The organism is Collinsella sp. CLA-ER-H2 (assembly GCF_040092405.1).
Taxonomy (GTDB): domain Bacteria; phylum Actinomycetota; class Coriobacteriia; order Coriobacteriales; family Coriobacteriaceae; genus Collinsella.
In genome coordinates, this window is the sequence record NZ_JBBNLO010000018.1 from 1 (window position 1) to 53,435 (window position 53,435).

Annotated in this window: 41 protein-coding genes and 6 tRNA genes; 5 read left to right on the forward strand and 42 right to left on the reverse strand. The window is 59.2% G+C overall.

The features are described from left to right. Positions 1-562: 562 nt before the first annotated feature. Positions 563-1,507, forward strand: coding sequence for a tyrosine-type recombinase/integrase (locus AAAX59_RS06370; RefSeq protein WP_349071166.1), 945 nt, complete (start codon positions 563-565; stop codon positions 1,505-1,507). 187 nt (positions 1,508-1,694) lie between these two features. Here AAAX59_RS06370 and AAAX59_RS06375 read toward each other — a convergent pair whose 3' ends face one another. The 39 genes from AAAX59_RS06375 to uvrA all read right to left on the reverse strand — a co-directional run bounded on the left by AAAX59_RS06375 (position 1,695) and on the right by uvrA (position 43,294). After that, the gene (locus AAAX59_RS06375; protein ID WP_349071167.1) at positions 1,695-1,976 is read right to left on the reverse strand and encodes a hypothetical protein; all 282 of its coding nucleotides are present in this window, start codon (positions 1,974-1,976) and stop codon (positions 1,695-1,697) included. A gap of 15 nt (positions 1,977-1,991) precedes the next feature. After that, positions 1,992-2,615: a DUF1700 domain-containing protein gene (locus tag AAAX59_RS06380; RefSeq protein WP_349071168.1), complete on the reverse strand. Its 624-nt coding sequence runs from the start codon at positions 2,613-2,615 to the stop codon at positions 1,992-1,994. Then, complete coding sequence (locus AAAX59_RS06385) at positions 2,602-2,922, reverse strand: PadR family transcriptional regulator (protein ID WP_349071198.1); 321 nt, start codon at positions 2,920-2,922, stop codon at positions 2,602-2,604. The genes AAAX59_RS06380 and AAAX59_RS06385 overlap by 14 nt, the downstream gene beginning before the upstream one ends. Positions 2,923-3,165: 243 nt before the next feature. Further along, on the reverse strand, positions 3,166-3,687 hold the full coding sequence (locus AAAX59_RS06390) for a GNAT family N-acetyltransferase (protein ID WP_349071169.1): 522 nt from the start codon (positions 3,685-3,687) through the stop codon (positions 3,166-3,168). 129 nt (positions 3,688-3,816) lie between these two features. Continuing rightward, positions 3,817-4,815 (reverse strand): Abi family protein, encoded by a 999-nt coding sequence (locus tag AAAX59_RS06395; RefSeq protein ID WP_349071170.1) that lies wholly within the window; start codon positions 4,813-4,815, stop codon positions 3,817-3,819. A 252-nt stretch (positions 4,816-5,067) separates the two neighbouring features. Further along, positions 5,068-5,142 (reverse strand) — tRNA-Val (locus AAAX59_RS06400). Between the two features lie 3 nt (positions 5,143-5,145). After that, a tRNA-Gly gene (locus AAAX59_RS06405) sits at positions 5,146-5,221 on the reverse strand. 132 nt (positions 5,222-5,353) lie between these two features. Further along, on the reverse strand, positions 5,354-7,087 hold the full coding sequence (locus tag AAAX59_RS06410) for a glycoside hydrolase family 13 protein (protein ID WP_349071171.1): 1,734 nt from the start codon (positions 7,085-7,087) through the stop codon (positions 5,354-5,356). A gap of 525 nt (positions 7,088-7,612) precedes the next feature. Continuing rightward, positions 7,613-7,688, reverse strand: a tRNA-Gly gene (locus tag AAAX59_RS06415). A gap of 42 nt (positions 7,689-7,730) precedes the next feature. Beyond that, a tRNA-Cys gene (locus tag AAAX59_RS06420) sits at positions 7,731-7,804 on the reverse strand. 35 nt (positions 7,805-7,839) lie between these two features. Further along, a tRNA-Gly gene (locus AAAX59_RS06425) sits at positions 7,840-7,915 on the reverse strand. A gap of 105 nt (positions 7,916-8,020) precedes the next feature. Next, positions 8,021-8,767 (reverse strand): anti-sigma factor antagonist, encoded by a 747-nt coding sequence (locus tag AAAX59_RS06430; RefSeq protein WP_349071172.1) that lies wholly within the window; start codon positions 8,765-8,767, stop codon positions 8,021-8,023. An 81-nt stretch (positions 8,768-8,848) separates the two neighbouring features. Continuing rightward, entirely contained in the window at positions 8,849-11,194 is a 2,346-nt protein-coding gene (locus AAAX59_RS06435; RefSeq protein ID WP_349071173.1) for a SpoIIE family protein phosphatase, read from the reverse strand. 59 nt (positions 11,195-11,253) lie between these two features. After that, positions 11,254-11,343 (reverse strand) — tRNA-Leu (locus tag AAAX59_RS06440). A gap of 597 nt (positions 11,344-11,940) precedes the next feature. Beyond that, positions 11,941-12,969: a dipeptide ABC transporter ATP-binding protein gene (locus tag AAAX59_RS06445; protein WP_022094888.1), complete on the reverse strand. Its 1,029-nt coding sequence runs from the start codon at positions 12,967-12,969 to the stop codon at positions 11,941-11,943. Continuing rightward, positions 12,969-14,060, reverse strand: coding sequence for an ABC transporter ATP-binding protein (locus AAAX59_RS06450; RefSeq protein ID WP_349071174.1), 1,092 nt, complete (start codon positions 14,058-14,060; stop codon positions 12,969-12,971). Before AAAX59_RS06450 ends, AAAX59_RS06445 begins: the two co-directional genes overlap by 1 nt. A 2-nt stretch (positions 14,061-14,062) precedes the next feature. Then, positions 14,063-14,998, reverse strand: a complete 936-nt coding sequence (locus AAAX59_RS06455; RefSeq protein ID WP_022094886.1) for an ABC transporter permease — start codon at positions 14,996-14,998, stop codon at positions 14,063-14,065. Between the two features lie 14 nt (positions 14,999-15,012). Beyond that, positions 15,013-16,050 (reverse strand): ABC transporter permease, encoded by a 1,038-nt coding sequence (locus AAAX59_RS06460; RefSeq protein WP_346963936.1) that lies wholly within the window; start codon positions 16,048-16,050, stop codon positions 15,013-15,015. A gap of 156 nt (positions 16,051-16,206) precedes the next feature. Then, positions 16,207-17,883, reverse strand: a complete 1,677-nt coding sequence (locus AAAX59_RS06465) for an ABC transporter substrate-binding protein (protein ID WP_349071176.1) — start codon at positions 17,881-17,883, stop codon at positions 16,207-16,209. Between the two features lie 294 nt (positions 17,884-18,177). Then, the gene (secG, locus tag AAAX59_RS06470; protein ID WP_117776111.1) at positions 18,178-18,432 is read right to left on the reverse strand and encodes a preprotein translocase subunit SecG; all 255 of its coding nucleotides are present in this window, start codon (positions 18,430-18,432) and stop codon (positions 18,178-18,180) included. 163 nt (positions 18,433-18,595) lie between these two features. Next, positions 18,596-20,149: a 2,3-bisphosphoglycerate-independent phosphoglycerate mutase gene (gpmI, locus tag AAAX59_RS06475; RefSeq protein WP_349071177.1), complete on the reverse strand. Its 1,554-nt coding sequence runs from the start codon at positions 20,147-20,149 to the stop codon at positions 18,596-18,598. Between the two features lie 5 nt (positions 20,150-20,154). Further along, positions 20,155-20,922: a triose-phosphate isomerase gene (tpiA, locus tag AAAX59_RS06480; protein ID WP_022094882.1), complete on the reverse strand. Its 768-nt coding sequence runs from the start codon at positions 20,920-20,922 to the stop codon at positions 20,155-20,157. Continuing rightward, a complete protein-coding gene (locus AAAX59_RS06485; RefSeq protein WP_022094881.1) occupies positions 20,915-22,105 on the reverse strand; it encodes a phosphoglycerate kinase in 1,191 nt (396 codons plus the stop codon). The genes tpiA and AAAX59_RS06485 overlap by 8 nt, the downstream gene beginning before the upstream one ends. A gap of 140 nt (positions 22,106-22,245) precedes the next feature. After that, positions 22,246-23,271, reverse strand: a complete 1,026-nt coding sequence (gap, locus tag AAAX59_RS06490; RefSeq protein WP_022094880.1) for a type I glyceraldehyde-3-phosphate dehydrogenase — start codon at positions 23,269-23,271, stop codon at positions 22,246-22,248. Positions 23,272-23,464: 193 nt separating this feature from the next. Further along, entirely contained in the window at positions 23,465-24,394 is a 930-nt protein-coding gene (gene whiA, locus AAAX59_RS06495; protein WP_117800625.1) for a DNA-binding protein WhiA, read from the reverse strand. Positions 24,395-24,400: 6 nt separating this feature from the next. Next, the gene (gene rapZ, locus AAAX59_RS06500) at positions 24,401-25,321 is read right to left on the reverse strand and encodes an RNase adapter RapZ (protein WP_022094878.1); all 921 of its coding nucleotides are present in this window, start codon (positions 25,319-25,321) and stop codon (positions 24,401-24,403) included. 101 nt (positions 25,322-25,422) lie between these two features. Continuing rightward, positions 25,423-26,109 (reverse strand): N-acetylmannosamine-6-phosphate 2-epimerase, encoded by a 687-nt coding sequence (locus AAAX59_RS06505; protein WP_022094877.1) that lies wholly within the window; start codon positions 26,107-26,109, stop codon positions 25,423-25,425. A 70-nt stretch (positions 26,110-26,179) separates the two neighbouring features. Next, a complete protein-coding gene (locus AAAX59_RS06510; protein ID WP_022094876.1) occupies positions 26,180-27,145 on the reverse strand; it encodes an ROK family protein in 966 nt (321 codons plus the stop codon). Between the two features lie 173 nt (positions 27,146-27,318). Further along, positions 27,319-28,239, reverse strand: coding sequence for a dihydrodipicolinate synthase family protein (locus AAAX59_RS06515; RefSeq protein WP_349071178.1), 921 nt, complete (start codon positions 28,237-28,239; stop codon positions 27,319-27,321). 68 nt (positions 28,240-28,307) lie between these two features. After that, positions 28,308-29,159, reverse strand: a complete 852-nt coding sequence (locus AAAX59_RS06520; RefSeq protein WP_195239179.1) for an acetylxylan esterase — start codon at positions 29,157-29,159, stop codon at positions 28,308-28,310. Continuing rightward, on the reverse strand, positions 29,152-30,129 hold the full coding sequence (locus AAAX59_RS06525; protein WP_138339845.1) for an acetylxylan esterase: 978 nt from the start codon (positions 30,127-30,129) through the stop codon (positions 29,152-29,154). The genes AAAX59_RS06520 and AAAX59_RS06525 overlap by 8 nt, the downstream gene beginning before the upstream one ends. An 80-nt stretch (positions 30,130-30,209) precedes the next feature. Then, a complete protein-coding gene (locus tag AAAX59_RS06530) occupies positions 30,210-31,037 on the reverse strand; it encodes an ATP-binding cassette domain-containing protein (protein ID WP_349071180.1) in 828 nt (275 codons plus the stop codon). Beyond that, positions 31,038-33,053: a dipeptide/oligopeptide/nickel ABC transporter permease/ATP-binding protein gene (locus AAAX59_RS06535; protein ID WP_349071182.1), complete on the reverse strand. Its 2,016-nt coding sequence runs from the start codon at positions 33,051-33,053 to the stop codon at positions 31,038-31,040. It abuts the gene before it with no gap. 3 nt (positions 33,054-33,056) lie between these two features. Further along, positions 33,057-34,013 carry an ABC transporter permease gene (locus tag AAAX59_RS06540; RefSeq protein WP_035138896.1) on the reverse strand — a complete coding sequence of 319 codons (957 nt, stop codon included), beginning with the start codon at positions 34,011-34,013 and terminating at the stop codon, positions 33,057-33,059. Between the two features lie 157 nt (positions 34,014-34,170). Continuing rightward, the gene (locus tag AAAX59_RS06545; RefSeq protein WP_035138897.1) at positions 34,171-35,784 is read right to left on the reverse strand and encodes an ABC transporter substrate-binding protein; all 1,614 of its coding nucleotides are present in this window, start codon (positions 35,782-35,784) and stop codon (positions 34,171-34,173) included. A gap of 364 nt (positions 35,785-36,148) precedes the next feature. Then, complete coding sequence (gene uvrC, locus AAAX59_RS06550) at positions 36,149-38,089, reverse strand: excinuclease ABC subunit UvrC (protein WP_349071183.1); 1,941 nt, start codon at positions 38,087-38,089, stop codon at positions 36,149-36,151. Positions 38,090-38,095: 6 nt separating this feature from the next. Further along, the gene (gene murJ, locus AAAX59_RS06555; RefSeq protein WP_349071185.1) at positions 38,096-39,778 is read right to left on the reverse strand and encodes a murein biosynthesis integral membrane protein MurJ; all 1,683 of its coding nucleotides are present in this window, start codon (positions 39,776-39,778) and stop codon (positions 38,096-38,098) included. 3 nt (positions 39,779-39,781) lie between these two features. Further along, a complete protein-coding gene (gene ybaK / locus AAAX59_RS06560; protein ID WP_006236166.1) occupies positions 39,782-40,282 on the reverse strand; it encodes a Cys-tRNA(Pro) deacylase in 501 nt (166 codons plus the stop codon). Between the two features lie 132 nt (positions 40,283-40,414). Continuing rightward, a complete protein-coding gene (uvrA, locus tag AAAX59_RS06565; RefSeq protein ID WP_349071187.1) occupies positions 40,415-43,294 on the reverse strand; it encodes an excinuclease ABC subunit UvrA in 2,880 nt (959 codons plus the stop codon). Positions 43,295-43,487: 193 nt separating this feature from the next. Here uvrA and AAAX59_RS06570 point away from each other — a divergent pair, with 193 nt between their 5' ends. The 4 genes from AAAX59_RS06570 to AAAX59_RS06585 all read left to right on the forward strand — a co-directional run bounded on the left by AAAX59_RS06570 (position 43,488) and on the right by AAAX59_RS06585 (position 49,610). Continuing rightward, entirely contained in the window at positions 43,488-45,641 is a 2,154-nt protein-coding gene (locus tag AAAX59_RS06570) for an LTA synthase family protein (protein ID WP_349071189.1), read from the forward strand. 145 nt (positions 45,642-45,786) lie between these two features. Beyond that, complete coding sequence (locus AAAX59_RS06575) at positions 45,787-46,617, forward strand: Mrp/NBP35 family ATP-binding protein (protein WP_055310500.1); 831 nt, start codon at positions 45,787-45,789, stop codon at positions 46,615-46,617. Continuing rightward, on the forward strand, positions 46,618-47,889 hold the full coding sequence (locus AAAX59_RS06580; protein WP_349071191.1) for an NAD(P)/FAD-dependent oxidoreductase: 1,272 nt from the start codon (positions 46,618-46,620) through the stop codon (positions 47,887-47,889). 80 nt (positions 47,890-47,969) lie between these two features. Beyond that, on the forward strand, positions 47,970-49,610 hold the full coding sequence (locus AAAX59_RS06585; RefSeq protein ID WP_349071193.1) for an FAD-dependent protein: 1,641 nt from the start codon (positions 47,970-47,972) through the stop codon (positions 49,608-49,610). Positions 49,611-49,675: 65 nt separating this feature from the next. Here AAAX59_RS06585 and uvrB read toward each other — a convergent pair whose 3' ends face one another. Genes uvrB through coaE form a run of 3 tightly spaced genes read right to left on the reverse strand, consistent with a single transcriptional unit; the run spans position 49,676 to position 53,183 of the window. Then, complete coding sequence (gene uvrB, locus AAAX59_RS06590; protein WP_117746698.1) at positions 49,676-51,916, reverse strand: excinuclease ABC subunit UvrB; 2,241 nt, start codon at positions 51,914-51,916, stop codon at positions 49,676-49,678. Positions 51,917-51,967: 51 nt separating this feature from the next. Beyond that, the gene (locus tag AAAX59_RS06595) at positions 51,968-52,549 is read right to left on the reverse strand and encodes a lytic transglycosylase domain-containing protein (protein WP_349071195.1); all 582 of its coding nucleotides are present in this window, start codon (positions 52,547-52,549) and stop codon (positions 51,968-51,970) included. Beyond that, positions 52,542-53,183 (reverse strand): dephospho-CoA kinase, encoded by a 642-nt coding sequence (coaE, locus tag AAAX59_RS06600; RefSeq protein ID WP_349071196.1) that lies wholly within the window; start codon positions 53,181-53,183, stop codon positions 52,542-52,544. Before coaE ends, AAAX59_RS06595 begins: the two co-directional genes overlap by 8 nt. Between the last annotated feature and the right edge of the window lie 252 nt (positions 53,184-53,435).

The following is a 53,435-nucleotide window of genomic DNA, read 5'->3' on the forward strand; positions in this document are numbered from 1 at the left end:
TGCGGCCTGAACAATCGCAAGTGTCCGGCGAGGGGGCGGCTTTGTAAAGCCGGTTGTCCCCACCCGCATAGCGGGTGGTTTCTGATGCGGCGCGCTGCGCGCCCCGCACAGGCTAAAGCCTTTAAACAAAACAGCCTAGAGGCAAAGCCTCTAGGCTGCGAACATTTGGTGGGCGTTAGAAGATTTGAACTTCTGACCTCTTCCGTGTCAGCGCCCTGCCGCTCCGCCAACAGGCGTTTCCCAGTGAGTCAATCTTCACACTTCATGCATCCAGAGCGTCCGATTGGTCCGTCTATCTCGGCTTTTCTGATTCCCTATGATTCCAGACAGGCCGTCCGTTACGGTGAGTCCAAACCTATTTTGGACAGCGTTTGGACAGCAGACATCATTCATTTGGACAGACATTCGGAAGCTGGTCTCAGTGGCAACTTACTCGAAAGGAAGCCTGCGCGAGCGAAGCAAGGGGCACTGGCAGGCACGCTTCTGCCGGACCGACAGAAACGGCTCGAGCATCGTAACCAGATCGTTCGAAGCGACCTCTCGCCGAGCCGCGACCCTCATCATGGAGGACATCAGAAGGGAGCTGATCGAGCAGGACGGCGACGGCGCCTCAAGTTGCGAGCTCATTGCGTACATGTTGGATTACGCTGACGAGCTCGAGCGCTCCCAGCAGATAGAGGCGAGCACCGCAACCAACTACCGCAGTTCCATCAAGCATCTCGCACGCTATCTCGAGGGTTACTCAATCGAAGAGATAGCGCCGGAGAACGTCATGGACGTGCAGGTGGCCCCGCTCGCGGACGGCCTCGTCGTCGACACCGTTGCAAAGGACCATCGCTTCTTCAAGCAGGTTATGGACTACGCCTGCGAGATGGGCCATATCCATCGCAGCCCCTTCAACAAGGCGACCAAGCCGCCGAAGCGTCGGAAGCCTCGTCCGAACGCGCTCGACGAGAGGAGCCGTTCGATGCTTTTATCCGTCCTGGACGCGTCCCCCACGACCAAGCAGAGCGTTGCGGCGCGCCTCGGGCTGCTCGCCGGGCTCAGAAGGGAGGAGGTCGCTGGCCTCAGGTGGGGCGACGTTGACCTCGTCGCCAACAGAATCAGAGTCGGTCGCGCCGTCGGGGTGTCGAATGGCAGGCCCTATCTCAAGGGCACGAAGACCGAGGCGGGCGAACGGGAGGCCGTCCTCGAGAAGGGGCTCGCCGATACTCTGCGCTCCCTCAGGAGCTCTCTCGGGGTAAGCGCGCGAGAGGACCGCTATGTCCTCGGAGACGGAGATTCGTTCTACACGCCCGACCGCATCACGAAAGACTTCACGTCGCTCGCCAAGGCGATGAACCTCATCGGGGTTGCCGGAAAGCGAGCCACGTTCCACGACCTCCGCGACACGTTCGCCACGCGCCTTATCTCCCAAGGGGTGAACGTGAAGACCGTCTCCTATCTTCTCGGTCACGCAAATGCGGCCATGACCCTCAACGTCTATACGTCCACCGGGACCCCGTAAAGGCGGAGGGGCATGGCTGTCGTCATTGCGTTCCTTTCTCCTCGGACGGATTTTGGGTATGCGTCACGGGCCCCGCGTAGGGCGGGGAGCGAATCGACGCAGGCTTGAGGCCGGTTGGGTTGAGGTTGAGGTTCGGGTTCCACAGGCTTGAACAGCCCGACGGACGGGGCGTCCGGGCGCGCTATGCCTAGGGAGCGGTGGGTGCCCCCGGGGCAGCAGGGGACTCGGACGCGGTGGTGCCGGAAGTGTCGACCTCGCCCAAATCTGCGAGCTGGCCGATGAACGGGATGCCCTCGGGGTCGCCCACCTCGACGCCGCCGAGGACGACGGTGTCGTCGCGCATGTCGATTTGGGTCGTGAATACGGCCGGGTCGAAGCCCGAGGCGATAAAGCCGATGCCCGCGAGGACGACGCCCGCGGCAACGAGCCCGCCCGCCACGGCGAGGTAGATCTTCTTCGCGCTGGTCATGGTACTCGCTCCTTTCTACGCCGCGAGGTGCGCGGCAGTGTCGTCCTTCTCGCCCTTGACCTTCCAGAAGGGCGAGGCGGCCTTCCTCGCCCAGAGCGCCGAGAGGCGCGCAATCTGCTTGGAGGCCGCCCAGGCCCCCGCGCCCACGAGGAGTGCCGCCCCGATAAAGGCAAGGCCGCAGCCCAGCATCGCGAGCACATAGGGCACGTGGCCGACGGTCACGCCCGCCGCCGCGAGCGCGAGCGCCGCCGCGCCCACGGCGCCGAGCGCCACGGCGATGACCCACACGCAGAATGCCAGCACCCAGATGCAGACGTAGACGCTGAGAGCCACGGCGGCGAAGGCGACGAGCAGCGGCGCCCACACCGGCGACCCCACGATGGCGAGCACCCACAGCAGCGCGGTGCTGCGCCGGCGCGTCCTCGCGATCGCGCGCGGCACGGCGGGCAAGTCGTCGAGCGTGGCCTCGGCAACCTCGCCGGGGGTGCCCATGGCGGCCACGGCCTCCTCCTCGCTCATGCCGTCCTCCATGCGGTCGGCAATGGCCTCCGCGTAGAACGCCTTGGTCTCCTCCACCTGCTCGGCCGGCAGGCAGGCGAGCAGCTCGCCCAGCCGGCCCAGGAACTCATCGCGCGTCATAGTGCGCCTCCTCAACATATGTGTAGATCTCCCGTACGGACGGCCACTCGGCCAGGAACTCCTCGATGCGCGCACGCCCGGCGTCCGTGATGCGGTAGTACCGGCGCAGCCGCCCGTTGTGCTCGGCGGAGCGCGCCGTGATGTATCCGGCCTTCTCCAGGCGCTTGAGCAGCGGGTAGAGCGTCGACTCCGTGAGCCCCATGCTCGCCGGCACGTCCTTCACGATCTGGTAGCCGTAGGACTCCTCGCCGGAGACGGCCGCGAGCACGCAGGCCTCCAGGAAACCGCGCTTCATCTGGGCCTCCATCCGCACACCTTCCTTCGTCGTATACTGTGCTACACACACTATACGACGCTAGGTATCAGGCGTCAACATCTATCGAGAAGATTCTCCTGTCATAGGCGCTCGCAGCACCTTCCTCATGGCAGCCTCCGTCACCACCGTGGCAGGCTGAGAAGGTGTCCGATCGCGCCTTTGATCTCCAGTTCTTTCGTCCCGATTCTTCGCTGAGCTTCGTGCCTCATATGCAGAGAACTCAGGTCACATAGGCTACGTCAGCCGGTACTCCATAGGTACGACCCTATATTCACCTTGGCCAATTGGTGCATCCACCTCGACGAAGCCGCACTTCTCCCAGAAGCGGCGGGACTGCTCGTTCCCCTCGACGTAGGCGAGGCGCACACGAGAAACGCCCTCGCAGCGGAGGCGGTTGAGCAACTGTGAGATGAGCAGGCTCCCGACACCTGTCCCCTGCCGAGAGGCGTCGACCATGAAGAACCCGATGAAGGCACACCCCTCCGCTGGATAGCCCCGGACGAGGCCGAGTACGGCGATGAGATTCCCGCCGGCATCGAAGAAGCCAAGATAGGACTTTTGATCTGGGGAGCAGCCGGGAGGCAGCTCGACCATCTCGGCGGCGAGCGCGTCCAGCGTCGGCTCCTCGTCGAGGAATGCGTAGTATTGCGGGTTGCCGAGGCAGAGGGAGAGCAGTGCAGGAAGGTCAGAATGGGAGAGTTTCCTGACTGACGCGACTACACCGTTGAGCTCCTCGCCGTTCATCACATCACCCACCGGTTGTTCTCCTTGTCACCGTATGGCATCCAGCATCAATTCAGGCCCCATAAACAACTAGGGCCAGTCCCCGAGAGGACCGGCCCTTACAAAACCTCAAAGGTTTTTGCATCTGCGTACATCATGGCATCAGCCTCGTGCCACGTCAAGAACCCTCGCAAGAAACGCAAGGTGGGACACGAGGGGGTTCTGCGTCCCATAGCGCGCGATCGCGTCGTCCATTAGGGGACGGAGGCCAGCGACCGCGTCAAGCGCTGCCGGGGCGGCGCGCTTGCCCACAAGCATGTCATGCAGCGCCACGGTGGTCACGAGCTGTTGCGTGCGACGGTTGCGCAGTCTGGCTCGACGGCCCTTGCTGTTGCGGATGCCGTGGGCGTTCAGCCACTCGAGCGCGACTCCCGAGGTTGCGTGCCTCGTCTCGCGCTCGGGCACGAAGCCGTTGCATAGGCAGCCCGCATGGCTCGCGCAGTTGCGGACGGCCTTCACGTCCTTGAGAGCGTAGTGAATCTCCCGCCTACCCACCTCCTCCCAGCGCTCAACGCAGAAGAGGTAAAAGGCGAGCAGCGTCCCGAACGGTGCCACTTCCAACAGCACCCATACGGGCATGGCATCCCGGTAGTGGTCGATCAGCGACCCAGCGTACTCGTCCGCCTGGGACCGCGATACGAGGTCGCGTCTCAGCCCCTCGCGAAAGCCGCGCGGCAGGGAGGACACGAAGTCGGCGACGACGCCATAGCCGTCCTCCCCGCGCCCGGCGGCCTCGGACACGAGCCATGCCCTGACCGCGCGCTCGACGTCTTTCGCCATGAGGCGAAACGTCTCGCGTAGGACGTCGTCAAGAGAACTCACGTCCAAGAGGTCCCCGAAGTCGAGGCTCACGAACTTCCCAGCGTCGAAGCCGTCCTCATGGCGCTGGAAAAGCACCCGGTAGGCGGAGAGGTGTAGGTAGGTCTCAGCACTCGAAAGGATATCGAGCGCGCGCTCCTCCGCACAGCGCTCAAACGTGACGCCCTTGCCCTTGAGCAGATCGATCTGCTGCTCAGGAGTCGTTATGGGCTTAAGGGATAGCGCATCATGCACGCCGTCATCCATACCCCAAGCTGTGAGTTTCTTAGCATCATCCATCATGCAAACAATTCTACCCTACGACCAGAAACTGAAGAGTCCGGCTCCCGAATCACATGAACCGAATAATGGTTAGATGATTATGGAATATTGGTGGCATTATATCGGCACCTCAAGGTGCCGATACTCAAGTCCATGCATAACTTGACATTCCATATCGTCCGGTGAATCCCGCCGAATTTGGACAGCTGTTTGGACATCAGTTGGACAGATACAAAAACAGCCCAGAGACATAGCCTCTGAGCTGCGAACATTTGGTGGGCGTTAGAAGATTTGAACTTCTGACCTCTTCCGTGTCAGGGAAGCGCTCTCCCCCTGAGCTAAACGCCCAAATGGAGCGGACAACGGGGCTCGAACCCGCGACCCCAACCTTGGCAAGGTTGTGCTCTACCAACTGAGCCATGTCCGCTTACGAGGATTAATCTTACGTGATGCCCGCATCCTATGCAAGAACTTTTTTTGAAAAGTTTTGCGGTGCCCTCGCGAAGGCATCAGTCGCCACGAAAGGCGCGGACAAACGCAGACTCACATGAGGTACCCTCTACATCTCGCCGAGCAAAATCCAGGCAGAGCTGTCCTGTGCGAGCTTACCGTCTGCGAGCGGCGATGAAGTGAGCAGGACCTTGCCCGCCGGCAGTTCCACGGGCGCTGCGCCGAAATTCGTCACGCATGCCCAGCCATTGTCACGGCGATAGGCGATGACGCCGCCCTCGGCACCCTCGGCACCATCCGCAAGACCGGTGTGTCCGTCAAGATCGAGCCATGCGAGATCGTTGGCACACCCGCGCAACTTGCGCCGCAGCCTAAGGGCGTCACGATAGAGTGCAAGCATCGATGCCGGGTCCGCCTCTTCCCTATCGACAGCGTAGCCGGAAAACCACGCAGGCTGCGGCAGATGAGGTGCCGCATCGGCGCCTGCCGGCGAAAACCCGAACGATCCGCCCTGCGCGGGATCGTCCGCCGACACCCACGGCAGGGGAACTCGGCAGCCGTCGCGCCCCTTCTCGCGTTTCGATCCGTGCGTATTGGTCGCATTGGGATCTTCGAGCGCGGCCCACGGGATATCCGCCACCTCAAAAAGGCCAAGCTCCTCACCCTGGTACACGTATGCCGACCCCGGAAGCGCCAGCTCAAGCAAAAGGGCCGCCCGTGCGCGGCGCTCGCCAAGCTCACGGTTCTCGTCATAAGACGACCCGTCGCGCAAGAGCCAGTCGAGTGCAATCTGGTGGTAGCGCGTCGCCTTGATCTGCGGCAGGGCATAGCGCGTCGCCACGCGCGGCACGTCATGGTTGGAAAGCACCCAGGTCGAAGCGGAATCGGATTCGACTGCCGCCTTTAGGCCCTCCTCGATTGCGGCGTGCATGTCGTCATAGGTCCAAGTGGCCTTGGCGAACTCAAAGTTGAACGTCTGGCCGAGCTCACTGGGGCGCGCGTAGAGATACTGACGCTCGGGCAGCACCCACGCCTCGGCAACGGCACTGCGCGGCGGATCATAACGGTCGAACACGCGGCGCCACTCGCGATAGATCTCGTGAACCTCGTCGCGGTCCCACAGCGGATGGGTGCCGTCGTCAACCATGTCATCGCCCTCGGCGAGATGCCACCGGTCGAGATCATCGCGGTCGAGGTCCTTGGCGAGGCCGTGAGCTACATCGATACGGAAGCCATCGACGCCCCGATCGCTCCAAAACGCAAGGACGTCGCAGAAGAACGCGTGAACCTCGGGGCATGACCAGTCAAAGTCGGGCTGCTCGGGCGTAAACATATGCAGATACCACTGACCGTCCTCAACACGCGTCCAGGCGGGGCCGCCAAAGTTAGCATTCCAATTGGTGGGAGGCAGCTCGCCATGTTCGCCGCGACCATCGCGGAAGATATACCGGGCACGCTCGGGCGATCCGGGGCCGGCGGCAAGAGCGGCTCTAAACCAAGGGTGCTGATCGGATGAGTGGTTGGGCACGATGTCGACGATGACCTTGATGTCGCGCTCGTGTGCAGCAGCGACCATGTCATCGAAGTCGTCAAGCGAGCCAAGACGCGGGTCGACATCGCAGTAGTCCGCCACATCATAGCCGCCGTCGACAAGCGGCGATGGGTAGAACGGGCTCAGCCATATGGCCTCGATGCCCAGCCGCTCAAGGTAATCCATCTGCTGGGTAATGCCCGCGATATCGCCCAGACCCGAACCGGTCGAATCCTTAAACGAGCGCGGGTAAATCTGATAGATCGCGGCATCGGACATCCATGAGCGCGAAGAGGTTTTTTCTGTAGCCATGGGGCGCATCTCCCTTGCAACGAGGTTTTGCGAGACGCCCACGATGATACGCCCAAGGCAGACATTCGCGACAAACAACGCCCCACCCACGCTCCAAAAAAAGCTCGCCCCCTCTCGGGTTCGAGCCCAAGGGGCGGATTGAAAAAATAGGTGAAAAGAACGGAAGGCCCGCTTCCCTGGCCACGAAAGCGAGCGGGCTCCGGGCGCCCCAGGTTGCCGCGAAAGAGGAGGGAAACGTACTTTATGTACGCGACCGACGATTGAGGGGCAAGATGGGGTGCCCGGGGCTCGCGCAGCGTCAACAAAAAACGCGGTTCGTTAGAACCGCGTAACATAGTTGGAGCGGACAACGGGGCATCTGCGCATTTGCTTCGCAAATACGCACCGGCTTCGGCCGCCTGCCGGCGCCCTCGCCAGCTCGCTACAAACGCTCCGCGTTTGCTTAACGCTCGCTCCCTCTCGGGTTCGAGCCCATGCAATGGGTACGAAAAAGCCCGGCTACCTTGGTAGTCGGGCCGTTGCGTTTGGAGCGGACAACGGGGCTCGAACCCGCGACCCCAACCTTGGCAAGGTTGTGCTCTACCAACTGAGCCATGTCCGCATATGTAAAACAAAACGGGCGCCGGAGCGCCCGGATGTTGCCTGGAGGCGAAGCCCGGATTCGAACCGGGGGTAAAGGCTTTGCAGGCCTCTGCCTTACCACTTGGCCACTTCGCCGAAAAAGGACCGCTTGAGACGGTCCGAAAATGCAATGGAGCGGACAACGGGGCTCGAACCCGCGACCCCAACCTTGGCAAGGTTGTGCTCTACCAACTGAGCCATGTCCGCTTGCGGGTTATTAATTTACGCGAGTTGCCCAAAAGACGCAAGTACTTTTTTCAAAAAAGTTGTTCAGCACATGCTCTTGACAGGTAAACATGCCAAAACGATGCACTAGGCACACGATTCCAATGCTCCGCTAAACAGCTTCACCATCCGAACACGCGTGCCGGCGCCGTCCGTGCGTCGAGCAACCTCCACGTTGTCGACCAGCATGCGCATGAGTTTGATGCCACGCCCACGCTCCTCAGTCGAAACCGGCTCGCTCAAGCCGTCGATCGAATAGCCCGCCCCGCGGTCAACGACCTCAATCACCACTCGATCGCCATAGGCCTGAACCGTCAGGATGCACCCGATGCCGCCCGCATGGTCATACGCGTTGCCCAGCGCCTCGCCCGATGCCAATGCGACGTCGTAGCGCTCGTCGCGGCGCAACGGAAGCGACTCAAGAAGCTCGGCAATGCGATGCCGATAGTATGGGAGATTCTCGATACCCTGACGTACCTCGACGCTCTTGCTCCAGCGCGGCAGCTCCCCTACCGGAATGGCGGGGATCGACTCCCGCGCCGGGCCCGCAACATGAAGAATATCGACGAGCCGGGCGATCTCCAAAAAGCGAACGACCTCGTCGGACGCATTGACAAGCGAAAGCAGGCCCTCTCGCCTCATGAGCTCACGGGCACGCGTAAGCAGGAACGCCAAACCTGTCGAGTCGATAAAACCAACCGTTTGACAATTTATGACGACGCGACGCACGCCGCGGTCGATCAAAGCATCTAACCGTCGGCGCAGCGCGGACACCGAGGCGATGTCGATATCGCCCGGTGGCGTCAAAACCGCTATGTCATTCCACTCATTCATACGACCATGGTTCCCCAAAAGAGCTTATTCGATGCATGCGTTTCCGCAACCGCGCGGATTCGGCCCGCCCAGCGCCGCTGTTTAGGACCTGCCGCGCAAAAACTCAAGGGACACCAGTGCGATATCGTCGTCCAGCGCCGACTCGGTAAAGCGATCGAGTTCTCGCAAGACCTTGCCACAGATACCCGATACGCCCTCGCCCGAAACCGATAGCAAAAGGTCGCGTAAACGTTGTTCGCCAAAGAACGCCCCCGTACGGTCGCGCGCCTCAATCGTTCCATCGGTGTACATAAAGAGCATGTCACCAGGAGCGAACGTAAAGGTGCCCGTCTCGTACACCATGCTTTCGAATGCGCCGATCACGCCCGACTGGCATCCAAGGAGCTCGACCTCTCCCCCACGAGCCTCGTCGCCGCCAAGCGGCATCGACTCGGGCCTGATGACCATGGTGGGAGGATGGCCTGCCGAACAATAAGTAGCGCGACCCGCCTTAAGATCGATTTTGGCGATAAACGCCGTCACGAACGTCTCGACCCTCGAGAACCCCATAAGCATGCTGTTGAGGGAACGTGCCATGCGAGCAGGGCCCGCGCCTTCCCAGGCATAGGCCGTCAGCGCTGTCTTGACGAGAGCCGACATCGACGCCGCCTCGATTCCCTTGCCGGATACATCGCCCAAAATCATAACGGCGCAATCGTCGGGAAGTCGGACAAGCGTATAGAAGTCACCGCCGACCAACGCAGAATTCGTTGCCGATAGGTATACCGAATCGGTTGCAATGCCCGGAACGTCACCAAGCGAATTTCTCATGCCAATCTGAAGCGTCTGAGCGATATGACGCTCCTCGCGCTTTTGAGATTCGCCTTCATAGATCAGCTCAAAGTCATGCGCCAGATGCACCAGGTAGTCGTATTCAAGGTCGTCAATTGGTTCTTGGCTGCCATCACGGAGCAGCAAAGCGCGCCTCGTCGGCCCCTTGGCAACGTCGTCGGGAACGATTGCATCGTTGTTCCGCTGACCGCCGCCCTCCGAGCGAACGCGTCCCGCCTCGAAGCCGGAATCGACATAGAGGCCCTGGCACGGCAGGCCATGAGCCCTCAACCATCCGCCCATAGGCATCGATTCGTCGACGCGGGTCAAGCGCACATGCTTAAGATCATCAGCACTCGCACCGCCCAGCACCGACTGCCCAAAACCATCGGAAGCAACCCCCAAACGCGCAGCCGGTGCGGTGGTGGAAAAGAAGAGCGACTCAGGGTCTCCCGGCAACGCCACGCGACTGCCGCCCTCAAAATCGATGACATAGGTGTCAAGACTCGCGTCATATTCCACGGGGCAGAAATGACAATTGAGCACCGTGCAGATTTCCGTCGACACCGCTCGCGAAGCGGCAACGGGATCATCGAGATAGGTAAACAGTTCGTCGCGCAGCAAATTGAGTGAGCGGCCGAGCTCCGCCGTGCGGCGCGAACGTAAGCTCGACGCCATGCCTACAAGCTGGATGGACAGGTAGTCGCAAATAACCTCGAGCACGTTCACGTCATAGGCAAGCGGAGCCTGCGGACGCTTCCAGCCCACCTCCAACACACCAAGGACCTGCGTGCCGTAAAACACGGGAAGACAGATCTCGCTGCGATACGGGGGCATATCCTGCACGCGCAGCAAATGCTTGGAACGATTGTCCAAATCCATGAACATGCCCGAAGCAACCCGGTCGCCCTCAAGGTCCTGCTGAATCGATAGGCGACAGGCACGCGACTCGCGAAGCACGTAGGTCGGAATGCCCGCGCCGTACGGCATAAACTCGGGCAGATAGCTGTCCTCAAGCTCCTTAGAAACACCGCGGAGCTTAAAGCCGCCGCTCTCGGAAAAATAGATAGCCGCACCGGAGGCATCGAGCGTTCCAACGAGCTGATTCAAAACGGTATCGAGCAAGCTGGGGAGCTCATCGGAGCCCACGGTACTCATAATGACCGAAAGGGTGCCCGAAAGGCGTTTATTCGCCACCCTAAGCTCCGATAGCGCACGTTTGAGCTGTCGGTCGTGCGAATACTGTTCTTCGATGCTATGGAGCGCCACCAAGACACGTGGCGCGCGGCGCCCAAAGATGCGTGGAGGCGTTACGGAGCCCGCACGAACCAAGACGGGGATAAAGGAGCCGTCACTCAGCTTGAGCATCAGTTCGTTCTCGGAGCCATCAGTTTCAAATGGCAGACGATGTTCCGTCGCACGTTCAAAAGCGGACGAGTACAGGACGTCTTTAACATCTCCACCGATGACGTCGGCGCGTTCCTCGCACATCAAACCAAGTAAGCGATTATTCACATGCAGAATGGTTCCGTCGAGCTCGCAGATGATGACAGCATCGCTCGTGATCTCGACTAGTTGGGCAACGTCTGCCCACTCGTTGCGTTCAAGCGTTTCCATCGTGGACCCCACCGTCTATCGGTAACAAAAAAGCCTCCGAAGAGGCTTCTCAAATGCGATGGTGTCGGAGGCGGGACTTGAACCCGCATGACCAAAAAGCGGTCACTAGCACCTCAAGCTAGCGCGTCTGCCAATTCCGCCACTCCGACATGCTATGTTGTTGATTTGCGGTTCGTTTTGTTGGACCCGCGCGTTCAACGAGGAAGATAATAACCTATGATTCGAGAACTGTGCAAGCACTTTTTTCAAAAAAGTTTACGAGTTTGTAAATGCGCTGGTAGACGGACCTGTTCGGGCCGGAATGAGGTCGCTTTCCAACGCGTCCTCGGGCATGCGGCATTATTTTGCTCCGCGCTTCGCGCTACAAAATAATGCCGCCCCCTGCGGAATGCGTTGGAAAGCGACCTCATTCCGGCCCTAGGGGAACGTACTCCAGGCACCGTTCTCAAACATGTTCTGGGGGCTGATGTAAATTTGGTGGCTCGGCAAAGCCGAGCCCTTATATAAAGAGGCCGGAGCTAAAGCTCCGGCCTCACTAACTTTCCTATTAGATTAAGTGAGCGATCAAGGAATCGCACCCCTCCCTGCCGCGTTGCCGCAGGGCCCGCGCTGGACTTAGTTTTCAGAACATTCCGCAGACCAGGAAACCCCCTTATCCGCGGCTCCGAAGGAGCAGGATAAGGGGGTTTCCATGGTCGAGGACGTTCTGAAAATTAAGTCCAGCACGGGCCCGGACAAACAACCGACTACAGGTCGATGTGCGATTCCTTGATCGGGAACGGCTCCGCGAAGTGGCAGGCACAGCAGTGGCCCGGGGCAACTTCCTTAAACTCGGGAAGCTTCTCGGAGCAGATACCCTGCGCGATCGGGCAGCGCGTGTGGAAACGGCAGCCGGTCGGCGGATCCAGCGGTGACGGCGGATCGCCGGCGAGGATGATGCGCTTGCGGGTCTTCTGGATATCAGGATCGGGCACCGGCACGGCAGACAGCAGCGACTGCGTGTACGGATGGTGAGGCTCGCTGTAGAGCGTCTTCCAGTCCGAAACCTCGACCATCTTACCCAGGTACATAACGGCAACGCGATCGGAGATGTGCTGCACGACGGAGAGGTCGTGAGCAATGAAGAGATAAGCAGTACCGAACTTATCCTGAAGCTCCTTCAGCAGGTTCAAAACCTGGGCCTGAATGGAAACGTCAAGTGCAGAGACAGGCTCGTCGCAGATGATCAGCTTGGGCTTCAGAGCGAACGCGCGGGCAATGCCGACACGCTGACGCTGACCGCCGGAGAACTCGTGCGGATAGCGGTTGATGTGCTCGGGGTTCAGACCGACGACGTCCAGCAGCTCGCGGACGCGCTCAATACGCTCCTCCTTGGTGCCCACGCCGTGAATGGTCATGGGCTCGGAGACGATCTCGCCAATGGTCATACGAGGGTTCAGCGAAGCATAAGGATCCTGGAAGATAAACTGCATCTCGCGACGCATGTCCTTGATCTCATGCTTGCTCATCTCGGCAACATCTTTGCCCTGGAAGAACACCTTACCGGCGGTCGGCTTGGTCAAGCGCATGATGGTGCGACCCGTCGTGGACTTACCGCAACCAGACTCACCAACCAGACCAAAGGTCTCGCCAGGATAAATCTCAAAAGAGATGTCATTTACAGCAGAGACGACACGCTTGGAAAAACGCTTGGCGAACATGCCGGACTCTGCGGGGAACTCCTTAGAGAGGTGTTCGACCTTCAGCAACGGAGTACGCTCGTTGGTATCTGCCATTACGCCTCGCCTCCCTTCTTGGAATCCTTGCGCGTACGGTACGTCTCAGGAGCGTTCTTGAGAAACTCGGGGTCACCGGAGTAGTGGCACGCAGAGTAATGACCAGACTCGGTGACAACGCGCTCGGGGCGCTGCTTGCGGCACTTATCGGTCGCATAGGGACAACGAGGCGAAAACACGCAGCCCTCAGGCAGGTTCATGAGCGAAGGCGGGTTGCCGTGAATCGGCGTAAGCGGCTTCTTCTCTTCGATGGCCTGCTCCGGGATGGAGCGGATAAGGCCCCAGGTGTAGGGGTGACGGCTCTCGTAGAAGATTTCCTCAGCAGTACCGAACTCGACGGGACGGCCGGCGTACATAACCATGATCTTGTCGGCCATATCGGCGACGACGCCCAGGTCATGGGTAATCATGATGATGGCGTTGCCGTTCTTCTCCTGCATCTCCTGCATGAGCTCGATAATCTGAGCCTGAATGGTAACGTCCAGAGCCGTCGTGGGCTCGTCGGCAATCAGAATATCGGGATCGCAGGCAAGGGCCATGGCAATCATAACGCGCTGGCGCATACCGCCAGAGAACTGGTGGGGATACTCATTGACGCGCTTCTCGGGCTCAGGAATGCCAACGAGGTCCAAAAGCTCGGTGGCGCGCTTGAGCGCCTCCTGCTTGGAGTAGCCACGGTGCAGACGAAGGCCCTCACCCACCTGCTTGCCGATCTTATAGACCGGGTTCAAGGAGGTCATAGGATCCTGGAAGATCATCGCGATATCGTTACCGCGAATGTGCTGCATCTCTTCCTCGGTCATCTCGAGGATAGAACGACCACGATAGCGAACGTCGCCGCCCTCAATCTTTCCCGGAGGCATCGAGATGAGGCCCATGATGGTCATGGCGGTCACGGACTTACCGGAGCCGGACTCACCGACGACGCCCAGGGTCTCGCCGCGATCGAGCGTGTAGGAGACACCGTCGACAGCGCGAACAACGCCATCCTCGGTGTGGAAATACATCTTAAGGTCATCGACCTCGAGCAGATGCTGGCCCTCGGGAACCGGCTGGTCCTTCAGGTCCACATAGTTCTTGTTCTTCTTCATCCTTATGCGTCCTTCATCTTGACGTCGAGGGCGTCGCGCAGACCGTCACCCAGCAGGGTGAAGGCGAGCACCGTCGAGAGAATTGCCAGACCGGGCATGATCATCATCCAGGGAGCAGTCAGAAGATACTGCTGACCGTCCTGAATCATGGAGCCCCACGAAGGCGTAGGCGGAATAACGCCCATGCCGAGGAAGGACAAAGCGGACTCGGTCAGGATGGCGCCACCAATGTTCATGGTCGCGTAGACCACGATGGAGGCGACGGAGTTCGGGAAGATGTGACGCACGACGATACGAGCGTCAGATGCACCCATCGCTCGCGCAGCGTCAACATAGTCGTTTTCCTTGACCGTCAAGATTGCAGAGCGGAAGACGCGCGCAATCGAAGGCCAGCCGAGAATACCGATGGCGATAAAGACGTTCTGAAGACCACGGCCGATAACGGCGATCATGGCGACGACGAACAGCACGTACGGGAACGCCAGGAAGATGTCCGCACAGCGCATGATGATCGTATCCCAGATGCCGCCGTAGAAACCCGCCAGAGCACCCATGACCAGACCGATCAGCGTGGAGATCGCGGTGGCCATAATGCCGACGGACAGCGAAACACGTGCACCGTAGATAACGCGGACGAGAATGTCACGACCTAGGGCGTCGGTGCCAAACGGGTGCTCGGCACACGGAGCCAGCAGCGACGTCTGAGCCATGGTGGTCGAGTCGGAAGCCGTCGGCGAACCGAGCCAGGGCTTAGCCCACAGATCTGCGGTCAGGGCAACCACAACGACGATGATAATCCAGCAGACACCGATAACGGCAAGCTTGTTCTTGCGAAGACGCTTAAAAGCGTCGCCCCACAGCGTGCGGGACTTGGCGGGAGCAGATGCGGCCTTGGTGGCGGTAGCCTGCTCCTGAGACTGAGAATCAGTTTCCTGCATGAGACGTACCTCCCTTAGGCCTTATCCGACGGACCGCCAAGGCGGATTCGCGGGTCGAGGAATGCATAGCTAATGTCGACGAGCAGGTTAATCACCATGACGACGACGACGATGAGCGTAACGCCGCCCATAACGATGGGCCAGTCACGCATGCTAATGGCGCGATAGACCTCATAGCCGATACCGGGCCAGTTGAAGACCGTCTCGGTCAGGATGGCGCCCGAAAGCATGCCGCCAAAGTCGACACCAATATAGGTAACGACGGGGATGAGTGCATTCTTAAGCGCATGCTTGATGATGATCGCGCGATTGGAGAGACCCTTGGCCTTTGCCGTACGGATGTAATCCTGGTTCATGACGTCAAGCAGCTGCGAGCGCATGATGCGCGCAGCGTAAGCGGTCGAAACCGAAGCCAGCGTAATGGTCGGAAGCACATAGTGCATCCAATCCTGATACTGAGAGCTGGAACCGCCGGCACCCGAGATCGGCATGGAGATTGCACCGCCCGTGGCGTCCTTGAGGATGACGCCAAAGAACAGCTGCAGCAACATACCGAGCCAGAAGGCCGGGACCGCAACGAGGATCGACGTGGTGAGCGTTACCAAAATATCCCAGAAGGAATAACGCTTTACCGCCGAAATGATACCCGCACCGATACCCATAATTGCCTCGAGCACGATGGCGCACGCGGCAAGTTTGACCGTATACGGATACTTCTGGGCAAAGATTTCCGTAACCGGCAGCTTGCGCTGATACGAATTGCCCAGATCGCCATGAAGCAGGCCGTTCATGTAATACAAGTAACGGTCCACGAGCGACGTTTGAACGGGGTCGCCGTTCTCGTCAAGGATCGCGTTGCCGTCCTCGTCCGACTGGACCAGGTGATAGCGGACGCGAAGCTGAAGCTCCACCTCGGGGGACAGAGCCTTGTCTCCACCGATCAGCTTGATCGGATCTCCCGGCACGATATTCTGGAGGGCGAACAGAATCAGCGTAACGCCCAAAAATACCGGGATGAACTGAAGCACACGTTTAACGATGTACTTACCCATACCACTCCCCTATCTAGGGATTAACCTAAATGGGATGCCGATCGCCAGACCGGCATCCCAAAATTACCATCAGCCAGTTTACCCCAGGTTAGGGAGAACTGTATGTTTCTCATGAGGTCTACGTAAATACTTGACCCTCACGGAAGCTGCAAACTCTTAGGCGAGCTCAGCGGTACCCAGCTCGGCGTGCTTCTGCGGATCGACATAGAGGTGCTTGATGCGATCGGAGCCGACGATGGTGTGCGTGTAGAACATCACTGGGATGACCGGGCAGTCGGCAGCGACCATAGCGTCGGCCTCCTGCATCTTAGCGACGCGCTCTTCGTCGTCAACCGTGGTGCGAGCCTCGTTGACCTTGGCGTCGAACTCGGGGTTGTTGTAACCGGAGCGGTTGTCGCCACCGAGGGAGTCGGAGTGGAACAGCGGATACAGGAAGTTGTCCATGATCGGGTAGTCGGCAATCCAGCCCAAACGACCGAACTCATAGTCGAAGTCCTGATACTGCTTGAGCAGGGCAGACCACTCGGGGGTATCGGAAGTAGCGTTAACGCCCACCTTGGCAAGGTCACCGATGATGGACTCCATGATCTCCTTGTGGCCACCGTCCTGGTTGTAGGACAGCTGCACGTTAATGCCACGATCGCCGTTGGCGTCAGCGGGAGCAACCTTGTCGAGGTACTCGTTAGCCTTGTCGACGTCGTAGGCGCAGAACTCCCATGCGCCCTCCTTGTAGCCATCGATGCCCGGAGGAACAATGCCGTCGGCGGGGGTACGGGTACCCTTGAAGATGGTCTTGCAGATGGCCTCACGGTTAATGGCCAGGGAGATGCCCCTGCGCAGGTCGGCGTTGTTGAACGGCTCGGCCGTGTTGTTGCAGGTCAGGTAGTAGGTGGAAGGCTCGGAGCCGAGCAGCATGCGCTCGCCGTCACCCATGGTGTAGCCGTCCTTGGACACGCCGCGATCCTTCTTGGCGGCATCGATCTGAGCAACGGGAACGTCGCAGACATCGAGGTTACCGGCCTGGAACTCCTTGTAAGCGGTCTCCATGTCCTTGATGACCTGGAAGTGGATGCCATCGATCTTGGCCTTGTCGCCATAGTAATCGTCGAACTTCTTGAGGTTGATCTCCTGACCATCCTCCCACTTGCCGTCCATCATGAACGGGCCGTTACCGACCGGCGCAAGATAGAAGCTCTTGGCATCGGACTCGGCGCACTCGGGAACCGGGGCCAGAGCCGGGTGAGAGGCGACGAAGGGGAAGTCGGCGTAAGCGGAAGACAGCTTGACGACGAGGGTCTCATCGTCGGGACAGGTAACACCGCTGAGCTCAGTAGCGTTACCGGCAAGCAGATCGTCATAGCCCTCGACCATGGAAACGTGATAGGAAACCTCGGACGGGCCATACTCGGTAGCGATGGCCGACTTGGTGTTGACCAGACGCTCCCAACCGAGCTTGAACGACTTGGAGGTAACGTCGTCACCGTTGTGGAACTTGGCCTTCTTGATCTTGAAGGTGAACTCGGTGGCGTCGTCGTTGGCCTCAAAGGACTCGCAAGCCAGCGGAACGATCTCGCCCTTCTCGGCGTCATAAGAGGTCAGAGCGTCAAAGAGCTGGTACTCGACCTGAGTGCCCTGGTCCTCCTGGACATTGTAGGGGTCGATGCAGACCGGGTTGTTGATGTAGAAGTTCAGCGTCGAACCGGACTCAGAACCGGAAGTGTCGCCGCCCTTCTTGCCGCATGCGGCAAGAAAAGCCATGGAGCTCGCAGCGAGGGTGCCGCCAACAAAGGCGCGACGACCCATAACGGGCTGGTGGAACATAGAATCAGCCATGCCATCCTCCTTATGAGATAGGACAAAGAAATGTTCAGTCGGACATATGTCGAGACAATCCGATCCGAACCATCAAAACGCCGCCCGCTGCTATGGCTGGTTATGCACAACGGACCAACGTTTTGCAATACAGTAGCGCATTTTATGCACGATTTGGGGCTAATTCCGGTTAACGGTCGAGAATTTCTTTAGTTGGGCGCAGTATGTGGTGATATTTTGACTCTGTTACAAATATGTAAACAAAAAGGGTCCCGCACTTACGGAACCCTTTACAAGTACTTATGCGGCTCGTGATTAGTAGCCCACGATGCCCTGCGGGAAGAAGAACATGCACAGCACGACGCACACGGCAAACACGACAGCCATGATGACGGTCAGGCGGTCAAGGTTCTGCTCCATAACGCCCGTGGCAGAGCTGGAGTTATACAGCGAGCTAGCAATCATATCCGAAACGCCGGTGCCCTTACCGGAATGCATCAGGACGAGAATCGTCAACGCCACGGCAGAGATAGCCCAAACGACAAACAGAAGAATCTGGAACGGACCCATAGATAAGCTCCTTAATAGAACAATTCAAACTCCAGTACTGTACCACAATCCCCCGCTCTCCCCTACCTGCCGCTCGGGAACGAGGTAGAAATGGCAGAAATACCAAAAGGGGGTTGTCCAATTGTGGACAACCCCCTTGCTAGAAAACGGTATTTGTTTTCTATTAGGCCTCGGTGGCGAGCACACGGCCCGTCATCTCGGCGGAAGGCTCCAGACCAGCCATGGTGAGCATAGTCGGGGCGATATCGGAGAGACGACCGTCCTCGATACCGGTGAGCTGAGCCTTCTCATCAACGATGATGAACGGCACGCGGTTGGTGGTGTGAGCCGTAAACGGATGCTTGGAACCGTCGGAAGCAACGTCAAACATGTGATCGGCGTTGCCGTGATCGGCGGTAATCAGCGCAAAGCCGCCCTTAGCGAGAATCGCCGGGACAACCTTGGACAGGGCATCGTCAACAGCCTCGACGGCCTTAACGGCGGCGTCGAAGACACCGGTGTGACCAACCATGTCGCAGTTCGCGAAGTTCACGATGTAGAAATCAGCGCGATCCTCGTTGATGGCGGCGACGAGCTTCTCGGTAACCTCGGGAGCGCTCATCTCGGGCTGCAGATCGTAGGTAGCGACCTTGGGGGAAGCGACGAGCACGCGCTCCTCGCCCTCCTTGGGCTCCTCGATGCCGCCGTTGAGGAAGAACGTCACATGGGCGTACTTCTCGGTCTCGGCGGTGTGCAGCTGCTTCAGGCCATTGGCGGCGATAACGTCGGCCAGGACGTTCTCGGGGAACGTCTTGGGGAAGGCGACCTCGACGTCAAACGTCGGATCGTACTCAGTCATCGTCACAAAGTGCGAAAGCTTGATCTGCTCGCGCTCAAAGCCGTCGAACTCCTTGTCCGTGAACACGCGGGTCATCTGACGAGCGCGGTCGGGACGGAAGTTGAAGAAGATGGCCGCGTCGCCCTCGTGGATACCCTCGTTGTGGGCAGCGAAGGGGTCGACGAACTCGTCGCCGCGCGGATCCTTCTCGTAGTAGGCCTTGATACCGGCAACGGGGTCGGTATCGACATCGGACGCGTTGACCATGACGTCGTAGGCACGCTGGATGCGCTCCCAACGGTTGTCGCGGTCCATGGCCCAATAGCGGCCCGAAACGGTGGCGACGCGAGCGTCGCAACCGGTCTCCTCGGAGATCTTAGCCAGGAAGGCGCAGAACTCGCTCATGTAGCCGGCACCGGACTGCGGGTCAACGTCGCGGCCATCCATGAAGGCGTGGACGCGAACGGTCTTGACACCGTGCTCGGCAGCCATCTTGACCAGAGCCTCGACGTGGTTCATGTGAGAATGAACACCGCCGGGGCTCATAAGGCCCATGAGGTGGAGAGTCTTGCCGTCAGCCTTGACGTCGTCCATAGCCTTGACGAAAACCTCGTTCTTGGCGATGGAACCGTTCTTGATGGCGTTATTGATGCGCGAAAGCTCCTGGAACACGATGCGGCCGGCACCGATGTTGAGGTGACCCACCTCGGAGTTGCCCATCTGGCCGTCGGGAAGGCCCACGTCCTCGCCCGAAGCGCCGAGCGTAGTGTGGGGGTACTTCTCGTACAGGCTATCAAGGAAGGGCGTCTTGGCAGCGGCGACGGCGTTCTCGCCATCGGCCGGAGCAAGGCCGCAACCATCCATGATGATCAGGAGTGCAGGAAGATGACGATGTGCCATATGTCCTACTCGCCTGCCTTGACGACCATAGAGGCGAAGTCAGCAGCCTTGAGCGAAGCGCCGCCCACGAGGGCGCCGTCAACGTCGGGCTTGGCGACGAGCTCGGCAATGTTGCCGGGCTTGGCAGAGCCACCATAGAGAACGCGGATGCCGTTAGCGAGCTCCTCGCCGAACATCTCCTTGAGGGTCTCACGGATAGCACCGCAGACCTCCTGAGCGTCCTCGGCGGTAGCGGTCTTGCCGGTGCCGATGGCCCAGATGGGCTCGTAGGCGACGACGACCTGCTTGGGGCAGGTGATCTCAAGACCAGCAAGGCCAGCCTTGACCTGGTTCACGACGTGCTCGACATAGGTGCCAGCCTCGCGGACCTCGAGGGACTCGCCGCAGCAGAAGACGGGAACAAGGCCGGCGGCAACGAGAGCCTTAGCCTTCTTGTTCTGGTCCTCGTCGGTCTCGTGGAAGTAGTCGCGACGCTCGGAGTGACCGATGATGCAGTAGGTGCAGCCAGCGGACTTGAGCATGTCGCAAGAGGACTCACCGGTGAAGGCACCCTTGGCCTCCCAGTACACGTTCTGTGCACCGAGGGCGATGGGGGCAGCCTGAATGCGGTCATGAACCGTGGTGATGTCGATGGTCGGAGGGCAGACGAGCACCTCGACGCCAGCCGGAACCTCAGGCAGAGCCTGGGCCAGCTCGTCGGCGAGCTTCGCAGCCTCGGCGACGTCGTTGTTCATCTTCCAGTTACCAGCGATAAGAAGGGTGCGATTAGGCATCGAGAAGCGCCTCCACTCCGGGCAGGGCCTTACCCTCGACGAGCTCCATGGAAGCGCCACCGCCGGTGGAGATCCAGCTCATCTTGTCGGCCAGGTTGAACTTGTTGACAGCTGCGACAGAGTCGCCACCGCCGATGATCGAGGTGCAGTCGGCCTCGGCAACAGCCTCGGCGATAGCCTGGGTGCCGTGAGCGAAGTTGTCGAACTCGAAGACGCCCATGGGGCCATTCCAGAACACGGTCTTGGCGCCCTTGACAGCCTCGGCATAGAGCTCCTCGGTCTTGGGGCCGATGTCCATGCCCTCACGATCGTCGGGGATAGCGTCGGAAGCGACAACCTCGGGGACAGCGTCCTCACCAAAGTGATCGGCAACGCGGTTGTCGATGGGGAGCAGGATCTTGACGCCCTTCTCCTCGGCCTTCTTGAGCATCTCGCCAGCGCGCTCGACCCAGTCCTCTTCCTTGAGGGACTGACCAACGGACAGGCCCTGAGCCAGGAAGAAGGTGTAGGCCATGCCGCCACCGATGATCAGGGTATCAGCGGAGTCGATGAGGTGATCGAGAACACCGATCTTGGAGGAAACCTTGGAACCGCCGACGATAGCGACGAAGGGACGCTCGGGCTCGGCGAAGATGCCGGTCAGCGTGTCGACCTCCTTCTCGAGCAGGAAGCCAGCGACGGCGGGCAGGTAAGCGGCGGGGCCCACGACGGAACCCTGGGCGCGGTGAGCGGTACCGAAGGCATCGAGAACGAAGACGTCACCATAGGAAGCGAGCTTCTTGGCGATCTCGGGATCGTTCTTCTTCTCACGCTTGTCAAAACGGACGTTCTCGAGAACGAGGACCTTGCCCGGCTCGACGGCGGCGACAGCCTCAGCAGCCTTCTCGCCGTAGGTGTCGGCGACAAAGGCGACGTCGAGACCAGAAAGCTCAGCGAGCTTCTTGGCGACGGGCTCGAGGGACAGCTCGGGCTGGAAGCCGGTGCCATCGGGACGGCCGAGGTGGCTCATGAGGATGACGCGAGCATTGTGCTCAACGAGATAGTTGATGGTGGGCAGGGCAGCCTTGATACGGGTGGTGTCGCCAACGACGCCATCCTTGATAGGCACGTTAAAGTCAACGCGGACGAGAACGCGCTTGCCGTCGACATCGATGTCGCGGACGGTCTTCTTGGTAAAGGCCATGTTTGCTTCTACCTTTCGTACGTGTCTGCCTCCCATTACGGCAGACGATTTCTTATAAAAAGGGCGCGACCCTAGGGTGTAAGCCCTATAAGGCCGCGCCCTTCTTTAGACGCTCAACGAGCTATTCGCTAAAAGCTAAATTAAGCAACGAACTTCTCGAAGTACTTGATGGTGCGGACCATCTGAGAGGTGTAGGAGTTCTCGTTGTCGTACCAAGAGGTGACCTGAACGAGGGTCTGGCCGTTGCCGAGGTCAGAGCACATGGTCTGAGTGGCGTCGAAGATGGAGCCGTGGGTCTCGCCGATGATGTCGGTGGAGACGATGTCGTCCTCATTGTAACCGAAGGTCTCGGAGATGGTGGCAGCGTAGGCCTTCATAGCGGCGTTGACCTCGTCGACGGTGACCTTCTTGTCAACGACAGCGTAGAGGTTGGTGATGGAGCCGGTCGGCGTCGGGACGCGCTGGGCAGCACCGATGAGCTTACCGTTGAGCTCGGGGAGAACCAGGCCGATAGCCTTGGCAGCACCGGTGGTGTTGGGGACGATGTTGACGGCGCAGGCGCGGCTACGACGCTTGTTGCCCTTGCGCTGCGGGCCGTCGAGCGGCATCTGGTCGCCGGTCCAGGCGTGAATGGTGGTCATGATGCCGGACACGATGGGAGCGAAGTCGTTCAGACCCTTGGCCATCGGAGCGAGGCAGTTGGTGGTGCAGGAAGCAGCGGAGATGATGTTGTCCTCAGCGGTCAGCGTCTCATGGTTGACGTTGTACACGATGGTGGGCAGATCGCTGCCGGCCGGAGCGGAGATGACGACCTTCTTGGCGCCAGCGTTGATGTGGGCCTGAGCCTTAGCCTTGCTAGTGTAGAAGCCGGTGCACTCGAGAACGACGTCGACGTCGAGGTCGCCCCAAGGCAGGTTGTTGGCGTCGGCCTCCTTGTAGATCTTGATCTCCTTGCCGTCAACGGTGATGGAATCCTCGCCAGCAACGACCTCGTGATCGCGAGCATAGTTGCCCTGCGTGGAGTCGTACTTCAACAGGTAAGCGAGCATATCGGGAGAGGTGAGGTCGTTGATAGCGACGATCTCGGAGCCCTCATGACCGAACATCTGACGGAAAGCCAGACGACCGATGCGACCGAAGCCGTTAATAGCAACCTTTACTGCCATTGTGTCTCCTTTCGTAAGGCCCCCGCAAGCTACAGCGCCTGCCGTTGAGGCCCACAAACTAACCACTCGCCTAATATACCTTTTTTTTGACTTGAATTTCACGAGAATGCTCGAAATTGAAAATCAAATTTACGTTAAAACGTTTTAAAGAATAAAATAGCAGCTAAATCCGTATATACGTTTATACTTAAAACTACCTGTTTGCTTCAATGAGCTTTTCAAGCCTCAAAACTCGATGGTAGAGGGCTGACTTCGACAAGGGAGGGTCAGCCATCTCCCCCAAATCACGCAGTGACAGATCGGGATAGCGCTCGCGCAGGTCGCAAAAGACCGCCAAGGCATCCGGAAGCGCATCGCGAAGACCACGCTGCTCGAGCTCATCGATAAGCGCAAGCTGATGCTGGGCGGCACCGGCGCTTCTGGTCTGGTTGGCGAGCTCGGCGTTCACGCGACGGTTCACATCGTTCTTAACCAACTTGACCGCGCGCGCCTCCTCAATCTCGGCAACGCTGCGCTTGGCACCAATCAGCTTTAAAAGATGCTCGATTTCCTCGGCGCTCTTAATGTACACGGCATAAGACCCCCGCCGTGCATTAACACGCGCGTGGACCCCAATCTGCTCCAACAGGTCGCAAAGCCCCTTGGCATATTGCTCGCCCTGCACCGCGATCTCCAAATGAAAGTCGCCGCGTGGATCGGCCACGAAGCCGCCCGCGATGAGCGCGCCGCGGATATAGGCAAGTCTGCAGCAAGGACGCGCAACGATATGTCGGGGCACACCGGCGACAAGTCCTCCCCTCCGGTCGAGGATACCCAGCAGCACCAGAGCCTTATCCAAATCGGGCTGATCAGGCAAGGTAATGAGATAGTTTCGAACCTTATGCAAGACAGATTTGCGAACGGTGAACTCCGTTTTGAGCTTAAGGATGCGATGCGTCAGCGTGATCATCGTGCGCGCGACGGCTCCCGTCTCAGTCGCAACCGTCAAACGATACCGCCCAGAGCCGGTAAGCGAGAGCGTACCACTCACGCGCGTGAGGGCGGCAAGCGTCGACAAGTCGCAGTATTCACATTCGGGTTCGCAGCGCGCAAGCTCATCACGCACCTCAGCGGTAAACGACATGCAGGCCTATGCCTTCGTGTTGGCGCGCGACAGGTCGCGGTGGGAGATGCTCACGTGATACTGAGCGCCTTCCAGGTAACGGGCCGTGGCCTCGGCAATGGCAACGCTGCGGTGCTGGCCGCCCGTGCAGCCGATGGCGATAGAAAGCTGCGGCTTGCCCTCCGCGATATAACCCGGCATCACCGTATCGAGCAGCTGTGTCCAAGCCTTCCAAAACTCCTGCGTCTTGGGATGGTCCAGAACAAAATCGGAGACCTTTTTATCGAGACCGGTCATCGTGCGCATCTCGGGATCGTAGAACGGATTGGGCAGGAAGCGGACGTCGATCATAATGTCCGCCTCGACGGGCATGCCGTGCTTAAAGCCAAACGAGAACACGTGGACGTCCATGAGCTGCTGGTCGGACAGCTCGGAGAACGCCATGCGCAATTTGTTGCGCAGGGCAGAGGTACGCAGGCGGCTCGTGTCGATGATCATATCGGCTCGGTCGCGCACACCCTGCAGCTGCAGGCGCTCGCGCTGAATAGCATCGGCCGTAGTCTCCCCCGGCTTGGCAATGGGATGGCGGCGGCGGTTTTCGCTATAACGACGGATCAGCACCTCGTCAGAGGCCTCGAGAAACACGATGTCACAGCTCATCTCGCGCTCCTCGAGTGCGGCAACGGCATCGAGCAGCTCATCGAACAAGCCCTGGCTGCGCAGGTCACAGGTGACGGCGAGATGCCTGCCCACGCCCGTATTGATGCCGACGAGCTCGGCAAGCTGGGCGATGAGACGCGGAGGCAGGTTATCGATGCAAAAATAGCCCATGTCCTCGAACACGTGCATGGCCTGTGTGCGGCCCGATCCGGACATTCCGGTGATGATGACGATATCGGGGATGCGCTCCGAGCGCTCCGCCGCATCCATGGCATCTCCCTTTTGCATGTGCTGCCTCCCGAAAACAAGCGCGGGACCCAGCAACCCGGATCCCGCGCGGTCAATTGCCTATATTGAGTATACCGCCCCGAGCGGATACGAGGCCTGTCTTACGCCTCAAGTGCAGCCTTGAACCAACTCGTAATACTCGTGGGGTGCGTGATGGCGGTGCCGACGACAACGGCCCAGGCGCCAGCATCGATCGCGGCGCGAGCCTCCTCGGGCGTATGCACGCGGCCCTCGCAAATGATGGGAAGGCCGGGGAATTCCTCGGTCGCCTGACGCAGGAGCGGCAGGTCGGGGCCATCGGCCATGGTGCAGTCGATGGCGGCGACGCCGTGAGAAAGCGTGGTGGATACCAGGTCGAAGCCCATGTCGACAGCACGACGAATATCCTCGATGGTGGCACAGTCGGCCATCAGGAGCACACCCTCCTCGTGCAGCGGGCGGAAGGTATCCTCGACCGTCTTGCCATCGGGGCGCGGGCGATCGGTGGCGTCGATCGCCACGATATCGGCACCGGCAGCAACGCAGGCGCGAGCGTGACGCAGCGTCGGCGTGATGTAAACGCCCTCGTGCCCATCCTTCCACAGGCCGATGACGGGAACCTCACAGCGACCCTTAATGGCGGCAATGTCGGCAAGGCCCTGGCAGCGAATGGCGGCGGCGCCGCCGAGCTCACAAGCGCGAGACATTTGAGCCATGGTCTCGGGCGTACGAAGCGGCTCGCCCATATACGCCTGAACGCTCACGACGAGCTTGCCCTTCAGGGATTGAATCAATGGATCGACGGTCATAAGGCTGTAACCTTTCTCAGAACAGCCTCCCGAGGCGTGTTGTCTCGGGAGGCTCCTACAGAAGATACGTTTACTTCAACGAGGCAAGAAGATGCTCGGCGGCACCAATAAGCGGCGCGTCGCCCTCCAGCGAACCGATGAGGATCGGCGTGTCCTGAAGCGGATCGAGCGCCTGGCTGGCATAGCCCTCGTGCACCGAATCCTTCCACGTCTGCGAACGCCAATCGGGACCTTGGTGGATCACGCCGCCCGAAAGGACGATGACCTCAGGGTCCAGGATGTTAGCGAGCGAGCCCAAGCTGGCACCCAGCGCAAAGCCGGCGTCATGGATGACCTCGGTCGCCTTTGCGTCGCCCGCACGGCACAGGTCGTTCACATCGCGACCGACCGAAGGACGGCTGGGGTCGACGCGGCCAAAACGCTCATCGTACATTCGACCAATGGAAGTGCCCGAAGCAACCGACTCCAGATGGCCGGAACGCCCGCAGGCGCAGGGAATGCCGGCGGCAGCCGAGCACTCGATGTGGCCCATATGACCGGCAGCACCATGGAAGCCCTGCATCACGCGGCCGTTCTCGACATATGCGCCGCCGATGCCCGTACCGATGCCAAGACACAAGACGGAGAACTTGCCCTTGCCGACGCCCCAGTGGGCCTCGCCCAGAGCATGAGCCTGCACGTCGCCTACGACGGCAACGGGAAGACCGAGGTCCTCGCGCAGACGCGGCCCCAACTGAACGCCGGACCAGCCGGGCATGATCTCATTGGCATACGCGATGGCGCCCGTCTTGGGATCGACGACGCCGGCGGCACCGATACCGACGCCAAGGACCTCGACATCGGGATTCGCCTCGAGAGCAGCCTTGATGGACGCCTCGATACGCTGGAAGACGGCCTCGCCGCCCTCCTGGGCCTCGGTAGGAACCTCGGCCTCAAAAACGGGATGGGGCACACTACCGTCAGCCGGGTACTCCATGATGGCAGTCGCGATCTTAGTTCCGCCGATATCGACAGAGCAGACGTACTTGTTCTCCATGTCGCTCTCCTTAGGAGATAAAAAACAACTACAGGAAATGCGCCGTCAGGCTAGCCGTCACAGCGCGGTAAAGGTTTTCCAGGTGCCCAAGATCGCCGAGAAACCGTGTGACCATTGACCTAATGGGTCATGGCCGCACGGTTGAACGGCGAGGTCGGGTGTCTGGAAAAGCTTTAAAGGAGACCGTTGTCCTGGAGGACCTTCTTAATCGCCTCGACGTTCTCGCCGGTCATGGCCTTCACCGGGCGCGGCATGGTCGGGCTGTCGAAGATACCCATGAGGTTCATAGCGGTCTTGAAGGCGCCGACGCCACCGGCATAGCCCTGGACGCCCGAGGTGACATCCCAGATGTGCGAAATCTCATTGAGGCGATCCTGCTCGGCCTTGACGGTAGCCCAGTCACCAGCCTGAGCGGCCTTCCACTGACGCACGTAGCCCTCGGGCTCAACGTTGGCGAGACCCGGGACGGAACCGTCGGCGCCACCGAGGTAGGCGCCGTCGACAACAACCTCGTGGCCGGTGAGAATGCTCATCGGATGGCCGTTCTTCTCGTTCTCCTGAACGAGGTAGCGGAACGAGATGTCATCACCCGAGGAATCCTTGACGCCGGACAGAACGCCCTCGGCGCCGAGCTTGGCAAGGAGCTTCCAGGGGAGCTTGGTGTGAACGCAGACGGGAATGTCATAGGCAAAGATGGGCAGGTCGAGTTCCTCGTGCAGGATGCGGAAGTGCTCCTCGACCTCGGTCATGCCCTGCAGGGCATAGAACGGGCAGGTGGCGACGAGGGCATCGGCGCCCAGCTCCTGGGCGACCTTGCCGTGCTCGATCATGCGCTCGGTCTCGGTATCGATGATGCCGACCAGAACGGGAACGCGATGGTCGACGATACGGACGGCCTCGGCGATAATCTGGCGACGGCGCTCGTCGGTGGAGAAGACGACCTCGCCCGAGGATCCCAAGAAGAACAGGCCATCGACGCCAGCATCGATCATGCGGTTGATGCTGCGCTCAAAGGAGGCAACGTCAAGCTGGTGATCTTCGGTATCGGGAACAACGACGGGAGGGATAACGCCGGTGAATTTCTGAGTTGTCACAAGAATCTCCTTAGTTGTCTGGCGGGCGGCCCTATGCCACCCACTCTTGTTGGCAGTGTCCAGGCCGTCTAGGCCAAAGAACACGAGTAGAACGTTTGGTTAAAAAAGTCGACGACTTCGTTTTCGAACGCATTGATGCGCTCGTGAGCGTATTTTGCATAGATGATATGCCTCCGGTCACACTCAAGACCGTTGAATACGGCAAACTGATCCTTGGGATCGCTCACGGTATCCATAAGCGACGTGCCCATGAGCACCGATCCGCGCACCCGAGACGACAGCGCCTCGAGACCGCCAGGAAGCGGATTGGCAACCGCCGTGCAGGCGAGGCCCCGCTCGTCCAGAGCAGAAACCGCCAGCGCGACTCCGCCGCCAAGACCCTCGCCCCATGCAAAGATGCGGTCGGGGTCCATGCCATCAAGATTGCGCGCCACCTTCGCCAGCGCGCAACCCCAACGGACGCGCTCGACAAAAGCGGGCGAAGAAATCCCCCGCTGCAGGTCGTCCGCACCAGCAACATCGTCATCCAGCGCGAGGACGGCATACCCCATGGCGGCAAATCTCGTCATGTGATGCCAGCCGCGCACAGGCCGATCGATGTCGTGGAACATCAGGCACAACGGCACACGCTCAGATACTCGGGCACGACCGACAGGCTCGATCAAACGAGCGTGAATCGCATCGTCACCGAGCTCAAAGGAGACCTCCGAGTAACGGGCGCAGGGGTTAACAAAGTCAATCGCCGTAATGGCCAGGCCTTGAATCTCAAGATTCGAAGCGCATGTCTCTAAATCAGAAACATCTGCTTGGACATCACCGCGCCAGTCCCGATATTCTGCGAGCCTTGACGAAACCGTTCCAGGAATTCCCACGAGCCCGGGGACAATCAGCTCGTCAACATTGCTCTCGCACTTAGACATGAGCCTCCCCTCCCTTGCAGAAAAACGGAATGATCAGATCGTCAAAATCCTGAATCTCCTCGTGGCCAAAGCCTTCAAAGAACTCATGGCGCTTTTCGCAGGTCAGGTTGTTATAGACCGCAAACTGCGTCGCTGGCGGACAGACGATATCGGCTGTGCCAGTGCCAAACAGCACGGGGCATTTGACCATAGGGGCAAAGTTCTTGGAATCGAAGTACGCCAGCTTGGCATAGGCTTCGTCAATACGAGTCGAGTCCTCGTCAAACCAGCGAGACCAATAGCGCAGGCCCTCGTAGGCAATGTCGTCGGCATCCAAATCCCAGACCAGGCGGAAATCTGACAGGAAGGGATAGAGGATGGCGGCACGATTGATAAGCTCGCTGTTAAGCGCACAGGTCGCAATGCCCAAACCGCCGCCCTGCGACGCGCCGTTCACAAACACACGCGCAAGATCGATGCCCTCGAGCTCGCGAACGATGCGGCACAGGATGCGAATATCTTGGTGCAAGCGGACATAGTAGAGGTTGGCCGGGTCGCCGTCGATACCGGCGACGATATGACCGGCAACCGTTGTGCCCTCAAATCCACCAATGTCCTCGGAGGGACCTCCTTGGCCGGGGCAGTCGAGGGCGATGAGTGCCATGCCCATGCCCGCAAACGACGCCTGCTCAAACCAGCTGCGGCTTGCACCCGGATACCCATGGAACTGAAGTACCAATGGCACGGGCTCGTCCGAGACAGGTTTAAGGTACTTGGCATGCAGGCGCGCGCCACACATGCCGGTATACCAGAGGTCGAAAAGCTGGCAGGTCGCGGCATCGGCGACCGATGCCGTCTCGATCGCATAGTCAAGCCCGACGGCGTCGGCCTCGGCCATGCGATCCTTCCAAAAGAGATCGAAATCTGATGGACGGGGCATGGCGCCTCGGTATTCACCAAATTGATGTTGTAGCTCCTGAGCACTTGGCATGGCTCGTGAACCCAACCTTTCGAAATCGCAACGGAGGTGCGCCCGGCAAGGGAACCGGGCGCACGGGAGGGAAAGCGAGGCTACTCGCCGAGCTTGGGATGCAGCAGCGACGGCGCAGCGCCGAGCAGCATCTTGGTGTAGGGGTCCTGGGGGTGCTGGAAGACCTGCTTGGCCTCGCCCTGCTCGACGATCCTGCCGCCATTCATAACGATGATGTCGTCAGAGATATAGCGGACCGTCTGGATGTCATGGCTGATGAACACCATGGCCAGGCCGAGCTCCTTCTTAAGGTCGGTCAGCAGATTCAGAATCTGCGCGCGGACTGAAACGTCCAGAGCCGAGGTGGGCTCGTCGGCGATGATGGCATCGGGGTTCAGCGACAGGGCACGGGCAATTGCGACGCGCTGGCGCTGGCCGCCCGAAAGCTGGCCGGGAAGAACCTCGGCAGCGGAGCTGGGCAGACCGGTGAGCTCCAAGAGTTCCTTGACGCGCTTCTCCTGCTCGGCCTCGGTACCCAGGTTGTGGACGCGCATGGGGTCGAGCAGCTGCTCGCGAACGACCATGCGGGGGTTGAGCGCCGTGGCCGGGTTCTGGAACACGACCGAGATGACGCGACCCATGTGGCGACGGTCCTCGGCGGTACGTTTGGTAACGTCCTTGCCCCTAAAGTAGACCTTGCCGCTCGTGGGGGCCTGCAGGCCGCACATGACGTTGGCGGTGGTGGACTTACCGCAACCGGACTCGCCGACGATGCCGATCGTCTGACCGGGCATGAGCTTAATCGTTACACCCTGGACGGCGTGAACCAGGTTGGGGTGCAGAATCGAGCCGGTACGGGTCCTAAAGGTGACGTGGACGTCATCAAGGAAGATGATCGGCTCGACGCCGTTGACTGCGGTCTCGCTCATCTACATCACCTCCGCGTGAGGGGTCAAACCATTTGCCTTGAGCACCTCGTCGGGGAGCTCGGAATAGAAGTGCTCGGTGCCAGGCACGCGCTTGAAGACCGGACGGGTGTCCAAGCCAATACGCGGATGGCTCGAGCGGGGCGCGAAGCGATCGCCCTTGGGGAAATCGCGCGGGCTCGGAACGGCGCCGGGCACCTGGTGCAGGCGACCCGAACCGCTCTCGATGGACAGAACGGAACCCAGAAGACCGCGGGTGTACTCGTGGATCGGGTTGGTGAGCAGCTCCTTGGTGGGTGCCTGCTCGATAACCTGGCCAGCGTACATAACCGTGATGTTATGGGCAACCTCGGCAACCAGAGCCAGGTCATGCGAAACGAAGATCATGGCAAAGCCGAGCTTGGCCTGAAGATCGTTGAGCAGCTTGATGACCTGCTTCTGGACGGTAACGTCCAGAGCGGTCGTGGGCTCGTCGCAGATGACCAGCTTGGGGTCGCGGGTAAGGGCCATAGCGATCAGGACACGCTGACGCTGGCCGCCGGAAAGCTCGTGCGGATAGCTCTCGAGCGTGCGCTTGGGATCGAGGCCGACGAGCTCCAGGAGCTCCTCGGCGCTGCGGGTTCCGCCGCGCTTGGTGAGCTGCTTCATCTGGGCAGAGATGAGCATGGAGGGGTTAAGCGAGGACAGGGCGTCCTGATAGACCATAGCGATATCGGTACCGCGCAGGCCGAACCACTCCTTCTTGCTCATCTTGAGCAGGTCGCGACCCTCCCAGAGAACCTCGCCGGAAAGATGCTCGTCATCGTCGGTCAGGCCCATGATGGCCAGCGTGGTGATGGACTTACCGCAACCGGACTCGCCCACCAGGCCCATGGTCTGACCAGGACGGACGTCAAAGTTGACATGGTCGACGACGTTGATATCACCGTGATGCTCAAACTGGATGCAGAAGTCACGGACCGAGAGAATCGGTTCGACAGACTCGTCGGGCACATGGCGATCGTCACGCTTGAGCTCGACATCGCGCAGGGCGCCAAGGCGAGCGGAGAGGGACTGGGCCTGCTCCTTGTAGGCGCGAACGGGGTCGGAGACCAGCAGATCGGCCTCGCGACGCTTGGAGGAATCGGTAGGATCCAGGGCGGCGGAGGGAGCAGCGGCCATGGCGTCGGTAATGCCCTCGGAGAGGATGTTGAGCGCCAGGCAGGTGATCATGATGGCCAGGCCCGGGAACAGCGCCTGCCACCAACGACCGGCGAGCACGCCGCCGCGGGCGTCGGCGAGGATGTTGCCCCAGGTAGCGGTGGGCTCCTGGATACCAGCGCCGATGAAGGTCAGCGAGGCCTCGAAGATGATGGCGTCGGCGACCAGGGTAACGGTAAAGACCATGATCGGGGCGATGCAGTTACGCAGAACATGCTTGATCAAAATCCACGGAGCCTTGGCGCCGGAAACGATGACCGCGCGGACATAGTCCTCGCCGTACTCGGACACGATATTGGCGCGCACGATACGGGCAATCTGCGGAGTGTACATAAAGCCGATGGCGAAGATGATCGACGGCACGGAGTTGCCCAGGATGGAGACGAAGACGGCCGCGAGGGCGATGCCCGGGATGGACATGATGATGTCCAAGATACGCATGATCGTCTCGGAGACGGCCTTGCGCGAAACCGCTGCAAGGGCGCCCACGACCGAGCCGCAGACCAGAGCCATGGCAGTGGCGCCAAAGCCGATAATCAGCGAGTAACGACCACCGTAGAGCATACGCGACAGAATGTCGCGACCCTTATCGTCGGTACCGAAGATAAATCCGTTGCCGGGAGCCCGGCGAGCCGTAAAGATCTCGACCGGGCTATAGGGGGCAAGAAGGGGCGCCAGAATCGCAGTCAGGGCGACCAGCACCAGCACGACGGCTGCAATCTTAGAAGACAGCGTCATCTTCTTCCAGCCACCGAGCTTGAGCCCCTTGGAGGCAGCCTTCTCGAGCTGCTCGGTTTGCTTCTCTCGAATCTTTACCATAATCTACACCGTCCTGATGCGCGGGTTGATGAGCAGGTAGAGCATGTCAACCACGATGTTGATGATGATGAAGGCAAGAGCAACGACGATGACGACGCCCTGAACCAGGTTCGCCTCGTTGCCCTGAACGCCCTGCAGAATCGCGGTGCCCATGCCGGGGAGGTTGAAGATAACCTCGATGACGACGGCGCCGCCCATGAGGTAACCGATCTTAAGACCGAGGGTGGTGACCGGGGTGATCAGCGCATTGCGAAGAACGTTGATGCCGACGACGACCTTCTCGGGAACGCCGGCGCCGCGAGCCATACGGACATAATCCTTGTCGAGCTCCTCGACCATGGCGGTACGCACGATACGAGTCATCTGGCCCGTCAGCGGAAATGCCAAGGCGATAGCGGGCATGATCATACGTCCCAGATAGCCAACCGGATTCGTGGTGAAGTGAGGCAGAGCACCCGATGCCGGGAGCACCTTAAGGTAGGAAGAGAACAGCAGGATCAACAGAACGGCAAGCCAGAACGACGGGGTTGCCAAGCCGGCGATGGAAAAGACGCGGATCACTTGGTCCGGCCATTTGTCGCGATACAGTGCCGCGATGACGCCGAGCAAAAACGAAACGACCGCACCGATAGCAAGACCGATAAAGGTCAGCTGCATCGTGACGGGCAGGGCCGTGGAGATGCGCTTGGCAACGGAGTTGCGAGCAGCACCATAGGTGCCCATGTCGCCATGGATCAGATCGCCCATATAGCGCACGTAGCGCACGGGCCAGGGGTCGTCCAGACCATACTTCTCATGGTACTCGGCAACCGCCTCGGGCGAGGCACCGTCACCCAACGCCGTGTAGGCGGGGTCGGTCTTGGAAAACGACATAAGGAAGAACACCAGGACGGTGACGCCCAATGCCATGATCGGCAGCGCCACAAGACGCCTTCCAATCAAACGTAGCAAGTTGTTCACGTTCTCTCCCCTTTCTTTTGTCGGTAGGACCAACTGGTATATGAGTACGGATACTCATTACAAGACCCGAGCGACATCGTTGCCGCCCGGGTCTTTGTTTCAACTATGAGGATACGGTCCCAACGACCGACATCCTGCATACAGACTCAAGCGAGTCTTACGCCTTGACGGTCGCAACGCCCCTGAAGGACATGCTCGTCGTGCCGATGCCCTTGAAGCCATCGAGGGCCTCGCCGTTGGGTGCAGTGGACGGATCGTCCCAGGAAGCGGAGACGGTCTTGACGTGGACAACGGGGTACAGAACGGCGTTGTCGGCAATGATGTCGAAGCACTCGTTCCACTTCTTCTGCTGCTCGTCGCCCTCGGCGGCAAGAGCCTCGTCCATGAGACCGTGGAGCTTCTGCCACTCAGCGGACTCCTTCCACGGGCAACGGGTCTGCATCCAGACGTTGTCACCGTACCACCAGTTGAGCAGCAGGTCGGGGTCGGCGCCGAAGCAGGAAGGATCGCCAGGGGCAAGGAGGATATCGTAGGCCTCGCCGCCGTCGATGGCAGCGTAGGTGGCCGGCGAGGTATCGGTCTGGATGGTCACATCGAAGCCGAGAGCGTCGAGGTCGTTCTTGACCTGGGCGGCCATGCCCTTAATCTGCTCGTTGTCGGTGGTGCGCAGGGTGATGGCACCCGGGGTGATGCCAGACTCCTCGATGAGCTTCTTAGCCTTCTTGGCGTCGGTCTTGTACACCGTGGAAGCCTCATGATAGTTGGTGAAGCTCTTGGGCAGGTAGCAGCTGGCAGCGGTGGCAAGGCCGGCGAAGGTGTTGCTGACCATCTTCTCGGTGTCGAGCGCATACATGACAGCCTGACGGACCTTGACGTTGTTCCAAGGCTCCTTGGCGACGTTGAACATGATGAAGCGGGTGCCGAAACCCTGAACGTTATCGATCTTGCAGCCGGCGCTCTCGAGCTGGTCGACGGCGTCAGCGGTAACGAGCTCCATAACGAGCGTGGAGCCCTCCTGCTGAGCGGTAACGCGAGCGGTGGGGTCGGTCAGGATGCTGTACTGGATCTTCTTATCCTCGGCAGCATACTCACCGTTGTACTCGGGGTTGGGAACCAAGGTGATCTCGGTATCGGAGATAGAGTCGTACATCCAGGGGCCGGAGCCGATCGGCTGCTTGGCGCGATCCTCCTCGGTCTGAGTGGCCGGGGTAACGCGGACGATGGCCAGACGATCCTTGAGCAGGGAGAAGTTGGGGACCTTGGTCTTGACCGTCACGGTGCTGGCGTCCTTGGCCTCGATGGACTCGAAGGGCTGGAAGAACGGAGCGTAGGTAGCGGAAGCGGCACAAGCGGTGTAGGAGGCAACGACATCGTCAGCGGTGACCTCGGTGCCATCGGAGAACTTGGCGCCCTTGCGGATGGTGACCTCGAAAGTGGTGTCGTCCACAGACTTGGGATCGTCGGTGGCGAGCTCGTTGAAGGTGCTGTAGTCGTGGTAATCGATGCCGTAGAGGCCCTCGACGACGTGCCAGTTAGCACCCAGGCCCACAGCGGAGCCGGTGCTGGCGGGATCGAAGCTGGACGGAGCGTAAGCGGAACCAGCGGTGATCACGCCGCCGCCACGGTTGGCGGAATCGGTGGAACCGGAAGCGGAACCCTCGTCGCTAGAGCTGCCACCGCAGCCGGTGAGACCAAGCCCTGCGACAGCAGCGACGCTGCCGGTGAGGCCGAGGAACGAACGCCTGGACATACCCTTGTTGATGATGGCCATGTCTTCTCCTATCAATAGAGAATCTTACTCGGGAGCACCTAGACTTGCCCCCGCGCAACTTGCGGACGATATATACCTTACCTACCGACGAACCCAACTGAGGTGCCGCGCTCGGCGACCGATACATACATACGCTTGAACGGTATTTACTACCGTTCACCGAATTCGTTGACAAACGATTCACCAGACAGTATGTATCGGCGAGGTGAGATATCAGTCTTCGTCAACCCGCAGGATAGCAGGGTTTTCGCTTGGGTTAGTCAAACGTTTTAGCGTTAATAAAACCCGAAACCAGCAGGCAATCATGGCGAAATAAATGGTTGAAAATCGCGCAATCATGTATATCAGTTGTTTAGGCTCGTGTTTAGCTATCGGAATGGCCAGCCGCCGCCTCGGCGCGCTCGGCATTCCATGCAACGAGCGCCTCGTGGACCGCCTTGGCAACATCGGCAGGTATGCCGCGAACTTCCGCGATCTCTTGCTCGCTCGCCGCGCGCAAACGCTTCATCGAGCCAAAATGGCGCATAAGGGCACGTTTTCTGGTGGGTCCCACGCCTGGAACGTCATCGAGTACCGAAACCGTCATGGCTTTATCGCGCAACTCACGATGGAATGTAATTGCAAAACGGTGCGATTCATCGCGCACCTGTTTAATTAGATAGAGCGACGCGGACCCGGTCGGAAGCACGACGGGAGTCTCGTCCCAAGGCACGAAAACCTCCTCATCGGCCTTTGCCAAGCCACAAACTGGCATATCGAGCCCAAGAGCCTCAAGTTGCTTGATCGCAGCGGTCAATTGCGGCTTACCGCCATCGACAACGAGCAAATCGGGGCGCGAGCCAAAGCGCTCGTCGGCCATGCGCTCGGGAGCATAGCGTCGTCCCAAAACCTCGGACATCGACACGAAGTCGTTTGCCTCGTCCAATTCGGCCTGAATTTTAAAACGACGGTACTGGCTCTTGTCGGCGCGCCCGTTGGTAAACACCACCATCGAGGCGACGGTAAAGGTTCCGTGCAGCGTCGAGATATCGAAGCACTCGATACGCATCGGCGGCGCCGGCAGCGCCAGCGCGCTTTCGAGCTCCAGGAGCGCCTGATTGGTGCGGTCGTCAGCGTACCCCGTTCGCATCATGTAGCGCATGAGGGCATGGCGCGCATTTTTGGATGCCATATCGAGCAAACGGTGCTTTTCGCCACGCTGCGGCCTATGGAGATGGCAGGAACGCTCGCGCTTGCCTGCAAGCCACTCCCCCAGCGCCTCCGCATCCTCAAGCTCGACAGAGAGGTTTATCTCAGCTGGAATATCAGCCGTCTCGTCGTAATAGCGCTTAAGAAAGCCCGACTGGAGCTCTTCCTCGTCAACATCAAGACCCTTGTCGAGAATGAACTCGCAGGTGCGAACTGTTCGGCCCTCACGCACGACAAAGACGCAAGCGGCAGAGATGGTCTCCTCGCGATAGAAACCGATGACATCGATATCGACACTGGAGGGAAAAACGACTTGCTGACGGTCGTCCAGACCCCTGATGACCTCCAAACGACGCTTGACGCGTGCCGCGCGCTCAAAATCGAGTGCCTCGGCGGCATCCGCCATCTCGGAAGTCAGCTCGTCGACGACATCCTTGCGATGGCCCGACAAAAAGCGCTCGACACGCTTGACGTTCTTGGCATAGTCTGCCGGGGAAATCGCGCCGACACACGCACCCGGCCCGCGCCCGACATGGTAGTCGAAGCAGGGACGCCCGTTTTGTGCGCAAATCATATTGACGATGTCTTCCTCGCCCTTGTGGGACTCGATGATACGGCGACAACGACGCCACTCCGCACAGGATGCAGAGCAGATGGGGATAACCTTGCGCAGCGTATCTATCGTCTCACGTGCCGCACGGCTATCGGTATAGGGTCCAAAATAGCGCGTTCCCGGCTTATGACGCTCACGCGTGTATTTGATAGCGGGATACAGGTCGCCCTTTGTAATGGCGATAAAGGGGTAGCTCTTGTCATCCTTGAGGTCGACGTTAAAGTACGGATGGTACTGGCCGATCAGGTTGCGCTCGAGTACAAGCGCCTCATGCTCGGTTTCGACAACGATGTAGTCAAAGCTCGCCACCAGCTGCATCATCAGCGGGATCTTTTGACGCTCATCCTGCAGTGTCACGTATTGACGCATGCGGGCGCGCAGGTTTTTCGCCTTGCCCACGTAGATGACATCGCCCTTGGCATCCTTCCAAAGGTAGCATCCGGGCTGTGTGGGAACGCGCGAAACCTGTTCGGCAAGCGTTGGAATGTTGTCGTGACCGTCCACACGCACCTACTTGCGACGAAGCAGCGCCGAGACCTCGGGCATCTTAAGGACGACGGCAAGGCCAAAGGTAACAGCAAGCGAGACGACACCCGCAACGCAAACGTAGCCAAGAGTAATCAGAATCGAGCCGCCAAGTGCCCCGACAAAGTGTTCAAGCGCCCACATGACGCCGGCGCCTGCGGCAGCACCCAGGCTACCGAGCAAAAGGCCAAAGAAACCGCCATGCAGGATAGATTTGACCTGAAGACCACGCAGGCGACGACGCAGCCACCACAGCGAACAGCCGACCAAGATCACGTAGTCGACGACATACGAAAGCGCGATTGCCGGCATACCGAAGCCCAGCACAACGCCAAACAGTAGAACCGAGCCGGCCTGGCCGATGGCGGAATACAGGCAATAGCGGCTATAGGGCTTCATGTCGAGCAAGGCAGAGAAGCTCTTCTGCATCAACACGACCACGCCGTAGAGCGGCAGCGAGAGCGCCAGGTAGACAAGGTACTCGGACACCAGCGTCACGCCGGATTCATCGAACTTGCCAGCACAGTAGATCATGTTGAGCGGACGCGCGAAGACAATCAGGTACAGCGCGAACGGAATCAGGAAGAACAGCATCTGGGCGACGCCACGCGAAATGCCCGTGCGAACGCTGTCGTAATCCTTCTCCTGTGCGTCGTGAGAGAGCTCGGTATAAAGCGCCGTCGAAAGCGAGGCGGCAATCAGCGCGTAGGGTAGCGTGTACCACAGGCGCGCATAGGCGATGACGGAAGGGCCAGTCTCGGGCTGGACCACCAGCGCGGCAGCGTTGGTGATAGAAGTCGAGACAAACATGCACACCGTGGCGAGCAGCGTCGGGATACCGAGCGCAATCGTCTGGCGCAGCGCGGGGTCCTTAAAGTCGATATGGATATGGGGATGCACGCCGTGCTTGCCGAGCGCAGGGATCTGACATGCCATCTGAACAAAGACACCGAGGGTCGTACCGGCCGCAATCAAGATGATGCCGGCGCGTTCGCCAAACTGTGCGGACACGGGCGCAAAACCCATAAAGCTCGCAATGACGATCACATTGTTGAGGACCGGGGCAAACGTCGACCAGAAGTAGTCGCGGTGTGCGTTGAGAACGCCCGAGAACACCGAGCCCAAACCATAAAACAGAATCTGGATGGCAAAGAAACGGAACATGAACGCAGCGGTATCCATGCTGCCGCCGTCACCCGAAAGGAACGATTGCGTCCAGATAAAGCCCGGGGCGAACACGGTCCCCAGCAACGAAATGCCACCCAGCACCAAAAGCAGAATGCCGAGCAGGTTGCCCACGTACTCGTTCGAGGCCTCGCGACCCTGCTCACGCCTCACGCCCATGTACACGGGCAAAAACGCCGTCACGAGCATGCCGCCCATCACGAGTTCGTAGAGCATATTGGGCAGGTTGTTGGCGACCTGATAGGAGGACGAGAGTAGCGACATGCCAATAGCGGCCGCCATCGCCCACGTTCGGATAAAACCGGTAACGCGAGACACGATGGTCAGGATGGTCATAAGCCCGGCGGAACGACCAACCGTGGAGTAGTCCGACGAGCCCATGTCGTCAGTGTCATCTCGCGACGAAGAAGCTTCGGATGAGGGCGTCTGAGGCGCAGATTCTTTTGCAAAATGAGCTCCGCACTTCAATTCTTCCTGCGGCATCGCTCAGTCCTCTCTCGTAATCGCGGCAACCGTCGCCCCGCAAAATGCAATTAAATCATCGGGTGCAAGCTCGAGCTGATAACCACGCTTGCCTCCCGAAATAAAAATGGTATCCCAAAGGACGCATGTCTCATCAATGAGCGTCCGGTAGCGTTTTTTCATACCGACCGGGCTGCAGCCGCCGCGAACGTAGCCAGTCGCCGCAAGCAAATCCTTCACATGCATCATGGCCAAGGACTTCTCCCCCGCGGCACGCGCGGCAGACTTTAGATCGAGCTCGTCGGCAACAGGGATGCAGCACACGACATAGTCGTTGGACGGTGTCACGCAGACCAAAGTCTTAAATCCTTGACCGGGCTCCTCGCCAAGCTGCTCCGAAATCGCGACCCCCAGGCCCACCGACTCATCACCATCGTCTTCGTACGTATGTAGAACATAGGAAATGCCGGCGCTTTCCAGCTCGCGCATCGCATTGGTTTTTGGCGTCTTTACAGCCTTTGCCATGACATATCCTTTCCCTCGCATTCGGACGCAAGGATTAAGTATATGTCCAATTCGACTGCATACGTCACTTCGACACAGCAAGCGCCATCGAATCACAAGGAGTCGATGGCGCCCATAAACTGAATCGCCTATTTATTGAGCATCAAGTTGAGCCTGACGCTCCCGGTCACGCCTGAGCAACGGCGCCAAAAACTTGCCCGTATAACTCTGCGGACAGTCCGCAACCTGCTCCGGTGTGCCCGAAACCACGACGGTTCCGCCGCCGTTACCGCCCTCGGGACCCATATCGATCAGGCGGTCGGCAACCTTGATGACATCAAGGTTGTGCTCAATCACCAGCACCGTGTTGCCCGCATCGACCAAGCGCTGCAGCACATCGAGCAGCTGGCGGACGTCCTCAAAATGAAGGCCGGTCGTCGGTTCGTCCAAAATATAGAACGTCTTGCCCGTCTGGCGTCGATGAAGCTCCTTGGCGAGTTTCACACGCTGCGCCTCGCCGCCCGAAAGCGTCGTGGCGGGCTGGCCCAGGCTCACGTAGCCCAAGCCTACATCGTACAGCGTCTGGAGCTTTCGCTTGATCTGCGGGATATTCCCAAAGAAGGCCAGTGCCTCGGCCACGCTCATGTCAAGTACGTCCGAGATGGTCTTGCCACGGTAGGTGACCTCGAGTGTCTCGCGGTTGTAGCGTTTACCGCCGCAAACTTCGCAGGGAACGTAGATATCGGGAAGGAAGTGCATCTCGATCTTGATCTGTCCGTCGCCCTTGCACGCCTCACAGCGCCCGCCACTCACATTAAAGGAGAAACGACCCGGCGAGTAGCCGCGCGCCTTCGACTCCGGCGTACTCGCAAACAGCGCGCGAAGATCATCCCACAGGCCGATATAGGTAGCAGGGTTGGAACGCGGCGTGCGGCCAATCGGCGACTGGTCGATATCGATAACCTTATCGATACACTCGATGCCCTCGATTTTCTTATACGGACCCACAGGGCGCGTCGAACGGTGAATGGCATTCGTAAGGGCAGGCGCAATGGTATCGGTAACCAGGGAGCTCTTGCCCGATCCCGACACGCCGGTAACAACCGTAAGCGTACCAAACTCGATCTTGGCAGTAACGTTTTTGAGGTTGTTGGCTCGAGCGCCCGTAATTTTAAGGCAGCCGCGACCGGGCTTGCGCCGTTCATCAGGCACCCGGATCATTCGTTTACCGGTCAGATAAGCGCCCGTCATCGACTCAGAACACGCCATGATATCGGCAGGCGTTCCCGCCGCGACTACGTGTCCGCCGTTGACGCCGGCGCCGGGCCCCATGTCGATCACGTAATCGGCGGCACGGATTGTATCCTCGTCGTGTTCGACGACGATAACGGTATTGCCGATATCGCGCAGGCGCTCGAGCGTCTTGATCAAGCGCTCGTTGTCACGCTGATGAAGACCGATCGAGGGCTCGTCCAGAATATAGAGCACGCCCATGAGACCCGCGCCGATCTGCGTTGCCAGGCGAATACGCTGCGCCTCGCCACCAGAAAGCGTCGCCGAGGCACGATCGAGCGTCAGATAGTCGAGTCCAACATCGACCAGAAAACGCAAGCGCTCCAGGATTTCCTTGACGATGCGCCCGCCGATAAACTGTTGGCGCTCGGTGAGCTCCAGGCCCTCAAAAAACTCGAGCGACTCACGGCACGACAGGCAACAAACCTCGTAAATGGACTTGCCGCCCACGGTGACGGCGAGCATCTCAGGGCGCAAACGAGCGCCGTGGCAGCTCGAGCACGGTTCCTCGCGAATGTACTTCTCCAAGCGCGCCTTGGTGTTCTCGTTCGTCGTCTCGGTATAGCGTTCGTACAGGATGTTGCGAACGCCCGAAAACTTGGTATCCCACTGGCTGCGACGTCCGTCGAGCTTTTGGTAGTCGACCGAGATCTTCGTATCGCCCAGGCCATCCAAGAATGCACGACGCACGCGAGGGGGCAAGTCCTCCCACGGCGTATCGGTGCTCACCTTAAAGTGTTTGCAGACCGCAGCAAAAATCTGCGGATAGTAGTTCGAATTGCCAAACAGGCTACCAAAGACTCCGTCGGCAATGGACTTCGAGGGGTCCTCGATCAGCGCCTCGGCATCAACGGTTTTCTTAAAGCCCAGGCCGTCGCACTCAGGACATGCGCCATAGGGAGCGTTGAACGAAAAATCACGCGGCTGAAGATCGTCAATGGAGTGTCCATGCTCCGGGCACGCCAAGGCCAACGAATACTCCAGCAGCTCGCCCTCGGTCCCCTCAGGAGCATCACGATCGGGCAGCATGTACACGTTTACATTGCCGTGAGCCAGCGCGGTCGCCTGCTCAACAGACTCAGCGATACGGCCCAGAGAATTCTCACGGATCACGATACGGTCAACCACGACCTCAATGTCGTGTTTGAACTTCTTGTCCAGGTCGATCGGATCATCGAGCGAGCACACTTCGCCGTCGACACGCACGCGGCTAAAGCCCTCGGCGCGAAGGTCCTCAAACAGTTTGGTGTACTCGCCTTTTCGCCCGCGCACCACCGGTGCCAGCACAAACGCGCGGCGACCCTCCCCCGCCGCCAAGACTTTGTCGGCAACCTGGTCGGTCGTCTGACGCTCAATGACGCGGCCGCATTCGGGACAGTGCGGGGTGCCCACACGGGCGAACAGCAGGCGCAGATAGTCATAAATCTCGGTTACGGTGCCAACCGTCGAGCGAGGGTTTTTAGACGTCGTCTTTTGGTCGATCGACACCGCCGGCGAAAGGCCGTCGATTGAATCCAGGTCGGGTTTGTCCATCTGGCCCAAGAACTGGCGCGCATAGCTCGAAAGGCTCTCGACGTATCGACGCTGGCCCTCGGCATAGATAGTGTCAAATGCCAGCGAACTCTTGCCCGAGCCAGAAAGACCGGTAATGACCACGAGTTGGTCACGCGGAATGGAAACATCGATATCACGGAGGTTGTGCTCACGAGCGCCGCGAATAACGATAGAAGAATCAGACATGGAAGCTCCTTGCCTCCTATTGCATCGAATCATACTGTCGATGAGTTTAGCGCACTCGACGCGCACAGATGTTCGTAATACAAGATTCGCAGACCTTTAGCTTTGCGTATCGGGCGCTTTGTTTCTCGAAATGCCGTGGAAAGATTACAGTAATCTAATACTGAACTTAATTTGCCGTAACAGAGGAACGTCCATGACCGAAGATATCCCCCTTGAAATCACTTCGAGCGACATGGCCAATCTACCCATATTCATCGCCGTCCTTATCGTGGCCATCGTCGTGGTGCGCGTATATTTTTCAATCAAACACAATGAAAAGCCGCCCATTGCCCGCGTCTTTTGGTGCGCGACGCTCCTCATTCCGCTCGGTGTGGTGGCTGCCTGGATTACGAATCAAGTGCTTGTAAACGAGGACAGTTCCCTATGGATCCTTTCCTATTCAGCGCTCGGTGCCGCTGCCGTCATGCTCCTTGTCGAGCCCTTGGTATCGAGATTCATCGACCAATCCGATTTCGCAACGGGAACGATTGCTTGCACCTGTCGCGACGTTCTCGTCATCGCCGCGGTTTCGGTGCTCTCGTTCGTTTCGCTCGAAATCGCCTGCAACGACACGTTCTATCGCATTCCAGCAAACTCATTTGGTTTTTCCGTCGGGCTGCTCGTGACGGTTCTGCTCTCCCTTTATTTGCTGGGACAGCGTCATGGAGGCGTCATGGCCCTCGTGCCCGTCGCCTGTTGCATCCTTGGCATTGCCGAGCACTTCGTCATAACGTTTAAAGGCGAGGCCATCCTGCCAAGCGATATCTTGGCCCTTGGCACCGCAATGGAAGTGAGCGAGGGATACGAGTTTACCTTTACCGCCGGAATCGTAACCTCTCTAGCCCTGCTGGAGATTTCCCTGGGGCTTCTTTCGCTTATCCGACCGAGAAAGCTCCGTACGCCCACCCATGTCTTCCCCGCAATCGCCGCTAACCTCTGCGCTTTTCTGCTAGTGACCGTTGTGGGGCTCTCGGGCTTTTCCAGCATCGACTTGGAGCAGGCGCTGAATTTTGGATTTGACCGTTGGCAGCCCATCACCACGTATGCGTCTCAGGGTTTTATCACTTCGTTCACCGAAATGGTCAACGAGTTGCCCATTGAGAAGCCCGAAGACTATACGCCCGATGAGGCGCAGAGCATCGAGCAGGAGCTCGCCGCCACCTACGACAGCACGTATGGCTCGAGCGAGCAGCGCGCGGCGGCCGTTGCCCAGTTCAATGAAATCAAGCCGACGATTGTTGCCGTCATGAACGAGAGTTTTAGCGACCTTTCGTGCTTTGAGCAGCTCCAGGCGGCCGGGTACACCGGCCCCGCATTCTACAACTCGCTTCCCGACACACTTGTTCGCGGCACCATGCTCGCTTCGGTCGCCGGTGGCGGAACGGCAAACTCCGAATTCGAATTTTTGACCGGAGCGACAACGGCCTTTGTCGGATTAGGCAAGATCCCCTATCAGCTGTATCAGATGAATGGCGTCAACAGCCTGGCAAAGGACCTTAAGGAGCTTGGGTATACCGCTACCGCTATGCACCCGCAAAACCCCGTCAACTACCATCGAGATAAAATCTATCAGCAGCTGGGCTTTGGAGACTTTCTTTCAATCGGCGATTTCGAAGGTGCGCCCTGTTACCATGCCGGCGTATGCGACTACGCCACCTACGACAAGATACTCGACCTGCTTAGAACCGACGAAGCACCGCAGTTCATCTTTGACGTCACGATGCAAAATCACGGCGGCTACGACTATGGCACCGTTCCCGCCGAAGAGCTGACAAACTATTGGGTCGAGGGAGCCAGCGAGGGCGCCAATAGCGCGCTCAACACCTATCTCACCTGCATCAACGCATCCGACCGGGACCTCGAGTACTTTATCAACGAGCTCCGCAATATCGGCAGACCGGTTGTTCTTGTCTTTTTTGGCGACCATCAGCCGAGCGCCGCAACGACTCTCAACGACGAGCTGTACCCTCAGGAAGATACGGCAAGCCACGCTTTCCGTATCTATCAGTCGACCTATTTCGTCTGGGCCAACTATGAAATCGCCGGAAATACCGAGCTCAACGTCTACGACACCGTCGGGGCAAACGAGATTGCAGCCATTACCCTTAATAAGATCGGCGCCCCGCTCACCGACTATCAAAAGGCTCTGCTTGCAACAAGGTCAGATGTGCCCACCATCAATGCCGCCGGCTACCTTGGTGCCGACGGGCTGCGCTACGACTTGGAATCTGAAGACAGCCCATACGCCTCGACGATCGACAAGCTGCAGCGCATGCAATACCTCGAGTTCGCCAGCAAAGTTCAGTAAGCCCGCCCATTCGCTTGGGCCCATCGTATTGCAAGCACGCTCGGCCCAAATGCATCGCAAATGACTCCCGCTCGCAAACGAGGGTACAATGACGCTCGTGTCACATCGCGGGGCCCCGGCCCCAACATATACAAAGGAGTCATACATGGGTTGCGAGCACGCACAGGCCGCCGGCGGACAAACGTCACCGTCGCAATTTGAGGAGAACACGCTGTCCGAGGTCAAGCGCGTCATCGCCGTGCTTTCCGGCAAGGGCGGTGTCGGCAAGTCGTTTGTCACCGGCGCCATCGCCACCGAGCTTGCCCGTCACGGTCACAAGGTCGGCGTCCTCGATGCCGACATCACCGGTCCCTCTATCCCCAAGATGTTTGGTATGAGCGGACGCCACGTCCATGCCCTTGGCAACCTTATGCTGCCCGAAATCTCCGAGCACGGTGTCAAGGTCATGAGCTCCAACCTGCTGCTCCAAAACGAGACCGACCCCGTCCTTTGGCGCGGTCCGGTCATCGCAGGTGCCATTAGGCAGTTCTGGAGCGAGACCTCGTGGGGCCCCATCGACTACCTGCTGGTCGACATGCCTCCGGGAACAGGCGACGTCGCGCTCACCGTCTTCCAGTCGCTGCCCGTCGACGGCATCGTCATCGTCACGAGCCCGCAGGATCTGGTCTCGATGATCGTCGCCAAGGCGGTCAACATGGCCGAGAAGATGAACGTCCCCATTCTGGGCATTGTCGAGAACATGAGCTATATTGAGTGCCCCGACTGCGGCAAGAAGATCGAGGTCTTTGGCAAGAGCAAGCTCCCCGAGGTCGCAGAGCGCTATAACCTCGACATCTTGGGCACGCTTCCCATCAATCCGTCACTCGCCGAGGCCTGCGATAAGGGCGAGGTCGAGACCGCGCTGCCCGATGGCATGTTGCCCAAGGCAGTCTCTGCCGTCGAGGCTATTACCCCGCACGAGACCGACGAGGCCTAAGTGAACACGAGCGCCTTCTATGACGTCCTGGTAATCGGCGGCGGGGCTTCAGGCCTCGCCGCCGCCATTACGGCCGCACGTGCTGGCAAAAGCGTCTGCATCGTTGAGCGCGATGTCGCCTGCGGCCTTAAGCTCCTTGCGACCGGTAACGGCCGCTGCAACCTCTCCAACGAATCGATTGATTCTCAGCGGTATAACCACCCCGCATTCGTCGAATCCGTCATGGGCCCCCAACCCGAACAAGAGCTTATGGGTTTCTTCTCCTCGCTGGGCATCATGACAACCTCCGAGGAAGGCCGGCTGTACCCGCGCTCCCTTCGCGCCGAATCGGTGCGCGACGCGCTTCTCAACGTTTGCAACCGCCTAGGTATCACCTTAATCCGCGGAGCCAACGTTGCCTCGGCGTACAAAGCTTCCGAAGGCTGGGCACTCCAAATAGACCGTCCAGCGCGGGCGCTCAAGGCAAAAAAGCACGACGACCGAAAATCTGAGCTCCGCTCGCTTCGGAAAGCGCTCGCCGATGTCCCTCGCAAGAACGAGGCCCTGCAGGCACATGCCGTAATTATCGCCACGGGCGGCAACCCCACCGGTATCGCCGATACGTTTCGCCTCCCCCTCACTTCGCTGCACCCCATCCTCTGCCCCGTATCGGCAACGGTCGCTGGCGATCGGGCGGCACTCAAGACGTTGGATGGTCTGCGCGTCCGCGCCCGCTTGACGCTCGCCCGTAACCATAGTGAGCTCTGGCACGAAGACGGTGAAGTGCTGTTTCGAACCTTCGGCATCTCGGGCGTCGCTGTCTTCAACCTCTCCCGTCGTATCCAGCGCGGCGATACGATCCTGCTCGACGTTTTCCCCGACCTCTCTAAAGACGAGCTGCTCGATATGCTTAACCAGCGCGTTAAGCTGCTCGGCGGCTTTTCGCCCCGCGATCCCCGTTGGCTCGACGGCATGCTCGCCCCGCAACTCTCCTGCGTCGTCTGCACAGCGTTTGAGCAGTGCCATCCAGGCTCCAACGATGTCATCCACCTGGTCTCGATCCTCAAGCACTTTAAGTTGCTCGTCGAGGGTACAGCCGAGGAGCGCTCGGCGCAGGTCACGCGTGGTGGTGTATCTGTCGAGAGCATCTCAACACCCAGTCTACGCGCGCGCTGCGTTGTCGACGCCCCGCTTTACGTCTGCGGCGAAGCGCTCGACATCGACGCCGATTGCGGAGGCTTTAACCTTGCGTGGGCCTGGCTCTCGGGCATTCGCGCTGCAAGCAGCTTGTAGCCGCGCAGTCTATAATCAAAAACGCATTCGGGCCGTCTGGGATACCGGACGGCCTCTTTCTTGCCTCTAAGGAGACCTCGATGATCGAAATCACCCAAGTCAACGCGTCGCTCGATGAAGCCGGCGATGAAAATACCTGCCTCATTGTTGGCAAGCGAGTCGCCAAGCGCATCCTACGTTGCAAGGACTCCGAGATCAAGTCCATCGAACTCCACCGCAAGTCAATCGACGCTCGCAAAAAACGAGACGTCCATTTTATCCTGAGCTTTCGTGTTGAGCTGACTAGTCCCCACCTCGAGCGAGAAGCGGTCGACAGCGTTGCCGAGCGTGACCGCTCGCGCGTACGCGCGATAGAAGACGATGAGCCTTCATTCCCCTCCCCCGTCTCCGACGCTCCTCAAGAACGCCCTGTCGTTGTCGGCGCCGGATGCGCCGGCCTTTTCGCTGCGCTCACGCTCGCCAAAGCAGGTCTTAAGCCCTTGCTTATCGAGCGCGGCGACCCGGCATTTCGCCGCTCGCAGGCGATCGACCTCTTTCTAAAGGAGCGCATCCTCGACCCCGAGAGCAATATTCAGTTTGGTCTGGGCGGCGCGGGGACCTTCTCGGACGGCAAGCTCAATACGGGAACAAAAAATCCCGCCCATCGCCTTATCCTCGAAACCTTCGTCGAGGCGGGTGCGTCCCGCGATATTCTGTGGGATGCCAAGCCGCACATTGGCTCCGACATCCTTCCCAAGGTTGTCACCGCTATATCCCAGCGCATCGAGCAGCTCGGAGGTGTCGTCCGTTATCGAACGAAGCTCGTCGACATTCGCATCGACGCGTCTGGCGCTATCACCGGTATTGATGTCCAATCGTCCCAAGACGCCGCTTACGAGCCAATCGAGACAAAGCACCTCATCCTCGCCTGCGGGCATTCTGCTCGCGATATTTTTGAGCTCCTTAAGGACCACAACGTGGCCCTCGCACAAAAGACCTTTGCCATGGGCGTTCGCATCGAGCATCCGCAACGCGACATCGACAGAGCCCAATATGGAGCCTCGGCGGGACATCCAGCGCTCGGGGCGGCCCCCTACAAACTTGTTGCCCATCTTCCCAACGGCCGCAGCGTGTTCTCGTTTTGCATGTGCCCCGGCGGACAGGTTGTTGCCGCCTCTTCAGAACCGTGCCATCTGTGCGTCAACGGGGCCAGTCTCAATGCCCGCGACGGACGCAACGCAAATGCCGCCCTGCTCGTTAACGTCACGCCTGAGGACCTTCCCAACGATGACCCGCTCGCCGGCATCGAGCTCCAGCGTGCCTGCGAGGCGGCCGCCTATCGCCTGGGCGGTTCCAACTGGAACGCACCGGCACAACTCGTCGGAGATTTCCTCGCAGGACGCGCCAGCACGGCACCCGGAAAGGTAAAACCAACCTATCCACTTGGCGTGACCTGGACGGCGATCGACGATGCCCTCCCGCAGCATATCGTCGAGTCGCTCCGCCTGGGACTTCCCCTACTCGGAAAAAAGCTACGAGGCTACAGCCGTCCCGATGCCGTTCTTACCGGCGTGGAGACTCGTTCGAGCTCACCGGTCACTGTCACCCGAGACCGAACGTGCCATGCCGTGTCGACCCCGGGCCTCTACCCTTGTGGTGAAGGAGCTGGATATGCCGGCGGCATCATGAGTGCGGCCACCGACGGCATCCGTTGTGCTGAAGCCCTGTTCGCAGACCTCTAACGCACAAATTCCAGCGCGCAAAAGACATAGGCCCCGAGCTCCACAGGGAACTCGGGGCCTGTTCGCTATTTCTTAAACCGTGCACCCTGGCGTTTTCTGCCCGATGCGAACGTGGAACCCTTGCGGGCCTGCGAGCGTAAGCGCTCGATCGTCTCGTCCTCAGACGCACCCTCGAGCATCGCCCGAATCTGAACGACAGCATCGCGCAGGCGCGCCGCCTCCTCAAAGTCCATAGCGGCAGAAGCGTTACGCATATCCTCTTCCATGGTTTCGACGATCCGCACAAGCTCGTCATGCGGCAGTTCTTCCAACTGCTCCGCAAGTGTCTGCTCGGGCGCCACCGTTTCCGGCACACCGCCCTCGCCCGACTCATCGGGCGTATAGAATGCGCCATGGCCAAGAGAGTCGCCCTTCGAGCGTCCCTTGGAGCCCACAGTTTTTTCGGCCTCGGCAATAAAACTTGAGATGTCGTTGATGGCCTTGCGCACTGTCTTGGGCACAATGCCATGTTCTTCGTTATATGCCATCTGAATCTCGCGACGGCGCTGCGTCTCCTCGATGGCTTCTTTCATCGAATCGGTCACAACGTCTGCATACATGATGACCTCGCCGTCGGCATTGCGGGCCGCACGGCCAATCGTCTGAATCAACGAACGGCGGTTGCGCAAGAAGCCTTCCTTGTCGGCGTCGAGAATTGCCACCAGCGAGACCTCGGGAAGGTCTAGACCCTCGCGAAGCAGGTTAATGCCAACGAGAACATCGATCTTTCCCTCGCGCAGCGTTCGCAGGATCTCGACACGGTCCATTGTCGCCGTATCAGAGTGCATGTAATTGACCTTAATGCCAGCATCAAGCAGATGGTCGGTCAAGTCCTCGGCCATGCGCTTGGTGAGCGTGGTCACCAGCACGCGCTCCTTGCGGGCAACGCGCTCGCGAATCTCGTCCTCAAGATCGTCAATCTGCCCACGAACCGGACGCACATCGATCTTGGGGTCGAGCAGGCCGGTCGGACGAATAATCTGCTCAACGTCGTTCTGGCTAACCCGCAGCTCATAGTCGCCCGGCGTGGCCGAAACATAGATGAACTGGGGAATCCTCGCCTCAAACTCATCGAAGCGAAGCGGGCGGTTATCGAGTGCCGAAGGCAGACGAAAACCATGCTCCACCAGCGTCACCTTACGCGAGCGGTCGCCTTCGTGCATGCCGCGGATCTGCGGCACCGTTACATGACTCTCGTCGATGATACAGAGCATGTCCTTAGGAAAGTAATCGATCAGGGTAAACGGCGGCTCGCCCGGTTTTCGACCGTCCAGATGACGCGAGTAGTTCTCGATACCGTTGCAAAAACCCATGGTCTCGAGCATCTCGAGATCATAGTCGGTGCGCTGCTGCAGGCGCTGTGCCTCGAGCAGCTTATCAGTCGCCTTGAGCTCGGCCACACGCTTCTCGCACTCTTCGCTGATTGATTTCAGAGCCGCTTTGACCTTAGGCTTCTCAGTCACGTAGTGCGAGGCCGGCCACACGGGAATGGCCTCGTACTCACGCAGCATCTCACCGGTGACCTCGTCGATCTCGGCAATCAGCTCGACCTCGTCGCCAAAGAACTCAAACCGCAACGGATGCTCGGCATAGGGCGGATATACGTCGACGACATCGCCGCGCACGCGGAAGGTGCCACGTGCCAGGTCATAGTCATTGCGATCGTACTGAATATCGATAAGCGCATGGATAAAGTCATCGCGCTCGAGCGGCACCTTCTTGTCGACGTTTGGAGCCAGACCCGCATAGTCCTCAGGAGAGCCAATGCCATAGATACACGAGACCGATGCGACAACGATCACATCACGTCGAGAGAGCAGTGACGCGGTCGCCTGATGGCGCAGCATCTCGACCTCTTCGTTAATCGAGGAGTCTTTCTCGATATATGTATCGCTTTGCGGCACATACGCCTCGGGCTGATAGTAGTCGTAGTACGAGACGAAGTAGACCACAGCGTTGTTGGGAAAGAACTCTTTGAGCTCGCTCGCAAGCTGAGCAGCGAGCGTTTTATTGGGGGCCATGACCAGCGTCGGCTTTCCCAGGGCCTCAATAGTCTTTGCCATCGTGAAGGTCTTGCCCGAACCAGTCACACCCAGCAAAACCTGATAGCGGTCTCCGTCCCTCACGCCCCGCACAAGTGACTCAATGGCCTTAGGCTGGGAACCAGCGGGCTCGTATGGAGACACGACCTTAAACGGCACATCAGCGCCCTCAACGCCAAAGCGCTTAAGTTCACCACCAACGCGTTCTACTTCAAATTCCGCCATGGATACTCCTAACTCGTACATCTGCAGTATACGCAGGCGGTGGGCTTAGTCCTATACGAACCGATCGAGATAGAGAGTCTTATATCGAACCCAGGCATTATTGACGCGAATCAGATAAGCCTGAGTTTCAGGGAAGGTAATCGCATTATGGAGTGACGTGTTCTGCTGCGCCCATCCGTCGACATTGCCCATACCGGCGTTATAGGCGGCAACGGCGCTATCCGTCGACCCGTTGAAATAGGTTAGAAGATACGAGAGGTATGCGCAGCCAAATTCGATATTCGTAGCCGGATCGTAAAGGTTGCCGGCCGAATACTCCCCACCGTCGACAAGGCCCTTGGCAATCATATCCTGGGCAGTCTCGGGCATCAGCTGCATCAATCCCTGAGCACCCTGATTCGACTCGGCCTCGGGATCCCAATTCGATTCCGACTTAATGACAGCGCACACCAGATACGGATCCAGATTATGCGAAATACTGGATTGCTTTACATACGCCTCGTAGTCGATCGGATACAGCGGCTTAAAGAAAGCGGCAGGAGCACACGAGTAAACGAATGAGATAAGGCCGAAGGCAAAAACGGCAGCCAGCGGTACAAGGCGATACCACGCAAAGAAACGTGTCTTAGGCATCGGCATCCTCCATATCCGCAGTATCTATAAACCCATGGCATGCAAGCCATGAGTCAAGCTGCTCAAAGAGTGAGTTATCGCCTGCGGCGTTATCAATCACCGTTGTAGCGAGATTGCACAGCGCAGATTCATCGGGCTGGCAAGCAGAACGGGCATCGAAATCAGATGGCTCCATGCCACGTTGAATAGCGCGATCGCGACGAACTGACAAAGGGGCGCTAATGACCAGAATTTCATCAGCCAAGCCAAATGCATCCTCAAAACCAGTCGGAGCAGAAACCTCGACCACCGCAAAGGGATAACGGGGAGATGAAACAGTACAACAAACCGGATCGAGAATCCTAAGCGAAAGCTGTTCAATGAGAACGGGATGCACAATGCCATTGAGCCGTGCGACCGAATCAGGAGAAGCGAAAGCTCGAGAAGCGAGGATGCTGCGGCGAATGCCGCCTTCCTCATCCAAAATGTCCCAACCGAATTCATCCGCGAGAGTATTGACGATATCAGAGCCCGGCACATACAGAGATTTTGCAAGCTCATCCAGATCGATAAGCATAGCGCCACGAGATTCGAAATAGCGGCAGGCTGTCGACTTACCCGAAGCAATATTGCCCAAGACAAATACGGTAAACATCAAGCCCTCCCTAACGCCAATGCGAGTAATTATCGCTCAAATACACTAGAAGGACTCAAAATACAGCCAAAGAGTAAGAGCGCATACGGGGGAGCTAGGTCCCAAAGCACAACGTGTATACAACGAAAAAAGGGGGAGGCCGCGAGGCCTCCCCCTTCTCAGTTCAAGCGTACGGCTCGGTGCCGTCCACCGGTCAGCGGCGCCCTGGCCTCCCACGGGCTGACCCCGCAGTACTCTCGGCGCGATGGGGCT

What these genes read in the sequence shown, in the direction of transcription:
- AAAX59_RS06370 (WP_349071166.1), top strand. Translation starts at nt 563, where the DNA reads ATGGAGGACATCAGAAGGGAGCTGATCGAGCAGGACGGCGACGGCGCC.
- AAAX59_RS06375 (WP_349071167.1), bottom strand. Translation starts at nt 1,976, where the DNA reads ATGACCAGCGCGAAGAAGATCTACCTCGCCGTGGCGGGCGGGCTCGTT.
- AAAX59_RS06380 (WP_349071168.1), bottom strand. Translation starts at nt 2,615, where the DNA reads ATGACGCGCGATGAGTTCCTGGGCCGGCTGGGCGAGCTGCTCGCCTGC.
- AAAX59_RS06385 (WP_349071198.1), bottom strand. Translation starts at nt 2,922, where the DNA reads ATGGAGGCCCAGATGAAGCGCGGTTTCCTGGAGGCCTGCGTGCTCGCG.
- AAAX59_RS06395 (WP_349071170.1), bottom strand. Translation starts at nt 4,815, where the DNA reads ATGATGGATGATGCTAAGAAACTCACAGCTTGGGGTATGGATGACGGC.
- AAAX59_RS06410 (WP_349071171.1), bottom strand. Translation starts at nt 7,087, where the DNA reads ATGGCTACAGAAAAAACCTCTTCGCGCTCATGGATGTCCGATGCCGCG.
- AAAX59_RS06430 (WP_349071172.1), bottom strand. Translation starts at nt 8,767, where the DNA reads ATGAATGAGTGGAATGACATAGCGGTTTTGACGCCACCGGGCGATATC.
- AAAX59_RS06435 (WP_349071173.1), bottom strand. Translation starts at nt 11,194, where the DNA reads ATGGAAACGCTTGAACGCAACGAGTGGGCAGACGTTGCCCAACTAGTC.
- AAAX59_RS06445 (WP_022094888.1), bottom strand. Translation starts at nt 12,969, where the DNA reads ATGGCAGATACCAACGAGCGTACTCCGTTGCTGAAGGTCGAACACCTC.
- AAAX59_RS06450 (WP_349071174.1), bottom strand. Translation starts at nt 14,060, where the DNA reads ATGAAGAAGAACAAGAACTATGTGGACCTGAAGGACCAGCCGGTTCCC.
- AAAX59_RS06455 (WP_022094886.1), bottom strand. Translation starts at nt 14,998, where the DNA reads ATGCAGGAAACTGATTCTCAGTCTCAGGAGCAGGCTACCGCCACCAAG.
- AAAX59_RS06460 (WP_346963936.1), bottom strand. Translation starts at nt 16,050, where the DNA reads ATGGGTAAGTACATCGTTAAACGTGTGCTTCAGTTCATCCCGGTATTT.
- AAAX59_RS06465 (WP_349071176.1), bottom strand. Translation starts at nt 17,883, where the DNA reads ATGGCTGATTCTATGTTCCACCAGCCCGTTATGGGTCGTCGCGCCTTT.
- secG (WP_117776111.1), bottom strand. Translation starts at nt 18,432, where the DNA reads ATGGGTCCGTTCCAGATTCTTCTGTTTGTCGTTTGGGCTATCTCTGCC.
- gpmI (WP_349071177.1), bottom strand. Translation starts at nt 20,149, where the DNA reads ATGGCACATCGTCATCTTCCTGCACTCCTGATCATCATGGATGGTTGC.
- tpiA (WP_022094882.1), bottom strand. Translation starts at nt 20,922, where the DNA reads ATGCCTAATCGCACCCTTCTTATCGCTGGTAACTGGAAGATGAACAAC.
- AAAX59_RS06485 (WP_022094881.1), bottom strand. Translation starts at nt 22,105, where the DNA reads ATGGCCTTTACCAAGAAGACCGTCCGCGACATCGATGTCGACGGCAAG.
- gap (WP_022094880.1), bottom strand. Translation starts at nt 23,271, where the DNA reads ATGGCAGTAAAGGTTGCTATTAACGGCTTCGGTCGCATCGGTCGTCTG.
- whiA (WP_117800625.1), bottom strand. Translation starts at nt 24,394, where the DNA reads ATGTCGTTTACCGCTGAGGTGCGTGATGAGCTTGCGCGCTGCGAACCC.
- rapZ (WP_022094878.1), bottom strand. Translation starts at nt 25,321, where the DNA reads ATGCAAAAGGGAGATGCCATGGATGCGGCGGAGCGCTCGGAGCGCATC.
- AAAX59_RS06505 (WP_022094877.1), bottom strand. Translation starts at nt 26,109, where the DNA reads ATGACCGTCGATCCATTGATTCAATCCCTGAAGGGCAAGCTCGTCGTG.
- AAAX59_RS06510 (WP_022094876.1), bottom strand. Translation starts at nt 27,145, where the DNA reads ATGGAGAACAAGTACGTCTGCTCTGTCGATATCGGCGGAACTAAGATC.
- AAAX59_RS06520 (WP_195239179.1), bottom strand. Translation starts at nt 29,159, where the DNA reads ATGTCTAAGTGCGAGAGCAATGTTGACGAGCTGATTGTCCCCGGGCTC.
- AAAX59_RS06525 (WP_138339845.1), bottom strand. Translation starts at nt 30,129, where the DNA reads ATGCCAAGTGCTCAGGAGCTACAACATCAATTTGGTGAATACCGAGGC.
- AAAX59_RS06530 (WP_349071180.1), bottom strand. Translation starts at nt 31,037, where the DNA reads ATGAGCGAGACCGCAGTCAACGGCGTCGAGCCGATCATCTTCCTTGAT.
- AAAX59_RS06535 (WP_349071182.1), bottom strand. Translation starts at nt 33,053, where the DNA reads ATGGTAAAGATTCGAGAGAAGCAAACCGAGCAGCTCGAGAAGGCTGCC.
- AAAX59_RS06545 (WP_035138897.1), bottom strand. Translation starts at nt 35,784, where the DNA reads ATGGCCATCATCAACAAGGGTATGTCCAGGCGTTCGTTCCTCGGCCTC.
- murJ (WP_349071185.1), bottom strand. Translation starts at nt 39,778, where the DNA reads ATGCCGCAGGAAGAATTGAAGTGCGGAGCTCATTTTGCAAAAGAATCT.
- ybaK (WP_006236166.1), bottom strand. Translation starts at nt 40,282, where the DNA reads ATGGCAAAGGCTGTAAAGACGCCAAAAACCAATGCGATGCGCGAGCTG.
- uvrA (WP_349071187.1), bottom strand. Translation starts at nt 43,294, where the DNA reads ATGTCTGATTCTTCTATCGTTATTCGCGGCGCTCGTGAGCACAACCTC.
- AAAX59_RS06570 (WP_349071189.1), top strand. Translation starts at nt 43,488, where the DNA reads ATGACCGAAGATATCCCCCTTGAAATCACTTCGAGCGACATGGCCAAT.
- AAAX59_RS06575 (WP_055310500.1), top strand. Translation starts at nt 45,787, where the DNA reads ATGGGTTGCGAGCACGCACAGGCCGCCGGCGGACAAACGTCACCGTCG.
- AAAX59_RS06585 (WP_349071193.1), top strand. Translation starts at nt 47,970, where the DNA reads ATGATCGAAATCACCCAAGTCAACGCGTCGCTCGATGAAGCCGGCGAT.
- uvrB (WP_117746698.1), bottom strand. Translation starts at nt 51,916, where the DNA reads ATGGCGGAATTTGAAGTAGAACGCGTTGGTGGTGAACTTAAGCGCTTT.
- AAAX59_RS06595 (WP_349071195.1), bottom strand. Translation starts at nt 52,549, where the DNA reads ATGCCTAAGACACGTTTCTTTGCGTGGTATCGCCTTGTACCGCTGGCT.
- coaE (WP_349071196.1), bottom strand. Translation starts at nt 53,183, where the DNA reads ATGTTTACCGTATTTGTCTTGGGCAATATTGCTTCGGGTAAGTCGACA.